This window comes from Desemzia sp. FAM 23990 (genome assembly GCF_045528485.1).
Taxonomy (GTDB): Bacteria; Bacillota; Bacilli; order Lactobacillales; family Carnobacteriaceae; genus Desemzia.
Map to the genome: position 1 here is coordinate 1 of NZ_JBGQQW010000032.1, position 42,952 is coordinate 42,952.

A 42,952-nucleotide genomic window follows, 5' to 3' on the forward strand; every position below is an offset into this window, starting at 1 on the left:
ACCTTTACGATTATATTTAGGCGCTCAAACCTATAATTGTATGGTAACGGTCTTCCTCTTTTTTTGTCAACTTAAAAAACGATCGTCATTCGTCTTTTATTTCTACCACCGAATATTTTACACTAAGCATAACCTTCGTGATCAGGATAAAATGTTGGTACCTTGGATATAGAGATCATGTGGTGCATAGTTTCTTCTACACCAAGTTCAGACTGAAAATAGAAACTATCATCTTCTTGCAAAGTAATGTAAACATCTTTCGATTCACTCTTTAAGGCATATACGTTATCCATGATTTTATGATATTCTCCAATATCAATATACTGATTATCGGTATGCTCATAAAATTTTCCTTCATGAAAGATTAATTCATACCCTGTCCCAGTAGCGCCTGGTCCTTCACTAGGTTGATAGTTTCCATCCAAAACCAGACCTGGTTCATAAAAAGTATACGTAGAAAAGCGGCCTAATGTAAAAAATGCTACAGCAACTAAAAAAATAACGATTACATTTTTTCGTTTCATAATAATTGGCTCCCGAATTCGTAGTAGCAAATAATTAAACATCATAATTTATTTAATTAACTGTAGAAAAAATTGATAGAGATAGGCAAATAAATTAAATAATAAAAAACATATCGTAGCAATAATCAAACCAGCATAGATAGACATAAAAAAAGATGGAAGAATATCTTCCCCACTACTGAAAAGGAATGCTAGACTAAACCATACAAAGACTACTCTAGAAGCATTTTTTATTTTCTTTTTTACACCAGGTTCCAACATCTTTTAAACCTCCCTTACTTCATGATTTATCTATTTCAGAACCTTTTTTTAATGGTTACGATACTTTCTCGATTGAAAAAACTTAGTTTATAGAAAGAAATAAATTATATTAAATCAAATATACTCCAGTTTTAATCAAATAGCTACATAAATTACAATCGTTTGTTATTTTATTCACTATACCTTTTATCTATTGCTAGTATTGATTTTTTGATTAAAAATAAAGTGTTGCCCTAACTTTTCATTCGCTTTCATCCTTTCTTTTAGTTGAATTTCATAGTTAAACAAGCTTTTACTTTATTATATATTTACTACCTTCACGAATGCTCAAAGGAGCCATTGAAGGTTTATTTTCATTTATAAAATTTCTCACCCACACTGGATTTGTCTTACTATAGTCACGTAAACTCCAGCCAATCGCTTTGTTGATGAAAAATTCTGTATCGTTCAAGTTGTTTTGAATGATTTGAGCTAATAAGTCCGTATCCGTTTTTTCCTTAAACAGCAGCTGGTGATCGATGGCTACTCTGCGTATCCAAATATTGTCTTCTAAACTCCATTCAACCATGGTTTCTTTTAGTTCTGGATAACGTAGAACTAGAGAGCCTACTACTCCATCTAATCCATCCACTGTATCCCACCAGGACTTCATCGTAATATACTTTTTGATTTTCATCAGGTCTTCAGGTAATAGAATGGATTGAATCGCTAGTAAATAATCCACGCCAGCATAATGAAATTCCCTTTCTGATTTTGAGAAACAGACTTCAACAAAATGAAAATCAATGATTTTCTCTTTTAAAGCTTTATGAAATTCTTTTTGATAAACGGCTTTTCGAGGAGCAGCTGCAATCCCTAAGAAAGGAAACTGATTTCGCATGTAAGCTCCCATCTGAACAGCACGAACCGGATCCCGCAATTCCTCTAATTGTTTAAATATATCTTCATACCACATACTTGTTCTCCTATTCAAAAATACTTTTTACTTGTAATACCTATCCTATTATAGACCATTTTTATAGTGTAAGTTCTTTTTTCTTGGTGCTCGTCTTTTGGAAATGATACATTGTAGAGTCGACTAGATTAGAAATCAATTGAAAATTATCTACAAAACCGCTTAAAAAAGCTCAAGTTTTTAAAGCACTTTCTATTTTGGAATGATATACTATATAAGAAATTAGAACAAAAGTTATATTATTGAACATTACACTTGAATTCTCACTCATCTACGAGACTGATACGGATCTTTGATTTTTTCAAAGCAGCACAAAACGACTATTCATTTTGGAGGAGTTCATTTGAGAAGGGTAACAATTATAGGGTTATCATCTATTATGATTGCAATAATTTTAACAGGTTGTGCAGGGCAAAAAGAATTGGCAGAAAAAAATAAAGCTTTGTCTGCTATTAACGAAGCTAGTCTAAATACAGCTCATCTTAAAAACGGTACCTATACATATACCGCCTCACAAAATATAGAAAAAGAATTCAGTGATATCAACAGTGAAGGAACCTTTATTCATTTAGAAAATGAGTCAATCTGGTACACTCAGACGTCAATAGGTCAACTAGACAATCAAACTCGAACTCTTACAGAAGAAGTTCAACAATCTGGGAAAATGTATCAACGATTTGGTATCGTGAACGAACATAATGAGTACATTGAGGAAAATATCATTCCTGAATGGAAAATTATAGCGGAAGAAAGTAATCTGCCCCCTTTATATTTAGAAGACTTAATTGAAATGGACATTTTGGCAGAAAATATCGAATCAATAGAATTCAGTAACGAGGGCGGTCATACAGTGTATGACCTTACTTACACTGAAGACTATCGTGATTCTGTAATGGAAGAAAACATTGAAGAGCTTGAAACAGCCTTAGAAAATCAGATTTCTGAAAACAGAGATGACTTTTACATTTCTTCATTGAAGAAATCTATTGAAATGCAACGGGATACAGAATTTACAAATAGGAAAGTCCTTATGAAAATAAATAAAGAAAACATACTTGTTTATAGGCTTACAGAAGACTCTTTTGATTTATTGGTAAACGAGTCTATTCAATCAGGCACCTTGACGATTGAAACGATGATTGATGATTACAATAACTCTTCGATTGGAATTGATGTAGATATTTAAACTCTATTGACAAGAAAAATTTAACTAAGGAGGTCATTTTATGAAAAAGTATACTTTACTATTTTGCATTGTGTTTCTTTTTCTATTAGCTGGTTGCTCATCTATCTCTAAAACTGAAGCTGAAGAGCTGATCGTTGAAGAATACAGTAATGACTTAGGAGCAGCTAAGATCATTTCAACAGAAAAGGAAAGCGATGGTTATTATATTCAATGGGAAAACACAGAGGATAAATATAGAGGAACAAGCAAAGTTTCACTTGATGGAGAAATAACGATTATTTATGCGGAAATTGAATAGACTATATTTTTCTACTATTTTATTAAACTACATTCAGTCTTTCCTAGCACGCTGTTGTACTGTATTAACCGAAATATTTGGTACTATGTTAATAATGAAGGAGGTACACAATGCAATTTATACAAACAATGATAGAATTTAAATGGCCCATATTGTTAGTAGAATCTATATTTTTATTGGGTGGATTACTTCTCATAGTTAGTGGAGTCAAAATACGAAAACAAAGCAGACTTTCTGCGGTAGTCAGTTTAATTACAGGAATCGTAATTACATTAGTTTTAGTATATATTATCTTTATCACACTTATATTTGGATATAATTCTTGATTAAAATCCTCAATAGATTTTGATTTTTTAATCCTATCTTCTGTGAACGGAAGATGACTAAAATTGAACCGTAAAAAGAAAGAAGTCTGCTCACTTATTTTATTATTAGGAATAGTTTTATATTTATGTTTATTTGCCAATAGATTTTGAAGCAATGGCACTTATTACGATTTAAGATTGTTCTATTCTATCCGTTTTATCAGTATTATTTTGTGCTTAATCTATATCTGAAACGAATTAATCAAACAGATAAAAGCCGACTCTTCAATCGACTTTTATCTGTTTTTTATTCATTAATTTTTTCTATACAACAAATTCAAAACCAGTTTCCTTTTGAAATGGTGCTTTATATTCTTTAAAGACTAATTTGTACTTAGATTTATCGTCAGGTAAGGCAGGAGATACAACGAACATAAAGGTCTCACTACCCATAGAACCTCCGCCACCTTCGTTTCGACAATCATATTGGACGTCTGATCCTTTAATCGAGAGTTCAAAATGGCTCATTTCTCGAAGTTGCCATTCAGAAATATCTTCAGTAGCGTTGCTATCAATAGTCAAATGAACGGTACTGGCATTCTCATACTGACGTAGGAATGTTACTGAATAAAATTCATCTTCTCTTTCAACTGACTTTAAAATCGGAATATTTTTACGAAACCCTATTGGTTTTATAACAGGTTTATGCACTTCTTCATAAAATAAATTTGAAAAAATGCTGGTTAGAAAACCTTCATAAAAATGGTATTTTTTTGACCAGTCTGCAATGTATCGTTTAGTCGGAAAGCCAGGATTATCATTTGATAGTTCTTTCCGTTGATTGATTAATTGACAAATCTGCTCGTCTATCGTTGCAATTCGTTCATCATAGTGATCTGTTGGTGATTCAAATGGCATTTGTTCCATACTTTAGTCCCCCTAATTAAGTTATGAGCGCAATATAAAAAAAACGCTTTTATTTCGTGGAATACTTTAACTGAAAATCAGTTTTTTAACTTCTTTGATCCTATATCAAACCTCGTTTCTATAAAGGTTGATTAATAGCTTTATGATCAACAATTTTTAACCGATAACTATTAGATGTAAATAAAACGAACAATATCAATAATATCACTATTGCAACAGTGCTGGTTGTATAATAGAAGTTTTCCATCACGCTGCTAGCAATAATAAAAAGAAAAGGTACCAAACACACAATATAAGCTACTTTTGTTGTTGTAACTTCTACTACATTTCCATCTTTCACTTCAAGTTGATTACTGTGCGCCCCAAACTGTGATACTCTCAATAATGAGTTATCACCTTTGATATCCAGTTCTATAGTTTCTTTATAGCTAATTTTTGTGACTTTTTCTCCATTCACTTTCACTGAGAATTTTGCTCCCATACCTATGGAACCCGTCTTACGTTTGATAGTAACTGACATATTTTTCTCCACTCCTCTTTTGTAATAGTATAACAATCAACATAAATCTTTTTCAATAAATTAAGTAAGTAACAGAATATCTTTCATGAGTTCTTTGGGAATAACATCCATCGTTTCTAGATCGCTTATCTCTACATACATTGGCATATATGTTTCTCTATATACACTTGTATATTCCTCACCATTTCCGGTACCAATTTCTCCTGAAATTATGCCCGCTAAGTAATAGAACTGTGTCCCATTAAAATTTATTTTAGTCATACATTCCAGTATTTTCACTTCCACACCCAATTCCTCAAAAGCTTCTCTTTTTGCTGCTGCTTCAGGTTTTTCTCCTATTTTGATTTCACCGCCAGGGAAAACATAGTATACCCTTCCCTCTCTGACTCTTTTAATAAGAAGTATTTTTTCTTTTTGAATGATGACAACAGAACTTCGGTTTCTCATTAACTTCTCTCCTTTAGTCAGCTAAGAGTGATTAAACTATTCTGTTATATCACTGATAATTCTTCTATTCATAAACAAGTTCAACCACTTTTTTATCAAAGGCGTCTCTTAACTATTTAGCTTTGCTAAATATCTTTAGAATACCTTTTGAACTTAAACTTCCTAAAATTAGTGAGATAAGGAGTAACGCTAGTGAAGGTAGGATTTCATTTAACCCTTCATGATAAAAATAATCTTGGAAAATCCACAATCCTAGCAATATATATAAAACAGTGAAGATTCCTGTAAGTACGTAAAAAAGAAATGTTTTAAGAAGTGGCTGGTGTTCGTCTACTCTCTCATCAGGGTTATTCATGCTGCCGCCAGTATGCAGCATTTGCATGCCTTCAAATTTATTACCAGCATTCTGTCCTGTATTTACCCTTGCATACAGGGAGCTATTAATAGTGCTGTTATTATTCTGTTTATTCTGCTGATCTCTATCGCTCATTACAATTCACTCCTTTTTACCAGTCCATAATCTCAAACCTTCCTTAACTAAAAGTTTATTTATTCATTATACTTTTTTAGAAATTTAGCAGTTATCCAGATTTATAAACATAAATATACAACGATAAACTAGCATAAAAAATCCTTTTCAATTACTCTTTTGAACGAATGTACTTAAGTGCTTCACTGATGTATTCATCTTCTCCATTTTTAATGCCTTCTCTGGTTCTGTTAACATAAATATCAGGCTCTACTCCAACTAAGTGGGTTTGTGACTCGTCTAAATTGAGGACTTCGACCATCGTAATTCCACCGAATAATCTTCCGGGAATAGAGTACGTATACATATTACCGTCCGAACCAGCTGTTGGCTCACCTACGATAGTTCCTAATTGATTATTTTTGACGTATTTCAAGAAATATTCCGGCATGCTCATTGACCCAGAATAACCTAAGAAAACAATTTCGCTATCCAAGTTTTTTTCGCTCGCTTCAAATACAGGTTGTTCTTCAATTAAAATTGGAGATTCTCTATCTGGATAAATCGCTGCATGTATTCGAAATATTGGTCCAGCTAATGGCTCATCCGCTAATAACTGTACTACTTCTTGCATTTCAGCAAATGAATACGGATAGCCGCGTAAATCAAAAATAATCCCTTTTGCAGCTTGCAATGTTGTTAAGTTCTCTTTTAAGGCATCTAAAACTGGTTGGTTAAGATTTACATACCAAATGTTTTCTTCCAGTTCTTTTATGGGTTCTTCGCGATAAAATTCATCTAATGATGTTCTAAGCTTTTCAACATCTGTATAGGTGTGATCGGTTCCGTCTCGTTCAATCGTCATTTTTTCTCCAGGTAACTCACGAATGTATTGCAGAGCTCGATATTCTTTTAATTGGGATGACCCTGGAATGGTATCTTGAATCTCTTCAATCCAATTTTTTACATCTATACTTCCAATGGTAAGTAACTGATCTCCTTCTTCAAGTTGTGACTCAGCATCCGTTGCAGTCACAATTACTTCACCATCTACCACGTCTGCTTGGAATGGCCATAATTCTCCCGGTTCTAAAACAAATGAATTAGTATGTGGAAAACGAGTATCACTAATGTTGGCATGACCATCTCCCGTTTTTTCCAGCAAACTCATTAATACATTCAGATACCTTTCTTCCGAATCAGCTTCATAAATTTTATCGAGTGTTGGTATAAGCAGTTCTTCCCAGTTTGTATCAACGACATGGAAGTTCGGATAAAAATGTTGGAAGTTATTCCATACGATAGTTGTTGCAGCGAATTGGACATGCTTATCCTCTGGACTTTCTGAGACAAGAGACGACTCACTTTCCAAACGAGAAAAAGCTTTACGGCTTTCTTCGGTAGAGCCAATCGTTTGCATTTCTTCAAGCGCAATGTTATTCATCGTTTCTCCATCTATTTTTTCAATTCCAAGAGTCAAGGGAACGACAACAGCCAGCTCATTTGTTAACTGAACATTTATTACATCATTTTCTTCTGGATACTCCTCAAATAATGCATTATCTCCTAATATTTGTTCGCCATTCTCTACTTTCGCCTGCACTCGTTCACTGCTATAAATAGATGGTACCAAGTCATCCAATCCTAACCCTTTATGTTGCCATGCAATACGTTCACCATCCGGAGAATCAATTGACGGAAAATCTTCTAAAGAAGGATCATAAAAAGCGATGGTTGGAGCGATTGGCAAATATAATAGTTCTAGTATTTCTCTCAATTCTTCATTATTTCTTGCTCCAAGGACTTTATCTGCTCCATAAACAGCAAAATTATTCCAATTTAGTTCGCTTGCCTCATCACTTGGATGAAAAAAGCGTATGTATCCAAACAGTTTGCTAAATGCATATTCATTTTCAATAACTTGGCTTTTTTCTGGCACTTCTTCGGCTACTTCCATTTGGGAGGAAGCTTCTTTCTGTTGACAAGCCGTTAAAAATAAAAGAATAGAAAAGATAAAAATAAGCCATTTTCCCTTTACATAATTTGTTGGTCGGTACTTCAAGTTATTCATCTATCTCTTCCTTTCATTTAAATTTTTTATCGATTGTTTGACTATAATGTTCCTTCCTTTTTCATAAGGTTACTATGAATAGGAAACTATTTTATCTACAGCATCTAAACAATCCTCTGCAATATGAGTCGGTTTCGCTTTGCTCCATAAGTGTCTCTTTTTGCTCAAGCTTTCGATTCCCACACCAGTCAAGACTAATACACTTTTCATATCGGCATTTTTTGCCAGCATCATATCATTTTTACCAGAATCTCCAACTATATAGCATTCTCATCGGTCTAAATCATGTTTTTTAACAGCTTCATTTACAAATAAAGGCTGAGGTTTCTTGCAGTTGCAGTTGTCTATTTTGGCATGTGGACAGGTATACACTTCAGTTATCTTAATGTTGTGATCTTCTAATTCGTTTACTAGCTTCTTTAAGGAACCATTATATTCTTCAAGCGTCATTCGTCCATGAGAAATATGACTTTGATTCGTAATGATGATATTTAAAAAATCTTTTTGAGCAGCTTTTTGTAATGCGGGTATAGCTTGATCAAAGAACTTGAAGTCAATATTTAGTAAAGAATGACTATTTCCGCCTAAAGTACCTAATAGGTCCCAAAATATTGCCTTATTCATAAATGGACTTTGCTCCTTATATTTTTTTACGTCATAGAACTTTATCAGAATTAATTTGGCACTCCGAATATTAAAATATGTATGGGGTAGAACTAGTTAATCATTGTCCAAATTTATCCAATACCTTTGTTTGATTTTCTTTCCTTCAAGTAATTCATTTTCTAAAATTCCGCCATTATTCAGAATAGTCTTTGCTGAGGCTAGATTGTCTTTGTCACATGTGATCAGTACTCTATTGATTTTCAGCTTTTTACATTCAATTAAAGCCAATGCTAACATTTCAGTAGCAAAACCTTTTTGTCTTTCTGATTTTCTAACACTATAACCAATATGACCACCAAAATGAAATAAATAGTCATTTAACTGATGTCTAATACTCATCATACCGATGAGACTGCCTTCTTGAGAAACGGCTATAAATGTAGTCGCAGATACTGAACCTTTCCTTACAGTGTCTTTTTGAAAAATATTATTGACCGAACTAAGCCATTCTTCAAAGTTTGCATGATTGATTAAATAGCTTGTTCCATCAAGATTGTCCTGATTCTCAATAAATTCTTTCCGATAGTTCATAATTTCATCTTTATACCCTATACTTGGTAATAATAATTTTACTCTGTTCAAATTGCTTACCTCCAGTCTAATGTAGGGATCATTTCATAATCGGCAGCTCATCAAAGCTTATATTAATATTCTTGTCTCTTTTCATCCATAAAGAACTACCTTAAATTTTCCTCAAATATTTCTAACTCATCTTTATCTATATTGACTTCTCCAAGCGCCTTATAGAATAATTGAGAATGCTTTCCTTCAAATACTACAACCGTCATAGAGTGAATATCATTTTCTAATAGATCCATGAAGCCAGATTTAAACAATTCTCGTCCTAATCATTTTTTCCTAATATGCTTATAAAATGTATAATATTCCGAATAATTCTACGAGGTATCATGGGTATTTGCCTGTTCTTTCAATTCCCCCATTTGAATAACCAATACTTTGTTCATCATTAGTTTCAGCAATCTACACAATTTCAGTAGATAGGATATTTCTCCATATCTGTATTCTGCTCATATACGTAATCTAATTTAAAAACTCATCAAGAATCAAATTTTTATAGGTCATTTTCCAAGCATCCACCTATACAACCGCAATTTACTTAGCGTCTTCAATCACGGCTGTTCTTATTTTCATTTCATTCCTCATATTCTTATTTAAGTGCTATATTTCCTTGATATACTGAGTTTTCTAATTTATATTTTTTGTGAAAAATTATAAAAGCTTCTTTTCCCAATTGTTGTTATAGAATTCGTAATAAAATTCTGATAGATTTGGATTTATAAAAATTTCATACATTTCAAAAAAATCTGTAGCTGTTTGAGAACTCAACAATTCATTTTCATCTATCCAAAAAACTTCCCCTTCATCTGAACTGGTTAGTTCACCTATAAAAGTATCTGTTCTATAGAATAGTACGACATATCTTTCATCTGAATACGTTTGAAACTGCTTAATACCGCATATTATAGGATTTTTTATAATGAGACCAGTTTCTTCTTGTACTTCTCTGATAACAGAATCGTGAAAAGATTCATTTTTTTCAACATGTCCTCCAGGAAAAGTCAAACCAGGCCAATCCAAGCTTTTTCTATCTTGAACCAATATTTGTCCTTTATCATTCTGAATCATACACATATTCGTAAAAACAGCTTTTTCTGATCGGTCCAAATAGCTCATTCCTTTTCTAAATTTAATTATTTATGTATCCTTTATTTTTAATAGAAACTATATTAAAAACGTGTTGTTCTGTTAGTCTGTTATATGTGGTAGGATAATGAATCGTTACTTCATCATTGTCACACCACCGCTTAGTTACAAAATATAAGCATCCAATGACAAACTAGCATCATACTGAAAATTATTCAATGCAGCAAAAGCATAGGGATCCACATCATCAGCTTCAATGCTCATTATCTCGTATTGAGCAATCATCTGCTCTATTGTCCATTTGTAAAAAGGCAGATAGCTTTCAATCTGCTGGATGTCTTTCCCACCAATGTACCCCACTTCTATTTCATTACTATTTTCTGTGTTGTAGAAAAAGATATAAGCCATTACTTCTCCATCTACTATCAATAATTTAGAATGAGTGAAACTTAAGTCTTCCAATATGATTTCTTTCCACTTGGTCATTGTCATTTCTTCACTCAAAGGATTAATCATTTGGTGGAAATCGATATAGTTTTTCAACTGCATTTCTAAGGTATCCTTTTGATTATCTTCAGATGCCATGCCAAACGAGGCGATTTCTCCATGAATAAACATATTATTTTCTGAATGAGTAGGTTTAGCCTCTTTTAGTACTGGTGTATAGCACTTACGAGCTAATTTAAAGCCACACTTATTTAAAAAATCTAAAGCTTGTTGGTCGGTAGATTGAATGGTTATTTGCAACTTTTTAGTATTTGAAGCAAGAAATAACTGGTCAAAAAGTTCTTTCCCGATTCCTTTTTTTCGATAATCTGGATGGATATAAATACTTATGTAATCCCTATATGGATGAATTGAATTGTTCCATAGACTGCCCACCCCCACAATCCTATCTTCTTCTAGAGCTAGCAATGTAAAGGAAGCTTTTTCTCCCCAAATCAAATAATAAGGAGCCTGTTTTAATAAGTTATCTATCTCTTCACCAAATTTTGGTTCATACGGAATAAACATAAACTATTCTCCTCTAAAATAATGGATACTTGACGTTTCTTCTAACCCATCCTTATCATCACTTTATTTTCTGATTAACCATTCATTTTTCTAAAATGAGTACTTTTGTAGCAGCTTCTTCAACAAACTTTTCATTATGGTCTACAGCCAACATAGTCGGCTCATTTAACTGAATAGCATCAATCAACTGAGAAACAATATCTATATCTAAATAATTAGTCCCTTCATCCCAGACGTACACTTCTGAAGGGATCAATAAACTTTTAGCGATATTAATTTTCTTTAGTTCACCTTCGCTCCACTCTTTACTGGAAGAATCGTTAAATTTGGATTTCGACAATCCCAATTCACTTAAAATTCTCCACAATACTTCTTGTTGAGTCCCGTCTAATGCATCAAAAAAGCCAAAGTAATCCTCTTTTCTTAACAGTCGCTGTTCTAAAATAGAGACTTTTGGAGGCAACTGAATCTTATATGTCCCAACGGTTGCCATATCTGAAGGGTTCAATATAAAGTCTAATAACGTCGATTTTCCAACACCATTGTTCCCTTTTATGAATAATCGGTCTCCTGGAAGAAGTTCAAAACTAATCGGCTGGAATAAAGGTTCACCATTCCGAAGAATTGAGAAATCTTTCATGGTAATCAATCTCTTTTTAGGAACCAAGACATGCATTTCCAGTTCCCTGATATTCTGAACATTGTCTATGAGTTGAGATTTTTCGTCTATTTTATTGTCTCGTCGTTTTTGGACCGCTTTTGATTTTTTCATTTGCTTAGCAGCTAATCTACGTGAAGAAGCATCTTTAGACGCATTTTCTTTCTGGCTACCCCAATCAGCCATCCGTTTAGAAGTGTCTTTTAAGCGAGTGATTTCTTTTTTCAGCTGGCCATTTCTTTCCAAAGCTAAATTATTTGCGTTTGTTAACTCTGTTCGCCATGTTTCTACATCTCCGGCAATCAACTCGATCGTTTGTTTATTGATAGACAGGACATGGTCTACAAATTGATTCAAAAAGGCTTCATCATGACTCACGACGATATACCCTTTCTGTTTATTTAAGTATTGAGCAACTAGATTTCGCCCATGCAAATCTAAATTATTGGTCGGCTCATCAATCAAAGGAAATTTATGTTCATCTAAAAACAATTCTAGCAACATCATTTTCGCCTGTTCTCCACCACTTAAAGTAGCAAATGGTTGATACAACAGGTCATAAGGCAACTCTAAAGCATGAAGCTCTTTTTCTATTTCCCACTGCTCCACAGCTGGATTCCTGCTCAACAGTAGATCAATCGTGAATTCACTTCCTGCATTTTCTGGGTAATTTGGGAAGTAAGTAAATTCCAAAGGTGTTTCAATAATTCCTCGGTAATCCAAATTTCCTAGTAAAAGGTCCAGCAGAGTTGTTTTTCCGCTTCCATTTTTCCCGAGAAGCCCTAACTTCCACTCCTCATTGATACTGACATTCATTCCATCAAAAATGGGCTCTGTCATTTTGTCGTGCTGAAAAGTGACATCTTTTAACAATATATTTTTTGACAATTAATTTCCCTCCTAACTCCAAGGCACAATAAAAACAGCCCAAATCCAAAAAATATATACCAGTATTAAAATAGTGAATATGTAACCTGTCAAAATCAATAAGCTTACTAATCTAATGGTGTTTAATTTGATGAAGATATTTTTCTTTGCAAATAAGATTAGAGATATTGAACAAAATATCAATAAACACAAGACTCCTATTCCCATAAAATAAATTCCTGAATTAAAAGGACTCTCTAGATAAACAGCGAATATGCCTACAAACAGTAATATTGTAACCAGTAGAGAATATGAAGCTCTTTTAACACTCACAAAAATTCCTCCTCACAGAGAATTTCAACCCTTTAGTTCCCTTAAGGCTTACGTTCTCAGAATATTTGGTTTATTAAACTTAAGTAATTCATCTTTTTTGCACCCTAACGTTTATCTGTATTCTTACCATGCCGTACCATGCAAATGAATATTCCCTGCTGGAAATGTACTTGCATCTTTTGTAATCGAGCAGATAAGAATTAGAAAGCCACTTCTTGTCACGTAATCATTGGAAAAGTTCTTCTTAACCGTTTCCGTCCGTTGAATCCGTTCAAATCCGCATGATCTATAAAACTGGACAACTTCTTCTCTACAACCTAAGTATCCAAAATGAGCATACTCACTCTTTTGCATAACCTCTATTAACCGATGCATTAGTTGCGTAGCTATGCCAAAACTACGATACTCTTTATCCACTAGTACCCCTCCGATAACAGCAATTTTTACTATGCCCTCTCCAACAGATACCCATCTTTTTTCTGCACCAATATGCCCAACAAGTTTGCCATTCTCATAAGCCATAACCCGCATATCCGCTGGAGAGAAACCATATGGGGACTCTCTTTCCCAAATGTCGTCCTTATCGGTATATTCATTGTTAAACAACATCTCAATATCTTGTAACTCTTCGTCCGTTATAGTTGAATCGTCTTTAACTCTGATTTTGATATCCATCAGTACAGCAGCTCCTAGTAAATATGGTTTTGAGACACTAATCGCTCTACTTCACAAATAAAACAATGAAGTGTCTGTGAATAGATCAATGGTTGGTCTTCGGAAACTAAATGCCCCGCAAAAGGAATGATCGACATGTGAATTTCAGGATTGAGTTCCTTGAAATTTAGAGCGTTAGCTATTTCTTTTTCAGAAGAACCACCAGAAATGCACAACATTGGGACGCTTATAATTGAAACATCTCTTATTTGATCAAATGGATAAGCCTCTTCATTATCAATCACGGATTGAAATAGTCTTCTCCAATCGCCAGTGCCATGCATCTCATCTAATACGAAAGCAACTTCTTTATTGGCTCGGATACTTTTTAGCCCGTCAGCTTCTTCTTGTTCACTTTCGTCCCAATCTTCTGGTTTGATTGGAAAAACACCTGATACCGTTAGTGACTTCACGTATTCAGGATACTTTTGCGCAAACAACAGTACTTCAATCCCACCATAAGAAACACCTGCAATGTGACATTTTTCAATGCCAAAAGAATCTAGAGTATCTTTCACATCGTCTGCAGCATAACTAAAGTAATGCTGTATTTCTCCTTCTGATCCCCCATGACCTCTTAAATCTGGGCGTATGACTTGATAGTTTTTATCGACAAAAAACTGTGTCACCTCTTCGTACATGGAAGAACCAGTATTGCCAAATGAATGGAAAAGCACTAAGGGTTCTCCTTTTCCCTTTACATCTGTATGTAAAATCATAAAATCCTCCTCACAGCTGTTTCCGGCACCATTATTTTGTATCGAGCAACTCTTCCCACTCTTCTCTTAACATGCCCATGCGAATGGAGTCGTAATATTTTCCATCGTAATAACGGACTTTACGGATACGGGCTTCCATTTGCATGCCTAATTTTTCACCTACTCGAATCATGCGTTTATTGCCAGACCAAGTAGTGTATCCGACACGTACTAGCGGCATGGTCGCAAACAAACGATCTATCCAACGACGCATCACTTCTGTGCCGATGCCTTTTTCCCACTGATTGCCAGAATACAATATGATCCCCATTTCCAACCAAAGAGAAGGTTTGTGTTCCCAATAGTAAGTCACGATTCCTATCAAGTTTCCTTCCAGTACTACAACCCACATATCATCTTGGCCCATCCACTTTTCACCCATCGGTAAGAATTCTTCGTATTCCATCGCACGGTGAGGGTAATAAGGCGCGTCCCATTTCTTCCATTCAGGCGCTTCTTCTTTAAAACTCAGCTCCCAAAGGCGAGGTAAATCTTTTTGTTCAATTGGCCGAATCACTAAATTATCAATCATCAATTTTCATCTACTTCCTTATTTTTGTTCTTAATCAACTCAAGTACATAAGCCAAGTCTTTATCTTCTGTCAAATGTTCCGGTGTCCATGGAATGTAAATATCAGGTGCAATTCCTCTCCCATTTGTGGCATATTTTTGATTCATTTTGGAGATACTATAAACAAATTCAAAGTCCCCGTAATCTACAGTGACCACATTCATATAGTCTATGATTCCCATAGTCGCTCGCCCTACAACAGTAACCTTTGGAGATTTCTTAGCATTTGATACAAAAGTATCTCCTGAACTGGCACAAGAATAATCGGATAAGACATACACGTTTGCTGGAGTCGAACGCCCTTCAATTATGACATCAGAATCTTCAAGAACATCCACTAACCCTTTATGTCTGTTTTGTTCAAACAATTCTATTTCATCTTCTGCCCTATCTCTTGTATCATCATCCAATTCTTGCATTAAATAGGCTTTTAGCTCTGGAACCCATAGCTGATAATTTCGTTCTGTATAATTCGTCAGCATGTTTTCATCCTCTGCAAACAAGTCTGTAAAGGTTACTTTTTTATCAAACATATAAGCCAATAAAGAAAAATAAAAAAAGTCATTTCCACCATGATTCACACGGACATCAATTACCAAGTTTTCGCTCGTCTTCAAAGCTGCCTTATTGTCTTGAATAATTTTTTGGATTGGAGCTTCTTGTGCAAAATCCGTGAGTTTTATGTAGGCAGTATTTGGTTCTACTTGTTTAAAAGAATATTCAGGTACTCTAGGTGGTCTATCATAACTAGCAAGAGTTACAACAAATGATGTATGATTTCTTTCAACTTGTATCGTTGTAGCTTTGGTCAGAACAGCATTCCATCTTTGTCGTTCAGGTACATTGTCCTCTAAACGTTTTGCATAAGTAATGGCTAGTTCTGGGATACTAATTCCATCAATCAGCGTTATTTTATCCCTCTCCATAAGACGCTTTTCTTCAGGTGAACTTGTCACGTACAAAGCATCCTTATAGCGTCTTACAGAAAAACCGATATAAGGCATTTCTGTATTTCTAGCCCCAAACCATAAATGACCATCATTAAAATCCAATAAATAATCTTCAATGGTTTCTTCAAATTCTTGATCACTCATATCATTAGTTATGGTGTATCGGTCAGGTTGATTTAGATGTTGGCTGTCTATGTACCCCGCATAATCTTCCTTCATAATTTTTTGGATGTCTTTATAGATTTCTTCTTTTGTAAACATGTTTAATTCCTTTCTGCAATTGCGATTTAAGTCTGACATATACCGCATCTCTATATCATTCAAAATTCATCTTATTTTAATCATTGTATCATATAAAATAGAGCACTTTGTATAATTCATGTTATTATTTCTAAAAAAATAACATTCCCTTACTGAGATACAAACTCACTAAGGGAATGCTATAAGTAATTTATTTCATTCATTTTCTTTCAAAAAACACAGAACTATTTCGCTAAAGAATTTTCTACAATCATTTCACATAAATCTATATAGCTGATGCCCGCAGCTGCAGCTTCTTGAGGAATCAAGCTGGTAGGTGTCATGCCTGGAAGTGAATTAGCTTCTATGAAATAGATATTTTCATTATCATCCATCATAAAATCAATTCTCGAATAGATCGTTAGTCCTAAAAGATGATGAACTTGAAGAGCTAATTTTTGCATCGTTTTTGTTGATTCTTCATTTAAATGTGCTGGCGTAATTTCTTCTGTAAAACCGGCTTGGTACTTATTTTTGTAATCATAAAATCCAGCTTTAGGTATCACTTCTATAACGGGCAACGCTTTTTCCCCTACGATTCCCACCGAAAACTCCCGACCAATAATTCTTTCTTCTACTAATACAGTTTGAGAATAGTTAAAAGCTGATTTTAATGCCGTGCTTAATTCTTTTTTATCAGACACAATCTCTACTCCAATACTCGATCCACTATCGTTTGGCTTCACAACTGCTGGTAATGTCACCGTGCTCGCATCCTTTATTTTTTTTATAACTGTCCATTTTGGTGTTGGAATATGATGAAAAGCCATCAGTTCTTTCGAGATGACTTTATCCATCGCGAGAAGACTACTCTTGTATCCTGATCCAGTATATCGTATACCATGAATATCAAATAAGGCTTGAATTTGACCGTTCTCACCAATCCCACCATGAAGAGCTATAAAAACTATATCAGCTGTTTTGCAGATGTTGAGAACATTTTTCCCCACTGTATCTTTTTGAGTATTTTTCATAAAAACACTAGGCGTTTCTTCAGATACCTGAAATAAATATTCATCCTGATGATTTAAAGAATAAGCACTATCAAAGTCACTAGTTTCCTCATTATCTTGAGCTAGGTCTATCAACAATACTTCATGCTCTTTTTTCATTAAAGCATTCGCTATTTGGCTGCCAGAAGACAGTGAGACATTTCTTTCTTCGCTTATACCCCCTGCAAGTACTACTATTTTCATTAAGTCTCCTCATTTCTTTATATATATTTTTTTTGTTCCAAGAACATTGAACTTTTCTCCTATTATTTTAGCTCATTCACATAACTATATATAGCAAAACTCCTAGAATACCAAAAATAGTAGTCTAGGAGTTTTTTATTATGTTAATAGTGAAATCAAGAACTCTTATTCTTCATGATTTTAATAACATTTAAGAGCAAAAATGTCTACTAGTTTACTTTTGAAATTTTATGCATTACCTTTATCGACAATTTTAACTTCAACTTTCTTATCCAAAGAACGAGCTATATCTTCAATAGTAGAAAATGACGTTTCCACTCTAGCACTTTCAATTCTAGCAATCGTAGAACGTGATTTTTTACCTTCTTTGCAAAGTTTGTCTGATTTAAACCCGTTTGCGTTCTCAACTCAAACATAAGATCTGCTAAATCTAGTTTTATCTGTTCTTCTTCAAAAAACTTGTTTAAATTCTACATTTTCGGACAAACGTTTTTTGATGGTTTCACTATTCTTATTCATTTTCATTCCCCGTATTTTGAGAAAGAAAGCTTTTCTAATTTGCTTTGTTTATCTCTTATTCAGGAGGACTTGTTCATTTTCTTATTAAACCAACGCGAGGTGTTATAGTTGATACCTTGAACTGAACATAACAGCCCCTTTGGTAAGACGCATACGTTCATAAACAGTATAACTTATTCATGACTGATAGTATAATGACACTTCTTTGAAAACAGAATCCCATAGAGACTCATCCTTAGAAATTCCTGAAGGAAGCGGGGTTGCTGGTAGCCATGTCTAGGATGCAATGTGAAAGCGCTGTGGGCATACGCCCAAGTGTATCATGTCTGTAAAGCTGCTGAAGCAGCAACAGCCATGACAAAGCTTGCAAGCTTGGAGACCGCGGCTCCAAGCGCTCCCATGACTCTCACCAAGCAACCCCGATTCCGGAAGGAATTTCTCTACCAACAACGTAAAAAAAGACACTCCCCAAATGGCAAGTGTCTGTAAGTTTAATTCTTTTATTCCAAGAAATCTTTCAATTGTTTCGATCTGCTTGGGTGGCGAAGTTTGCGTAGAGCTTTCGCTTCGATTTGACGGATCCGTTCACGGGTCACACCAAATACTTTACCAACTTCTTCCAATGTTCTTGTACGTCCATCATCTAAACCAAAACGCAGACGCAAGACATTTTCTTCACGGTCCGTTAAAGTATCTAATACGTCTTCCAATTGTTCTTTCAATAACTCATAAGAAGCATTGTCTTCTGGACTTGTAGCATCGTGGTCTTCAATGAAATCGCCTAAGTGAGAATCGTCTTCTTCTCCAATTGGTGTTTCAAGCGAAACAGGCTCTTGAGAAATTTTCAAGATTTCACGTACTTTTTCAGTCGGCAAGTCCATTTCAGCACCGATCTCTTCGGGTGTAGGATCTCTTCCTAAGTCTTGCAATAATTGTCGTTGGATACGAACTAATTTGTTGATGGTTTCAACCATATGAACCGGGATACGGATCGTTCTGGCTTGGTCAGCAATCGCGCGAGTAATCGCTTGTCTGATCCACCAAGTTGCATACGTAGAGAATTTAAACCCTTTAGTATAGTCGAACTTCTCAACAGCTTTCATCAAGCCCATGTTACCTTCTTGAATCAAGTCCAAGAATTGCATTCCACGACCTACATAACGTTTTGCAATACTAACTACCAAACGCAAGTTGGCTTCAGCCAAACTTTGTTTAGCCTCTGGGTCTCCTTCTTCAATACGCTTAGCCAAGGATACTTCTTCATCAGCCGATAATAGATCCACACGTCCGATTTCTTTCAAATACATACGTACAGGATCATTGATTTTCACACCGGGAGGAGCAGTTAAATCTTCTGGTTTTTCTTCTTCTTCCTCTTTGATCAATTGACGTTCAGTAGGATTTCCGTCTTCTCCGACAACACCGATTCCTGCATCTTCAATACGTTGAATCAATTTATCCATGTCTTTTGCTTCCAACGTATAAGGTGTTGCAATTTTATCGGATAATTCGTCGTATTTGATCGTACCTTTTATCTTGTACTCTTTGATCAAGGCTTTTACAGCTTGTTCATACGTTTGTTTGCTTGTAGTTTGTTTATCTGCCATCAAAAAATGCCTCCCCTTTTCCAACTGAATGGTTTAAATCCTCTAACCTTACTCAATCAACCTACTTGCTCTTCAACAATCGAGACAAATCGACCACTTCCTTCATCAATATGCGCATTTGGTCTTGATTTCCTTGTCGGGAAGCTTCTTTTATTTGTTGCTGTTTTTCTTTCAATTGATCGTGTAATTCAGATTTTCGTGTAATAACGTCTACACAATCAATGATTTCCTGATTACTCATTTCATCACTGACAGACATTAATTCCAGTTCTACTAACTGATTTTTTAATTCAGGTTCTTTGACGAAGTCCATAAAAGCTTCTACAGTTCCCTGGTTTTCTGTGTGTTCCTTAAAACTTTCATACAACACATATAACATTTGATACTCATCGTGCACGAAATGAAAGTCCTCAGCTGCGCTTTTTAATTGGACCCAGGCAGCTTCAAAATGAAGGAGCCGGTTCAACAATAATCGTTCTGCGCGCTCCACAGGCCCAATAATGCGTCTCTGCTTTTGGACTTGCGAAGGGATATTAGGCTGCCTTCTTGGCGGTGGGTCCTGTTGCTCCGATTGGGCGTGCTGCGATTTTTTGCTTTGATAAGTGTAGAAAGTTTGTTGAAACTGTTCTTTAAGTGTCTCCAGAGTGATATCGAATTCTTCAGCTAATTGTTTTAAATAGACTTCTCGCTCAATAGCTGAAGGAATCGTCAATAGTTCCTTTAACAACTTGTCTATATACCCTAAACGTTCGGTCTCATTATTCAAATTAAGAGAACGACGATAATACCGCATTTTAAAATTGAACAACGTGTCTCGCCCATGACGTATAAATTCCACAAAGGCTTCAGAACTTTTTTGCTTGATGTAATCATCCGGATCCAATCCCTCTGGAAAACTAATGATTTCCAAATCAAAATGAGTTTCTTCACTCAAGAGAACTGCCGCTCGTTTAGTAGCTTCTATTCCAGCGTTATCTCCATCATAAGCGATGATGATTTTATCCGTGATCCGATCCAACATATGGATCTGTTCATTGGTTAAACTGGTCCCCATTGTAGCGATGGCATTGGTGACTCCTGCTTGATAAGCAGAAATAACATCCATAAAACCTTCAAACAAAATCGCTTCTTTTTCTTTCCGAATCGTAGAACGGGCTCGCTTGTAATTGAACAATACTCTGCGCTTGTTGAATAAAGCTGTTTCAGGACTGTTTAAATATTTAGGTTCCGTAAAATGAGGATTTTCCGTAGCTTTAAAAAGCCTTCCTGAGAAAGCCACCACTTTCCCTTGCTGGTTTTCAACGGGAAATAAAATCCGATTGGAAAAACGGTCCATTTTGTCGCCATTCTCACGGGTGATAAATAATCCGGATTCTTCCAACTGTTGATCTGTATAATTTTTCCCTTTTAAATACTGCAATAATACCGTTCGTTCCTTTGGCAAAAAACCGATCTTAAAGGTTTCTATAGTCTCAGTGGTTAGACCACGTTCCAATAAATAGTTTAACGCTTCTTCACCTGCTGTAGTATTTAATAAAATATGATGAAATAATTCTGTACTCTCTTCATGCATTTGAATGAGTTGATCATTTTTTGAATCTCCAGCCGAATGATACTGACTTTGTTGTTGAAGCAATTCATCGTCTAGAGGAATATTGCTCAACTCAGCCGTTTTGACAACTGCTTCCGGGAAAGATAAGCCATCTACTTCCATTAAGAAAGAATAGACATTTCCTCCTCGCCCACAGCTAAAACAATGGAAAATCTGCTTTTCTTCTGTCACTGAAAATGAAGGTGTTCGTTCCTCATGAAATGGACAAAAGCCAAATAAGTTTTTTCCTTGCTTTTTTAATTGGACGTATTGACTGACCACATCAGTAATATTGGTTTTTTGCCGAATCTCATTGATCGTCTCTTCAGGAATTCTTACTGCCACATCATTCACCTCGATCCATTCAAGACATCTATTTGTCAAACAAACAGTAAAAGTATCTAAGAGTCGCACCCATAATTAAGTGCGACTCAATTTTTCATAGCTATTATTATACACAACAATACATTATGTATTGTAGCATGAAACCTGATAAAACTCAAATTGAACTACCAAAGTGTCTACAGAAAAAACACTTCGGGTAGTCCTTATGAGACAACTGTTTTGATTTGTGTTTATTTAGCCTAACTGATTCTACTGAATGTGAGAGATTTTTTTAGAAACGTTGGTTCTTTTTTCCAATCCGAGCCAAATTACTTGAGCAATGGAAAAGTCGATCATACTATGCACGACAGTCCCTACCCCTACCAGCAGCAATACTGAAGTCATAAACCCTTGAGCATAGTAACCGCCTGTCATTCCCCCTGAAAAGTAAAACAAGGATACGACAGCGATTTCGCTTACGGCATGGATGATTCCAATCAAGAAAGAAAATAAGAAAGATTGCCCCTTTTCCTGAATCAATGAGAGCCTTTTTTTCAGCATTTGCGATCCAATAGCCACGAATATCACATGTGTCAGGGCTCTTAAAGTAACCACAATCGGAAACCCTCCTAAAAAGAATCCTGCTGTGGTCCCAAGCGCCACTGCAACAGCTACACTAGGTGAAATAAACATCGCAATAAAAATCGGGACGTGACTAGCTAATGTGAATGAAGCTGGTTCTAAAATCAGTTTTAAAGGACTGATCATGGGAATAAGAATCCCGATAGCAATTAAAATAGCAGATAATGTCAATTGATAAATATTTTTTCTTGTTTTCATGTGTATACTCCTCATACAACTTTTTTACATGTGTCTTGACACCTGTAAGGTAATTATATAAGTTATGATTGAAATGTCAATACTAAATCACCCGCGGTATACAATATTCAATTCTTGTAACAAGCGCTTGATGCTCTCAAAGGTTTCTCGGTCTTCACAAGCGATGGTATGCAAATGAATGCCATTCGTTAGATCAGAAAGCAATCCTGTTTCGGTTTCCGACATGCGTCTCATAAAACGGTCTGCATCTTTCCGTGAAGCGATATTTAATCTCCCAGCCAATTCGCCATAAATCGGATGCTCAACGATCACATCCAATAATTCTCCCCCATTGTCCACTACTGTATACAATTCATCTTGTGTCTGGTCCACTGTATGTTGGCAGGCTATTTTCCCTATAAATTGTTTATGGGGATTCTGTGACCTGGCTGCCGAGTCGAGCAAATATCCTCTCGGTGTTGCAATAATGTCCACACCCGCAGCACGTAATAAAGACACATCTCCTACAACCACTTGTCTGCTGACACCAAATTGTTTAGCCAACTTGGAAGCACTAAAAGGAGTATGCTCTTTTTTTAATGTTGCAATGATTGATTCTCTTCGTTGACTAGCATCCATATTATCCGCCCTTTGTTCATTTTAAATTGATACTTCCATTATACAAAAAGAACTCCCTAAATCACAATGGGAGTTCGCATCTTTTATTTTCTAAACACCAATCTATGAAGAAAATTGAGCGTCATACAATTTCTTGTAGGCGCCATTTAATCTCATCAATTCGTCATGGTCTCCTTGTTCTGCAATGCCCTCTTCATTCACTACCACAATGCGAGTAGCATTTTTAATAGTTGCCAGTCGGTGTGCAATAATCAAAGTTGTTCGTCCTTTAGCTAATGACTCCAGTGAATCTTGAATCACTTGCTCTGTTTCCGTATCTAATGCAGAAGTCGCTTCATCAAGGATCAAAATAGGCGGATTTTTTAAAAACATTCGCGCTATCGACAACCGTTGCTTTTGTCCTCCTGAAAGTTTGACTCCGCGCTCTCCCACTATACTGTCTAAGCCTTCTGGCATACTATCTACGGCTTTTTCCAAATGAGCTAATTGAACAGCCTGTTGTATTTCTTCTTCTGTCGCATCTAGTTTCCCATAACGGATATTTTCACGAATCGTTCCTGGAAATAAGAATACGTCTTGCTGAACGACACCGATTTGATCGCGTAAAGATTGGAGTGTCACTTCTTGGATATCGTAACCATCGATGGTGATTTTACCGGAATCAATTTCGTAAAAACGAGGCAGGAGATTACAGATCGTTGTCTTTCCTGCTCCACTTGGACCAACAAAAGCTACTGTCTCACCCGCTTGGATCGACAAGTCGATTGCCTCTAAAACAGGTGCATTCCCTTCATAACTAAAAGTCACATCTTTATATTCAATATTACCCGTTAAGCCAGACGTTTCAACAGCAGTAGGCTTGTCGTGGATCTCTGGTTCCAGATCCAGTTCTTCAGCAAAACGCTTGAATCCAGCGATACCTTTAGGGTAGCTTTCTATCATCGTATTGACTTTTTCAATGGGACGCACAAATACATTAGCCAATAAAATAAATCCGATAAAATCTCCGTAACTGATTTCTCCTTGGATTGTATAATAAGCTCCAAAAAACAAAGCAAACAAACTGATCAATCGAATCAATAAATAATTGTAGGAGTGGCTGATTCCCAGCATTTTAAAAAATAACAGCTTCGATTGTCGGTAAGCCTGGTTCAATCCTTCAAAGCGTTTGCTTTCATATTCTTCATTTGCAAAAGCTTGAACGACACGGATTCCTCCAACAGCTGCCTCAATACCGGCACTAAAATCTCCCATATTCTTGTAAATACGTGTATTGACTTTTGTCATTTTTTTATTGAAAAAGGCTAATGCAATAGCGATAAATGGCACTAAAATAAATGTGGCGATTGCTAGATCCGTATGTATCTGCATCATCATGTAAAAAGCACCCGATAAGGTAAAGATCGTGATAAAAATATCTTCCGGACCATGGTGAGCTACTTCAGCAATCTCAAATAGATCCGAAGTCAATCGAGTGATCAGCTGACCGGTCTCTCGGTTGTCGAAATAACGAAAAGATTGCCGTTGCAAATGAGAATACAGATCTCTGCGCATATCTGTTTCAATGTTCGTTCCTAATTTATGGCCATAATAAGTGACCACATACTGCAATAATGTTGTAATGACATATAAAAGCAGTAAACCAATGGACGAGGCAACGATCAGACGCCAATTTTCAGAAGGCAATAATGTATCGGTCACTTCACTGACTACTAATGGAAAAGCCAATTCCAATACGGCGACTACTACAGCTGAACTAAAATCCAGTGTAAACAATTTTTTGTATGGTCGATAATAATTAAAAAAGCGTTTTAGCATGTTTTCCCCCTAATGTATCCCCTATTTCTATCCCTTTTTTTCAATGAATTCTTTCAAAATCACTACATGGTTGTATGTTTCATTTTTTGCAGCATACACTAACGTTACCGGCTGGTGACGAAGTAAATCGTGAACTTTTTGAATAAATTCTGGTGCCTGAGGATTCTCCTCTAGTTCTTGAAGGTATCGCATTTTGAAAGGCTCAAATTTGTCAGGATCATGACCAAAAGCTTTTCTGGCTTCAGTCGTGGGGGTGATTTCTTTGCACCATTCATCGATATCGGCGTCTGCTTTTTTTACCCCCCTCGGCCAAATGCGATCCACTAAAATACGGTAACCGTCATCAGGAGCTGACTTTTCATAAACCCGTTTCATTTTTAATTCTTCCATCAAAAGAACCCCCCTTCTCACTATGCTGTGTAAAAGCTTGTTTCATTTAAAAAAGAACTCCACTAAGAAAGAAGATCCCTAATGGAGTAACAATGAAACATTATTTTATCACGAGTTTATCTAAGCTGGCAAAAGATAACGTGAAGTCCGCTATTCGGTGAAGAATAGACAAACGGTTGTCTCTAACCTCTGCATCTTCTGCCATGACCATGTTTTCATCAAAGAAAGCATTGATGATCGGTGCTAAGTCAGCTAACGCTGTGTATTTTTCTGCGATCGTCAACTCGGCATAACGGTCTTTAAGCAATAGAACATTGTCATACAAGTTCTTTTCAGAAGTTGTTTCAAAACGTTCCGGTTTAATGACAGCCTCTGCATTGGCTTTGCTGGCTAAATTCAATGCTCTGGAGATTGCTTCAATTGTTGGTTTGAAATCTTTTTTCGCACTTTCGCTCGCTAAAACTTGAGCTGTTTCAATAATTTGAATGATGTCATCTTGAGTAGAATCCAATGCCGCATCAATGACATCATGGCTCAATTGAAGACCGTTCAACAATTGACGCACTCTTCCTTTGATAAAAGCAAGTGCTTCTGTATCCGTTTTTTTGAATCCTTCTAACAGCAATGAAGTGCTTTCTTCTAATTGAGTTAAAATCGTGTTCCAAATCGTACGAACAGGGAACGTCCATTGTTTATCTACCACAATACGAATCATCCCGTAAGCTTGTCTTCTTAAACCAAATGGATCATTTGAACCTGTTGGAATAACTCCAGCAGCAAACAAACTCATCACACTATCTAATTTATCCGCAATAGCCAATACTGCCCCAATGTTGCTGACAGGCAATTCTCCTTCACTAGAAATCGGTTGGTAATGTTCACGGATTGCTTGGGCAACTGCTGCGTTTTCGCCAAACAACACCGCATATTTCTCACCCATAATTCCTTGCAATTCAGGGAACTCATCTACCATATTGGTCACTAAATCAAATTTATAGATAGCCGCTGCTCTATTTAAATCCGTCAATTCTTGTTCAGTTAACCCAACTTGCTTACCAATAACTTCTGCAAATAATCCTACACGCTGCATTTTGCTGAACATAGATCCTATTTTTTCATGGAACGTAACAGATTTCAATTTTTCTAAACAGCTAGCGATCGACAATTTTTTATCTTCCTCAAAGAAGAAATTAGCGTCATCCAAACGTGCGACTAATACTTTTTCATTTCCTTTAGCCACGTTCTCAATGTGATCGGCATTTCCGTTGCGAACAGAAATGAAATAAGGCATCAAGTTGTTTTCTGCATCCAACACATAAAAATAGCGTTGGTGATCTTTCATAGAAGTGATCAGCACTTCATTTGGTAAAGATAAGTAAGTTTCGTCAAATGTTCCATAAAAAGCTGTCGGGTATTCGACAATATTGGTTACTTCTTCCAAAAGGTCCTCATCCATCGGAACAGTCCAATGGTGTTCAACTGCTAATTGATTAATTTGTTCAACAATCAGCGCACTTCTTTCATCATTGTTTGCAATGACAAATTCTTTTTTAAGTGCATCTTCATAATCTAATGCATCTTTAAATTCCACATCGGTTCCTAAGAAGCGGTGACCACGGCTGGTGTTCGATGTTTCGATATCCAACACTTTAAACGGAATCACTTGATCATCTGCTAAAGCAGCGATCCAATGAATCGGGCGGATGTATTTTAATGAATAGTCTGCCCAGTGCATACTGACCGGGAATGTCATAGCTGTGATGACTTCTGATAAATGCACCAAAATGTCCATAGCTGCTTTTCCAGGAATAAATTTATCCACGTGCACGTATTCGATACCTTTGATTTCTTTTAAATAAATGTCATCTGTTGTCAGGCCTTGTCCTCGAACGAATCCTTGTGCAGCTTTGGACCAATCTCCGTTTTCATCTAAAGCGATTTTTTTTGCCGGTCCTTTAGCGGTTACTTCTTCGTCTTCTTGCTTTTCAACAACTTCATGTATCAATACAGCTAAGCGACGTGGAGTAGCATATGACTTGACTTCACCAAAAGCTAAACGATTTTCAGTCAAGAATTTTTCGATTCGTTGCATCAATTGGATGCGACTTTGAGTGATTACATTTGCGGGCATTTCTTCTAGTCCGATTTCAAGCAATACATTATGACTCATATTATTCAGCCTCCTCCAATTGAATTTCTTCATTCTTTAATAATGGGAATCCTAGTTTTTCGCGTTCATTTACAAAAGCTTTTGCGATTGCTCGTGCCATATTACGAATGCGCGCTAAGTAGCCGGCTCTTTCGGTAACCGATACTGCTCCTCTAGCATCCAGCAAATTGAAGGCGTGGCTGCATTTTAGAACGTAATCGTATGCTGGATGAACCAAACCTGCTTCAATTTGTTTTTTGGCTTCTTTTTCATACTCATCAAAGAAATTCAATAGCATTTCTTGGTTGCTATGATTGAAAGCATATTGAGAATGTTCGTATTCTGGTTGAATAAAGATCTCTCCATATTTTACACCTGTTGTCCATTCGATATCGTATACACTATCCACTTCTTGGATGTAAGAAGCAAGGCGTTCTAAACCATAAGTAATCTCACTGGTGACAGGTTTACATTCCAAACCGCCTACTTGTTGGAAATAAGTGAACTGAGTGATTTCCATTCCGTCTAACCATACTTCCCATCCTAAACCGGCACACCCCATAGAAGGATTTTCCCAGTTGTCTTCTACAAAACGGATATCGTGTTCTAACGGATTAATGCCTAATAATTTCAAACTTTCCAAATACAATTCTTGGATGTTTTCAGGTGACGGCTTCATCACAACTTGGAATTGATGGTGTTGGAATAAACGGTTAGGGTTTTCTCCGTAACGGCCATCAGCTGGTCTTCTTGAAGGTTCTACATAAGCTGCATTCCATGGTTCTGGTCCTATTGCGCGTAAAAAAGTATACGGGCTCATCGTTCCGGCACCTTTTTCTGTATCATACGCTTGCATTAACATACAGCCTTGATCAGACCAATATTTTTGCAGTGTTAAAATGATTTCTTGAAAGGTTAAACTGTCTTTTTTCATCTGTTTCCACTCCTCATTTTTGTCTTGAAATAGAAAAAAGCCCCTATGCTCAACGACTTGGTTAAGCATAGGGACGATTATATATTAACCGCGGTTCCACCCTAATTCTAGCATCGTTTAAACCGCTACTAGCATCTTTGTTGGTTTCAGCTCCAGATGCCCTTTCAAAATTCACTCTTTATTTGGCTCACACTATCCCAAATTCGCTTAGATAAGAGATTCAAATTTTTACTTTTTCCTTCATCGCTGTTTCTTCAATTCTTTATTATAATAGCCTCTTTTTAGAGAGGTTGTCAATCTTTTCTATCATTTTTTTCAGGATTGCGCGAGTCTTTGAGCACAGTGCTCCAACTCCCCATTTTTTGGATAAAGCTTTTGCTTTTCAGCTTGAGTCCTACTGAATCATCATAGATTTGATCAATTAAAAATTGAACTTCTTTTTTTGTTTCTTCTTTTACACTGATATTGCCGATTTGGTCTAATGAAATCCTTGAAAATAAACGAATAAAGTAGATGCTTCGTTGACTTGCATGGTACCGATGCTGGTCCATATGCCAATGTTGCTGACACAACAATCCCCCATAATTCAACGAATAATCAAATGGACCATCTGTATTGCCGCACACTCTGCAGCCTCTTAATTCAGGTGCTACCCCAAAATAAGGCAGCAACTGAATCTCAAAAATATTCATAATGATTTCCGGGTCTGACCCTTCATCTATTTCTCTCAAACTAGCTGATAGCTTGTGGTATAACGTACCATCCGGTTTCCTGTCTTCTAAAGCTACATCAACCAAACTCAATAAATAAGTTGCATACGCGTTCAAGAAAATATCCGTTTGCATACTTTTGTATTGTTCTTGATCTTTGGCATCATTTAGAAAGCATAAACCAGTATCTCGAACATCACCAATATAAGTGGCTTTTGTAAAAGGGAGAATGGCAGTTTTCATTTTACTATTTCGCTTGCCTGTCCCTCTGCTAAAAAACATCAATTTACCGAAACGATCGGTAAATAGTTTAACTAAGTGATCTGTTTCGCGATGTTTTTTGACAGATAGCACAATGCCTTCAAATTCTTCAATTTGAGACAACTTCTCCACTCCTTTTTAACTGAATTTTAGAATCTTTCATCTTATAACATGGGTAGAAAGTTTAGGCTCATAAATGAGAATTCTTAACCACTATTTTCTAGAAAATTTCAGAATCATTTTTTTACCAACGTTATAAAATAGACATCTATTTTTAGTAATCTTCAGAACGATACCCAAAGTCTTGCAAGTTGGTTTGACGGTCACGCCAATCTTTTTGAACTTTGACCCATAAGTCTAGATAAATTTTATCTCCCAGCAATATTTCAATATCTTTTCTAGCTCGAATCCCGATATCTTTCAGCATTTTACCGCCTTTTCCGATAATGATTCCTTTTTGAGTAGAACGTTCCACGATGATTGCTGCGTGAACTTGAACTTTATCGGTTTCGCTGCGCTCGATCTTTTCCACGACAACAGCTACTGAATGCGGTACTTCTTCACGAGTCAATTGCAAGACTTTTTCACGAATCAATTCTGAAATGATAAAGTACTCAGGGTGATCCGTCACTTGATCTTCAGGATAAAATTGAGGTCCTTCAGGCAAGTAGCTGGTCACTTCTTTCAACAAAGTCGGAACATTGTTTCCTTCTTTAGCAGAGATTGGCACGATTTCAGCGTAATCCATTGTTGTTCTGTAATCTTCAATGATCGTTAATAATTTATCTGGGTGAACTTCATCGATTTTATTGATGACTAAAAAGACAGGCGTTTTGCTCTCTTGCAATTTATCAATGATGAAGTTATCTCCTGGGCCGCGTTTTTCTGTCGCATTGACCATAAACAAAATGACCTCTACACCTTTAAAAGAACTCAAGGCTGAATCAACCATGAAGTCACCTAAGCGATGTCTTGGCTTATGAATCCCAGGGGTATCGATAAAAATAATTTGTTCTTCTTTAGTGGTATAGATCCCTTGGATTTTATTTCTTGTCGTTTGCGCTTTATCACTCATAATCGCAATTTTTTGACCTACTACTTGATTTAAAAATGTTGATTTCCCTACATTTGGGCGTCCTACAATAGATACAAACCCTGATTTATAATTTTTCTTAACCATATTAAACCATATCCTCCGATCGAAATGCTCCAGGCAGAAGCTCTTTAACTGTTGTTGCTAATTGTTTGCCTTTTTTATTGGTCAGCAATACCGGCATATCTGGTTCACAAAATTCTGCCATCACTTGACGACAGGCCCCACATGGCGAAATTGGTCCATCAGTGTCTCCAGTTACTACTAAATAATCAAACTCTTTTTTTCCTTCTGAAACAGCTTTAAAGATAGCTGTTCGTTCAGCACAATTGGCTAATCCATAAGAGGCATTCTCAATATTGCAGCCTGAAAAAAATTCTCCATCTTTTGTGACAAGTGCAGCCCCTACTGGAAAGTTTGAATAAGGTACGTAGGCACGATCTAACATGGCTGTTGCATTATCGATTAAAGTTTCTACAACTGTATCGTTTGGTTTCATTTAATTTTATCTCCTTGGGAATAAGTATTTTCAACACATCTGTTCACTCTATTAAAAGAACCAGCTCAGTATCTTGGGCAACAAAATATAGCTACCAACAACAACTGAAAATAAAGAAGTCACTAGTACTGCTGACGCCGCCATGTCTTTAGCTTTTTTTGCAATGGGATGATATTGATGATCGGTAACTAAGTCTACCACATTTTCAATCACTGTATTCCATATTTCCATGACAAAAACTAAAAAGACACATAAAAACATCCAAAGCCATTCTGCTGATGAAAGTTTACAAAACAGACTAAATAAAAGAACTAAAAAACCCAATGTTACATGCGTCCGCATGTTCCGTTCTTCTCGAAATACAGTTACGACTCCCATAAAAGCATATTTAAAAGAATCAAGGTATCTTCGGTTTTTTGTACTTTTTTTATTCTCGTCCAAGACCATACTCCTCTAAAATTTGTTTTTGCAGTCCAAACATTTCTTTTTCATCTTCTTCATTCATATGGTCATACCCATTTAAATGTAAAAAACCATGTAACGCTAGGAAGCCTAACTCTCTTTGGAATGAATGGCCATATTCAACAGCTTGTTCCTTCGTTCGATCAATGGAAATAATAATGTCTCCAATGTTTTTAGGAATCATTCCTTCAAAATCTCCTAAAAAGAATTCCGGTTCGTCATCTACTTCGTCTTCCAATGCAAAGCTGATGACATCTGTAGGTTGATCTTTATCTCGGTATTCACGATTGATCTCTTGTATCCGGGGGTTCGTGACGAACGTAACAGACACTTCTGTATTGTCCGGTAATGCAAGTTTTTTTGCAGCAAATTCTAAAATCGTACTGACCAACTCTTTATGTTCTTCTTCAACGGTATTGGTTTCATCAAATAAATCTAATTCCATAGAATAACCACCACTCCTTTAAAATGTTTATTGGACCTTATTTTGTTGGTTCTGTTTTAGGGTATTCGATCCTGCTATGGAAGGTCCCCACTAGATTGTCTACTAAAGCCGCTTCAACGATCCTTAGTTCTTTCATTGTAATGTCACATTCATCAAATTGTCCATCTTTTATTCGATCCACGATCAATTCATGAACAAATTCTTCGATTGACTGTTTAGTTGGTCTGGACATGGAACGACAGGCTGCTTCTGCACTATCTGCAATATTGATCACGGCTGCTTCTTTTGTTTGAGGTTTAGGACCTGGATACCTAAAGTCGCTTTCGTTGACCTCACTGTTTTCCTTTTTAGCCTGAGCGTAAAAATATTTCATTAAAGTCGTCCCATGATGCTGCGCACAAATATCAATAATGGACTGTGGCAGTTTGGCCTCTTTCAATATTTTGATTCCTTCAGAAACATGCCCAAAAATGATTTCCTTGCTTTCGTAAGGTGTCAACAAGTTGTGTGGATTGTCCATCCCACTTGGCAGATTCTCCACAAAAAACAACGGATGCGTCAACTTCCCTACATCATGGTAATAGGAAGCTACTCGAGCAAATAGAGAATCTCCTCCTATAGCACTGACAGCATTTGAGCTGAGATTGGCCACCATCAAACTATGGTGATAAGTTCCAGGCGTCTTCGTCAGCAACAATTTCAACAATGGTTGATTCGGATTGGATAATTCTGTCAGTGTCAAAACAGCATTATCTGTATAATAGACGTCAATGTAAGGAATCAAGATCGTTGCTAATGCATATGCCAGTACGCCGCTTAATACAGAATACGTCACCATCAGTAAGGTCTGCAGGGTAAAGATAGGCTGGTTAAGGTAAAAAATCATGGACAACATCACTATACCATTTCCAACAATCATTGACCAAAGTAAGTTCCCCTCTATTCTTTGTTCTTTTCCTTGTCTTATCAAAGCTCCAAACAATCCACTCAATACGTAGATCAGAGCGATGACCAATGCAGTAGTGGTTCCTCTGTAACCCGTGTAAATAAAAATCGAAAAGGCGGGTAAAAAGGTATTTGCTAAATAGCCGAATCTAGGGGACAAAAAGGCATTTATCAGTAGAGGTGCTAATGCTGCCGGGTATAGAAAGGCGATATTGTTGATACCGGCTAATTGCAACAGCTGCAATCCTTTCATGATCGCTACACTGGCGATAATCACCAAGCTATATAGTACTAATACCTTAGAAAAATCTTGAGAGGCAAGGGATTCTATTTTGCTGATTACATAGATTCCTAATAATTGGGCTATCAATAGCACCAGCAAGCTGTAAAGCATATGGTATGAAGGTTCATCATCCAGCATGCCTAATAGTTCCAATTGGTGCATGTCTGCACTGTCTACTACATGACCTTCTTGAACAATCACTTGTCCTTGCAAAATCATAACCGGCTGAACATTTCTGACTGCTTCTTGACGAGCTTGTTCGGTAGCTTGCTCATTATAAATATTATTTTCTATAATTGCATGTTCTAATATCAAATTAGCAATTCTTTGGTATGTATTATCTAATTCCACGTATTGAAGACTATCCTGCGCATCTTCTATCACTTGGTTCATCTCTTCCAAACGAATCGGTGCAGCCATTTTATCAGAAACAACTGTTGTCAAAGAGTCATTTAATGTCTTCAACGTACCCGCCGGAGCCTCTAACAATGAAGTAATCGCCCATTGCGGCAATGCTGAGATGAATTCTTGCGTTTCTTGTTCTAAATTGTTTGTTTTATTTTCAAACAAAGCGTATTTTTCTTCTGCAGTTAGCGGTTCTACAGTTGGAGTATTTGGTGTCTCCCCATCTGTATCTTCAGGATTAGCAGCTTGGAAGCTTTCCACTTCTTGAGTATACATTTTGTTGGCTTCTTTTTGCACTTCTTCAATCGTCACAAATAGAATCTGTACTTTTGACAATTGGACTTTTTGTATTTCTGAATTAAAACTGTAGACCGGTGCTACATTATCTTCTGCAACCTTCTGATTGGCTTCTGTTTGTGCAGTATCTTCTACTGTTGCATTTGCTCGAATGGTATTATCGGCTACTTGGTACAACTGGATATCCAATATGGCCGGTTGAATACCGCTATACATCAATAGAAATAAAATAGAGGAAAATAACAGCATGATTAAAGGCACAAAAAACTTCCCTACTTTTTTTCGCAGTGCAGTGAACGCTCTCATCATGTGTATTCTCCTCCAGTTGTGGTTATTTCTTGTTGTCTTGATTTAATAAAGATTCATTTTTCTCTTCACTGTATGCCGCTATAATGCTTGCAACCACAGGATGGCGTACGACATCTGAAGCATCAAAGTAAGAAAAATGGATGCCTTTAACGGATTTCAAAACTCTTTCAGCATGTACTAAACCGCTCATCGTTCCTCGCGGCAAATCTATTTGCGTTACATCGCCGTTGACAATCATTTTTGACCCAAAACCTAAACGGGTCAGGAACATTTTCATTTGCGGGACAGTTGTATTTTGTGCTTCATCTAAAATGACAAAAGCATCATCCAGCGTTCTCCCTCTCATATAAGCTAAAGGAGCAATTTCGATGACTCCACGTTCCATCAAACGAGCAGTATGTTCCGATCCAAAAATGCTGTACATAGCATCATAGATGGGCCTCAAATAAGGGTCAACTTTTTCTTTTAAATCTCCAGGTAAGAATCCTAGACTTTCACCGGCTTCTACAGCAGGACGACTGATAATGATGCGTTTGACTTCCCCTTTTTTCAAAGCAGACACTGCCATCACGACAGCTAGATACGTTTTACCAGTACCAGCCGGTCCGACACCGAAAACTACATCATTTTTTTGAATGGAATGAACGTATTGACGCTGACCAAATGTTTTTACACGAATCGGTTTTCCACCTTGGTCTTTTCCGATTTCTTCTTCATACATACTAATAAATTTTGATAAATTGCCTCGATTTGCCATTTTTATTGCCGTAACAATATCAGGTTGTCCAATTTGGATACCCGTTTTTAATAATTCTTGCAGCTGAATAAAGATTTCGCTGACTAAGTCGACATTTTCTTTAGATCCACTAATTTCTAATTTGTCTCCACGACTATGGATCACCACATCCATCGCATCTTCAATCAACGTTAAATGCTTATCTTGGTTGCCAAATAAATTAACGGCACTATCAGGATTTTTTAGTTCTAATACGCGGGTTTCATTTGTAAGTTCAGACAATCAGCAGACACTTCCTTTTTTTATTTATACAAATCATAGCATATTTCACGAGTAAAAAGAACCTGCACTCACATAAGTAGGGAATAAAAAAATGCTTCAAAACTTTTTTTTAGTTAAACTTGAAAACTAGAAAGGGGATTTTTTGGATTTAAAATGAGCTACGATCAAATAAAGCGTGGAAGCTACCAGACCAAAGCTCCCAGCATACAGTAAAAACCTGCCTAAAGGGTAGTTCACTGCATATTCTTTTTGTGCTCTAAGCAATTCCTCATCTCCCATAAGGTGAAAATCTTGAATAGGAATCAGAATGGCCCACAAAAAATAGCCGAAAATAATGGCTATTATGGACAGGATTAAACAAGCCAGCATCAGTTTCTTTTTATCTACTTTCATTAATGATCCTTCCTTCTTAGTTTTAAAGTTGTCACTCACATTCTATACTAAATTAGCGCTTACGCAAAGTTAAGAAAAGTTCATCATTTCGCGAGAGATTCCGCAGTCAATTACAGAATAAATAAAAAAGATGATTCGAATTTTCATTCGACATCATCTTTTTTTTTGAAATCATTCACATGAAACAGTAACCTAAGAAAGTTGTTGTTTCACAATTCGATTGATATCATTTCCATCAGCTTTGCCTTTTACTTTTGGCATGACGGCACCCATTACTTTACCAAAATCTTTTGCTGATGTTGCATTTACAGAAGCAATAACTTCTTGAACAACAGACTGAAGTTCTTCTTCAGTTAACTGTTTAGGCATATATTCTGCAACGATCGCAATTTCATTTTCCAGAGGATCCACCAAATCTTGTCGATCTGCCTTCTTGAACTCTGTTAATGAATCACGTCTTTGTTTCATTTCACGAGAAAGAACGGCTAATTCGTCTTCTTTGCTCAATTCAGTGCCTTTTTTGATTTGTTCGTTTTGTAATGAAGATTTTATCATGCGCAATACAGAAAGTTTATGTTTGTCTTTAGCTTTCATGGCTGTTTTAATATCATCATTAATAGTAGTTAATAGAGTCATGCTTCTTCAACCTCAATTCTAAAAACTTCCAAGATTAATGCTTGCGTTTTCTAGCTGCTTCGGATTTTTTCTTACGCTTCACGCTAGGTTTTTCATAAAATTCCCGTTTGCGAGCCTCTTGCATTGTACCTGTTTTAGAAACGGTACGTTTGAAGCGACGAAGAGCATCATCAAGAGATTCATTGTTCTTAACGACTGTTTTTGACATATTCAATTACCCCCCTCCGTGCTATTTAAGTAACCGTTATTTCTTATGCATAAATTGCATAATTAAAAAACTGTCCTTCTATATTATATCGAATCGTTAAAGCCACGTCAATATGACTTTGCTGTTATTCAAAAAAATATGCGTTTTTTCTTTTAGACGATAAAACCCGTTCTTTCCAAGGGCCTCTGCCTAACTTGCAGGTAATAGACACTCCTCGCATGTCCCGAAAATTTCAAAACGGTGAGAGGTTATTTGGCACCCATTTAATTGATCTTCAAAAAAGTTCATGGGACACATTTCAATTTTTTTCGTTTTTCCGCATACAGTACAGATAAAATGATGGTGATGACCAGAATGGGAGCAATTCAATCGAAATAGCTTTTCTCCGTTTAATTCAGTTTCTTCCACAATATCTAGTTCAACAAAAGTATACAAATTGCGGTAAATCGTATCGTAGCTGATATTTGGATACTTGACTTTCAAAAACTGCTGCACTTCCTTGGCAGTGATATAACGATTTTCTTGATTAAAATAACTCAAGATATTTTCTCTCTTATCGGTATATTTATATCCATGATCTTTCAATATTCCAATAGCATTTTCCACTTCGTTCACAGGAATCTAGCCTCCTTTAAAACGGACTCGTTTCGATTTATAGTATACCACGACAACGTGGTAAATCAAGTTCTTTATGATACCTCTCTCGTAAAATAAACAGAAGAAGTCTGTTCAGCCTATAATTTTACTCTTTAATCCGTTATACTAAAAGGGTATACAGAAAATGACTGGATTGCAACCACTATTTTTAAACACTCGGGAATAGTTTGACAAATGAAACAGCTATTTCACACTTTTTAACTATTCTTTCCGTTTGATCGTCCCAAATACATTGTTAAAGGAGAAAACAGTTATGGAAATTAATCACCCGGTAGACATCTACATTGTATCAGATTCAGTAGGAGGGACTGCCAACTCAATAGGCAAAGCAGCGATGGCGCAATTTCCATCCGCCGATATCAAATTACATGGCTACCCTTTTATTCGTGGGGAAGATACGTTGATTTCTATATTAGAAAAAGCTCAACGTCAAAATGCTATGGTTCTTCATACCTTAGTTTCCGATAACTTGAGCCAAATCGCTCAAGAATATTGTTCAAAAAATGCGATTTTTTGTGTAGATCTGTTAAGTCCAGTTATTCGAGAAATCCAAAATCGTTCTGGCATCCAGCCTTTGCATAAGCCAGGTGCGTTGCATGAAATGGACCAAACTTATTTCGATCGTATCAAAGCGATTGAATTTGCAGTAACGTATGATGATGGAAGAGATCCTAAAGGTTTCTTAGAAGCTGATATTGTTTTACTAGGTATCTCAAGAACTTCGAAAACACCTTTGAGCATGTTTTTAGCTAACTTAAACTACAAAGTCGCTAATTTGCCATTGGTACCAGAATCTCATATACCTGAACAACTGTGGCAAGTAGATCCTAAGAAAATTGTCGGTTTGACCAATAATTTGGACATGATCAATTCTATCCGTAAAGAGCGTATGATCGCTTATGGATTAAATCCAGATACTCCTTACTCCAATAAAGAACGAATCGAAAAAGAGTTGGCATTTTCCAATAATTTATATGAAAAATTAGGTTGCTTAGTGATCAATGTTGAAAAAAGATCCATCGAAGAAACAGCAGCTATCATTGTCAGTACCTTGCAATTAGACAAGAAGAAACAGAGTCACATTCAAGAATACGATTAAACAAAACAACTCGAGAAAAACTCACAGCACGAAGCTGAAGATCGTTTCTCGAGTTGTTTTTTATGGTTTAAAAAGCTGCACCATTCAAAATATCTTCTAATAGATCAGGATTAAATGTTTGTTCATTAAACATTTTTATTTCATGACCGTAAGGAGCTTTTTTATTTTTCTTGTCTTCTCCTACAAATGGAGTTTCCAATATTTTAGGCAGATCTGTTAATTGAGGGTGATGAACGATTTTGTTCAAAGCTTCGAAACCAATCGTTCCAAAACCAATATTGGCATGACGGTCTTTATGACTGCCCATTGGATTTTTCGAATCATTGACATGCACCACTTTTAAGCGATCTAGTCCAATGATTTTGTCAAATTCATTCAGCACCCCGTCAAAATCTTCTTTTACATTATACCCTGCATCATTGGTATGACACGTATCAAAAGTAACCGATAATTTGTCATTCAAGGTTACACCATCAATGATTTGAGCTATCTCATCAAATGAACGACCGATTTCGGTCCCCTTTCCAGCCATCGTTTCTAACGCTATTTGAGCTTTTTGATCCGCATGCAGAACTTCATTTAATCCTTTAATGATTTGTTGGATAGCTGCATCTGCACCAGCCCCAACATGTGCACCCGGGTGCATCGTAATTTGTCTAGCTCCTAGGGCTTCTGCTCGCTCAATCTCTGCTCTTAAAAATTCCACGCCAAAACTGAAATTTTCTGGTTTAATCGTGTTTCCTAAATTAATGATATAAGGTGCATGAACCACAATATCAGATAGTCCATTTTCCGCGATGAATGCTTCGCCTGCTGGGATATTCATTTCTTCTAAAGCTTTACGACGCGTATTTTGAGGAGCTCCTGTATAAATCATAAACGTAGAAGCTTTATAACTTGCAGCTTCTTGAGCTGCTCCTAATAACATTTCTTTGCCTTTCATTGAAACGTGTGAGCCGATCAAAACCATTTTTTTATTCTCCTGACTTTCTAATCTCTTATTTTCTTTATAGAGGACAGTGGAGAGAAGAATAGTGCTCGCTGCTTATTCTTCTGCTGCTGCTTCCTCATCTGATTCGATTTTTGTCGTTTGAATCGATAATTCTTCCAATTGCTTACCGCTCACTAAACTTGGAGCTTGAGCCATTGGATCAACTGCACTTCCGTTTTTAGGGAAAGCAATAACTTCGCGAATATTGTCTTCGCCCGCCAACAACATTGCAAAACGGTCTAATCCTAATGCAATACCACCATGTGGTGGGAAACCATATTCAAGAGCGTTCAACAAGAAACCAAATTGTTCTTCTGCTTCTTCTTGTGTAAAACCAAGCGTTTTGAACATTTTTTCTTGAATGTCACGTTTATGGATACGGATTGAACCGCCTCCTAATTCATAACCATTCAATACAATATCGTACGCTCGAGCTTTTACTTTAGCAGGTTCGTTTTCTAAGAATTCTAATGTACTTTCTTCAGGCATCGTAAATGGATGGTGCACTGCAGTATAACGGCTTCCTTCTTCATCAAATTCTACTAATGGCCAGTCAACAACCCATAAGAATGCAAATTCATCTTGTGGAATCAAGTCTAATTCTTTTCCTAATTTCACACGCAACGCACCTAAAGCATCATAAACTACAGCAGCTTTGTCCGCTACAAACAACAGTAAGTCTCCAGGTTCTGCTTGAGTGCGTTCAATCAAAGCATCAGCATCGTCTGTAAAGAATTTTGCAATCGGTCCTTTAAGTCCATCTTCGTCAACTTTCAGCCAAGCCAATCCTTTAGCACCATAAATGCCTACAAATTCGCCTAAAGCATCAATGTCTTTACGTGAATAATTGGCTGCAGCACCTTTTACATTCAAGGCTTTTACCATTCCGCCATTGCTTACAGCTCCACTGAATACTTTGAAGCTGGAGTCTTTTACAATATCATTCAAATCAATCAATTCCATCGCAAAACGAATATCTGGTTTGTCGCTACCATAACGGTTCATGGCGTCATCATAAGACATCCGTGGGAATGGTAAAGCAACTTCGATTCCTTTAGTTTCTTTCAATACTTTTGCCAGCATATTTTCTGTAAATTCTTGAATTTCTTCAGGTTCCAAGAAGCTGGTTTCAATATCGATTTGAGAGAATTCAGGTTGGCGGTCTCCGCGCAAATCTTCATCTCTAAAACAACGAACGATTTGGTAATAACGGTCAAATCCAGCACCCATCAACAATTGTTTAAACAATTGCGGGGATTGCGGAAGAGCATAAAAATGTCCCGCATGCACACGTGAAGGCACTAAATAGTCTCGGGCACCTTCTGGAGTAGACTTCGTCAAGTACGGTGTCTCAATGTCAATAAATTCTTGATTGTCTAAAAAGTTCCGTACCGATCTCGTGATGTTGTGGCGTAAAAGCAGGTTTTTCGTCATTTCAGGACGACGTAAGTCTAAATAACGATATTCCATACGCTTTTCATCTGAAACAGAAACGCCATCTTCAATATAAAAAGGGGTTGTTTTTGCTTCATTCAATACATTTACTTGGCGTGCTTCGATTTCAACATCACCAGTTGCGATTTTGTTGTTCTGCATGCCTTCAGCACGTTTTACAACTGTACCGGTTATTTCAAGAACGTATTCATTTCTAACAGACTCTGCTATTTCTAAGGCTTCTTTAGAGAATTTAGGGTTAAATACTATTTGAACAATTCCTTCACGGTCACGCAAATCGATAAAAATCAAGTCACCTAAATCTCTACGTTTTTGTACCCATCCTTTTAGCACAATCTCTTGTCCAACTAAGTCTTCAGTGACTTGGCCACAATATACTGTTCGTTTAGCCATTTTAAATCAACCCTTCTCTTTTATCTTCATTTTTCGTTCCGATTAATCTTCTTTTTTGAAAAACTCATTAAAAGCTGTCATATCGGCAACTTTTACATTAAACAATTTTTCAAAATCACCATCGTAGATTTCTTCTAATTCCACTACGGATTCTTTTCCGCTCTTCATGACTTTAAAGTTGATCGTACCATTTTCCAATTCATTTTCCCCAAGCGTCAAGACTACTTTCGCGTTTTTCTTGTTGGCAGTTTTAAATTGATTTTTGATTTTGCGATTCAAAAAGTCGCGATCAGCAGATAAACCGGCTGAACGAACCGCTTGAACAACTTTTAAGGTTTCTAAGTTAGTGGATTCGCCAATACCGATGACGTACACGTCTAACGCTTCTTCTTCCGCCAACTCAATATCCTCAGCGTTTAAAATAAGCAACAAACGTTCCATACCGATAGCGAAGCCAAAGCCTGGAGTAGCTGGTCCACCTACTTCTTCGACTAATCCATCATAACGTCCGCCTGCACAAATGGTTGTCAACGAACCAAATGTTTCAGCTTCTGTCATCACTTCAAAAATCGTGTGGTTGTAATAATCCAACCCGCGAACCATATTGCTGTCGATTTCATAAGGAATATCTAAAGCTTCCAGCATTTCTTTTACTGCTTCAAAATGTTCTTTAGAAGTATCGTTCAAATAATCTAAAATAGAAGGCGCATTTGCTACGATAGCTTGATCTTTTTTGTCTTTGCTGTCCAATACGCGCAAAGGGTTTTTGTGCAGTCTGTTTTTTGAGTCTTCACTCAATTCTTCAACATGTGGTTCCAAATAAGCAATCAACGCTTCACGGTAAGCCAAACGACTTTCCAGATCTCCCAATGAATTGATCACAAGTTTTAAACTTTCTAATCCTAATTCTTGAAACAGATCCATTGCTAAAGCAATTGTTTCAACATCTGTTGCCGGATTGTCGCTTCCAAACGCTTCGACCCCAAATTGATGAAATTGACGCATACGGCCGCTTTGAGGGCGCTCATAACGAAACATCGGTCCTTGGTAATAAACTTTGTATGGTTTAGCATGCTCTGGCCCAAACAATTTATTTTCGACAAATGCTCTGGCAATAGGAGCAGTTCCTTCAGGACGTAAAGCTAATTCCCTACCGCCCTTATCTTGAAAATTGTACATTTCTTTGGAAACGATGTCGCTGGTTTCACCAACACCTCTTGAAAACAGGTCATAACTTTCAAAAATCGGTGTTCGAATTTCTTCAAATTGATAGTCTGCTAAAACAGCTCTAAAAATATCTTCTACGTATTGCCATTGTTTTGTATTTTCCGGCAACAAATCAGCTGTGCCTTTTGGTTTTTGAAATGCCATTATATGTGTCTCTCCTTCTTATCTACCCTTTTATCAAAAAAAAAATCGTCCTTACTCTGCTTGTGCAGAATAAGGACGATTGAACATGTCAACGTGGTACCACCTTGTTTTGAAAGCCATCAGCTTTCCTCAACGATTAACGCTCGTAACGCAGCAGCTTTTCACTACTGTCCCTCCAGAGTGTCTTTCGTTTTATCTCGCGCAGAATTTTTTTCAGCCCATGAAAATTCTCTCTTGATACGCTAATAAAGTTACTTCCTCTATCATTGGGGTCAGATATTTTGTATTAGTTAAAGATTACTAGAAAGACAACAGATTGTCAAGACACATTCTTATTTGTTTGTGTCAAGTTTTTCTCGAGCGTCCTATTACTCCGCTAGTTTAGGCACTCTATTTTTGTACACTTGTCAGCTACCGCACGGCTCCGCCGCTTGCTGGCCCATCTTTTGGAAGAACGTTCCTAAAACCAGGAACCTTCTCCCAAAAGACAGGAATTAACGAAAACTTTTGATTAATTGTCCTATTGCCGATGAATGAGAGGCATATAATGGAATCGTCCCATTCTTTGCACCAACTG

Annotated in this window: 44 protein-coding genes and 1 pseudogene; 3 read left to right on the forward strand and 42 right to left on the reverse strand. The window is 36.5% G+C overall.

Going from position 1 to position 42,952, the window contains the following annotated elements:
* Positions 1-122: 122 nt before the first annotated feature.
* The 3 genes from ACEN4I_RS11775 to ACEN4I_RS11785 all read right to left on the reverse strand — a co-directional run bounded on the left by ACEN4I_RS11775 (position 123) and on the right by ACEN4I_RS11785 (position 1,740).
* On the reverse strand, positions 123-524 hold the full coding sequence (locus ACEN4I_RS11775; RefSeq protein ID WP_407103146.1) for a hypothetical protein: 402 nt from the start codon (positions 522-524) through the stop codon (positions 123-125).
* 48 nt (positions 525-572) lie between these two features.
* The gene (locus ACEN4I_RS11780; protein ID WP_407103145.1) at positions 573-785 is read right to left on the reverse strand and encodes a hypothetical protein; all 213 of its coding nucleotides are present in this window, start codon (positions 783-785) and stop codon (positions 573-575) included.
* A gap of 292 nt (positions 786-1,077) precedes the next feature.
* Positions 1,078-1,740 (reverse strand): DNA alkylation repair protein, encoded by a 663-nt coding sequence (locus ACEN4I_RS11785; RefSeq protein ID WP_407103143.1) that lies wholly within the window; start codon positions 1,738-1,740, stop codon positions 1,078-1,080.
* A gap of 379 nt (positions 1,741-2,119) precedes the next feature.
* Between ACEN4I_RS11785 and ACEN4I_RS11790 the strand changes: the two genes are divergently transcribed.
* The gene (locus ACEN4I_RS11790) at positions 2,120-2,926 is read left to right on the forward strand and encodes a hypothetical protein (protein WP_407103142.1); all 807 of its coding nucleotides are present in this window, start codon (positions 2,120-2,122) and stop codon (positions 2,924-2,926) included.
* A 40-nt stretch (positions 2,927-2,966) separates the two neighbouring features.
* On the forward strand, positions 2,967-3,224 hold the full coding sequence (locus ACEN4I_RS11795) for a hypothetical protein (RefSeq protein ID WP_407103141.1): 258 nt from the start codon (positions 2,967-2,969) through the stop codon (positions 3,222-3,224).
* 629 nt (positions 3,225-3,853) lie between these two features.
* On the opposite strand, the gene ACEN4I_RS11800 is transcribed toward ACEN4I_RS11795, so the two are convergent.
* The 36 genes and pseudogenes from ACEN4I_RS11800 to ACEN4I_RS11975 all read right to left on the reverse strand — a co-directional run bounded on the left by ACEN4I_RS11800 (position 3,854) and on the right by ACEN4I_RS11975 (position 37,024).
* Complete coding sequence (locus tag ACEN4I_RS11800; protein ID WP_407103139.1) at positions 3,854-4,456, reverse strand: hypothetical protein; 603 nt, start codon at positions 4,454-4,456, stop codon at positions 3,854-3,856.
* Between the two features lie 118 nt (positions 4,457-4,574).
* Positions 4,575-4,976 carry a hypothetical protein gene (locus ACEN4I_RS11805; RefSeq protein ID WP_407103138.1) on the reverse strand — a complete coding sequence of 134 codons (402 nt, stop codon included), beginning with the start codon at positions 4,974-4,976 and terminating at the stop codon, positions 4,575-4,577.
* A gap of 60 nt (positions 4,977-5,036) precedes the next feature.
* Entirely contained in the window at positions 5,037-5,423 is a 387-nt protein-coding gene (locus tag ACEN4I_RS11810) for an NUDIX hydrolase (RefSeq protein WP_407103137.1), read from the reverse strand.
* Positions 5,424-5,535: 112 nt separating this feature from the next.
* Positions 5,536-5,913, reverse strand: coding sequence for a hypothetical protein (locus ACEN4I_RS11815; RefSeq protein WP_407103136.1), 378 nt, complete (start codon positions 5,911-5,913; stop codon positions 5,536-5,538).
* A gap of 151 nt (positions 5,914-6,064) precedes the next feature.
* On the reverse strand, positions 6,065-7,963 hold the full coding sequence (locus ACEN4I_RS11820) for a S41 family peptidase (RefSeq protein ID WP_407103135.1): 1,899 nt from the start codon (positions 7,961-7,963) through the stop codon (positions 6,065-6,067).
* A 72-nt stretch (positions 7,964-8,035) separates the two neighbouring features.
* Positions 8,036-8,224, reverse strand: coding sequence for an HAD hydrolase-like protein (locus ACEN4I_RS11825; protein WP_407096834.1), 189 nt, complete (start codon positions 8,222-8,224; stop codon positions 8,036-8,038).
* A 9-nt stretch (positions 8,225-8,233) separates the two neighbouring features.
* Positions 8,234-8,587, reverse strand: a complete 354-nt coding sequence (locus ACEN4I_RS11830) for a hypothetical protein (protein ID WP_407096796.1) — start codon at positions 8,585-8,587, stop codon at positions 8,234-8,236.
* 96 nt (positions 8,588-8,683) lie between these two features.
* A complete protein-coding gene (locus ACEN4I_RS11835; RefSeq protein ID WP_407096795.1) occupies positions 8,684-9,211 on the reverse strand; it encodes a GNAT family N-acetyltransferase in 528 nt (175 codons plus the stop codon).
* 648 nt (positions 9,212-9,859) lie between these two features.
* Complete coding sequence (locus ACEN4I_RS11840) at positions 9,860-10,315, reverse strand: 8-oxo-dGTP diphosphatase (protein ID WP_407096794.1); 456 nt, start codon at positions 10,313-10,315, stop codon at positions 9,860-9,862.
* A 144-nt stretch (positions 10,316-10,459) separates the two neighbouring features.
* Positions 10,460-11,308 carry a GNAT family N-acetyltransferase gene (locus ACEN4I_RS11845; RefSeq protein WP_407096793.1) on the reverse strand — a complete coding sequence of 283 codons (849 nt, stop codon included), beginning with the start codon at positions 11,306-11,308 and terminating at the stop codon, positions 10,460-10,462.
* An 82-nt stretch (positions 11,309-11,390) separates the two neighbouring features.
* The gene (locus ACEN4I_RS11850) at positions 11,391-12,854 is read right to left on the reverse strand and encodes an ATP-binding cassette domain-containing protein (RefSeq protein WP_407103133.1); all 1,464 of its coding nucleotides are present in this window, start codon (positions 12,852-12,854) and stop codon (positions 11,391-11,393) included.
* 435 nt (positions 12,855-13,289) lie between these two features.
* Positions 13,290-13,841, reverse strand: coding sequence for a GNAT family N-acetyltransferase (locus tag ACEN4I_RS11855; protein WP_407103132.1), 552 nt, complete (start codon positions 13,839-13,841; stop codon positions 13,290-13,292).
* A gap of 14 nt (positions 13,842-13,855) precedes the next feature.
* Positions 13,856-14,599 (reverse strand): alpha/beta fold hydrolase, encoded by a 744-nt coding sequence (locus ACEN4I_RS11860; protein ID WP_407096790.1) that lies wholly within the window; start codon positions 14,597-14,599, stop codon positions 13,856-13,858.
* 31 nt (positions 14,600-14,630) lie between these two features.
* A complete protein-coding gene (locus ACEN4I_RS11865) occupies positions 14,631-15,170 on the reverse strand; it encodes a GNAT family N-acetyltransferase (RefSeq protein WP_407103131.1) in 540 nt (179 codons plus the stop codon).
* Complete coding sequence (locus ACEN4I_RS11870) at positions 15,170-16,420, reverse strand: S41 family peptidase (RefSeq protein ID WP_407103130.1); 1,251 nt, start codon at positions 16,418-16,420, stop codon at positions 15,170-15,172. The genes ACEN4I_RS11865 and ACEN4I_RS11870 overlap by 1 nt, the downstream gene beginning before the upstream one ends.
* Before the next feature lie 224 nt (positions 16,421-16,644).
* Positions 16,645-17,655, reverse strand: coding sequence for a D-alanine--D-alanine ligase (locus tag ACEN4I_RS11875; RefSeq protein ID WP_407103129.1), 1,011 nt, complete (start codon positions 17,653-17,655; stop codon positions 16,645-16,647).
* A 228-nt stretch (positions 17,656-17,883) separates the two neighbouring features.
* Positions 17,884-18,039 (reverse strand): annotated as a pseudogene (locus tag ACEN4I_RS11880) (helix-turn-helix domain-containing protein); the annotation flags it as partial.
* A gap of 635 nt (positions 18,040-18,674) precedes the next feature.
* Positions 18,675-19,781: an RNA polymerase sigma factor RpoD gene (gene rpoD / locus ACEN4I_RS11885; RefSeq protein WP_407096786.1), complete on the reverse strand. Its 1,107-nt coding sequence runs from the start codon at positions 19,779-19,781 to the stop codon at positions 18,675-18,677.
* 61 nt (positions 19,782-19,842) lie between these two features.
* Positions 19,843-21,717 carry a DNA primase gene (dnaG, locus tag ACEN4I_RS11890; protein WP_407103128.1) on the reverse strand — a complete coding sequence of 625 codons (1,875 nt, stop codon included), beginning with the start codon at positions 21,715-21,717 and terminating at the stop codon, positions 19,843-19,845.
* 249 nt (positions 21,718-21,966) lie between these two features.
* Positions 21,967-22,536 carry a hypothetical protein gene (locus tag ACEN4I_RS11895; RefSeq protein WP_407096784.1) on the reverse strand — a complete coding sequence of 190 codons (570 nt, stop codon included), beginning with the start codon at positions 22,534-22,536 and terminating at the stop codon, positions 21,967-21,969.
* An 87-nt stretch (positions 22,537-22,623) separates the two neighbouring features.
* Complete coding sequence (locus tag ACEN4I_RS11900) at positions 22,624-23,154, reverse strand: transcription repressor NadR (protein ID WP_407096783.1); 531 nt, start codon at positions 23,152-23,154, stop codon at positions 22,624-22,626.
* 102 nt (positions 23,155-23,256) lie between these two features.
* The gene (locus ACEN4I_RS11905) at positions 23,257-24,972 is read right to left on the reverse strand and encodes an ABC transporter ATP-binding protein (protein WP_407103127.1); all 1,716 of its coding nucleotides are present in this window, start codon (positions 24,970-24,972) and stop codon (positions 23,257-23,259) included.
* A 27-nt stretch (positions 24,973-24,999) separates the two neighbouring features.
* The gene (locus tag ACEN4I_RS11910; protein WP_407103126.1) at positions 25,000-25,362 is read right to left on the reverse strand and encodes a DUF488 domain-containing protein; all 363 of its coding nucleotides are present in this window, start codon (positions 25,360-25,362) and stop codon (positions 25,000-25,002) included.
* Positions 25,363-25,462: 100 nt separating this feature from the next.
* Positions 25,463-27,532 carry a glycine--tRNA ligase subunit beta gene (gene glyS, locus ACEN4I_RS11915; protein ID WP_407103125.1) on the reverse strand — a complete coding sequence of 690 codons (2,070 nt, stop codon included), beginning with the start codon at positions 27,530-27,532 and terminating at the stop codon, positions 25,463-25,465.
* A 1-nt stretch (position 27,533) separates the two neighbouring features.
* Complete coding sequence (gene glyQ / locus ACEN4I_RS11920) at positions 27,534-28,445, reverse strand: glycine--tRNA ligase subunit alpha (RefSeq protein WP_407103124.1); 912 nt, start codon at positions 28,443-28,445, stop codon at positions 27,534-27,536.
* A 293-nt stretch (positions 28,446-28,738) separates the two neighbouring features.
* Positions 28,739-29,539 carry a DNA repair protein RecO gene (gene recO, locus ACEN4I_RS11925; RefSeq protein ID WP_407096778.1) on the reverse strand — a complete coding sequence of 267 codons (801 nt, stop codon included), beginning with the start codon at positions 29,537-29,539 and terminating at the stop codon, positions 28,739-28,741.
* Positions 29,540-29,690: 151 nt separating this feature from the next.
* Complete coding sequence (era, locus tag ACEN4I_RS11930) at positions 29,691-30,596, reverse strand: GTPase Era (RefSeq protein ID WP_407096777.1); 906 nt, start codon at positions 30,594-30,596, stop codon at positions 29,691-29,693.
* Position 30,597: 1 nt separating this feature from the next.
* The gene (locus ACEN4I_RS11935; protein WP_407096776.1) at positions 30,598-31,008 is read right to left on the reverse strand and encodes a cytidine deaminase; all 411 of its coding nucleotides are present in this window, start codon (positions 31,006-31,008) and stop codon (positions 30,598-30,600) included.
* A 51-nt stretch (positions 31,009-31,059) separates the two neighbouring features.
* Positions 31,060-31,455: a diacylglycerol kinase family protein gene (locus ACEN4I_RS11940; protein WP_407103123.1), complete on the reverse strand. Its 396-nt coding sequence runs from the start codon at positions 31,453-31,455 to the stop codon at positions 31,060-31,062.
* The gene (gene ybeY / locus ACEN4I_RS11945) at positions 31,436-31,915 is read right to left on the reverse strand and encodes an rRNA maturation RNase YbeY (protein WP_407096774.1); all 480 of its coding nucleotides are present in this window, start codon (positions 31,913-31,915) and stop codon (positions 31,436-31,438) included. Before ybeY ends, ACEN4I_RS11940 begins: the two co-directional genes overlap by 20 nt.
* 37 nt (positions 31,916-31,952) lie before the next feature.
* Positions 31,953-34,154 (reverse strand): HD family phosphohydrolase, encoded by a 2,202-nt coding sequence (locus ACEN4I_RS11950; RefSeq protein ID WP_407103122.1) that lies wholly within the window; start codon positions 34,152-34,154, stop codon positions 31,953-31,955.
* Positions 34,155-34,176: 22 nt separating this feature from the next.
* Positions 34,177-35,172 carry a PhoH family protein gene (locus tag ACEN4I_RS11955; RefSeq protein WP_407096772.1) on the reverse strand — a complete coding sequence of 332 codons (996 nt, stop codon included), beginning with the start codon at positions 35,170-35,172 and terminating at the stop codon, positions 34,177-34,179.
* 126 nt (positions 35,173-35,298) lie between these two features.
* The gene (locus ACEN4I_RS11960) at positions 35,299-35,565 is read right to left on the reverse strand and encodes a hypothetical protein (protein ID WP_407103121.1); all 267 of its coding nucleotides are present in this window, start codon (positions 35,563-35,565) and stop codon (positions 35,299-35,301) included.
* A 192-nt stretch (positions 35,566-35,757) separates the two neighbouring features.
* Positions 35,758-36,201 carry a GatB/YqeY domain-containing protein gene (locus ACEN4I_RS11965; protein ID WP_407103120.1) on the reverse strand — a complete coding sequence of 148 codons (444 nt, stop codon included), beginning with the start codon at positions 36,199-36,201 and terminating at the stop codon, positions 35,758-35,760.
* A 34-nt stretch (positions 36,202-36,235) separates the two neighbouring features.
* A complete protein-coding gene (gene rpsU / locus ACEN4I_RS11970; RefSeq protein ID WP_204210937.1) occupies positions 36,236-36,409 on the reverse strand; it encodes a 30S ribosomal protein S21 in 174 nt (57 codons plus the stop codon).
* 189 nt (positions 36,410-36,598) lie between these two features.
* Positions 36,599-37,024, reverse strand: coding sequence for a Fur family transcriptional regulator (locus tag ACEN4I_RS11975; protein ID WP_407103119.1), 426 nt, complete (start codon positions 37,022-37,024; stop codon positions 36,599-36,601).
* Between the two features lie 295 nt (positions 37,025-37,319).
* On the opposite strand from ACEN4I_RS11975, the gene ACEN4I_RS11980 reads away from it, so the two are divergent.
* Complete coding sequence (locus ACEN4I_RS11980; protein ID WP_407103118.1) at positions 37,320-38,165, forward strand: pyruvate, water dikinase regulatory protein; 846 nt, start codon at positions 37,320-37,322, stop codon at positions 38,163-38,165.
* 67 nt (positions 38,166-38,232) lie between these two features.
* On the opposite strand, the gene ACEN4I_RS11985 is transcribed toward ACEN4I_RS11980, so the two are convergent.
* From ACEN4I_RS11985 to hisS, 3 genes are all read right to left on the reverse strand, one after another.
* Positions 38,233-39,135, reverse strand: a complete 903-nt coding sequence (locus ACEN4I_RS11985; RefSeq protein ID WP_407096767.1) for a deoxyribonuclease IV — start codon at positions 39,133-39,135, stop codon at positions 38,233-38,235.
* Positions 39,136-39,210: 75 nt separating this feature from the next.
* The gene (gene aspS / locus ACEN4I_RS11990) at positions 39,211-41,004 is read right to left on the reverse strand and encodes an aspartate--tRNA ligase (protein ID WP_407096766.1); all 1,794 of its coding nucleotides are present in this window, start codon (positions 41,002-41,004) and stop codon (positions 39,211-39,213) included.
* A 42-nt stretch (positions 41,005-41,046) separates the two neighbouring features.
* On the reverse strand, positions 41,047-42,375 hold the full coding sequence (hisS, locus tag ACEN4I_RS11995) for a histidine--tRNA ligase (protein ID WP_407096765.1): 1,329 nt from the start codon (positions 42,373-42,375) through the stop codon (positions 41,047-41,049).
* Between the last annotated feature and the right edge of the window lie 577 nt (positions 42,376-42,952).

Excerpts from the sequence above, each read along its gene's own strand:
- hisS (WP_407096765.1), bottom strand. The coding sequence starts at position 42,375 with ATGGCATTTCAAAAACCAAAAGGCACAGCTGATTTGTTGCCGGAAAAT.
- ACEN4I_RS11910 (WP_407103126.1), bottom strand. The coding sequence starts at position 25,362 with ATGGAAGAATTAAAAATGAAACGGGTTTATGAAAAGTCAGCTCCTGAT.
- ACEN4I_RS11985 (WP_407096767.1), bottom strand. The coding sequence starts at position 39,135 with ATGGTTTTGATCGGCTCACACGTTTCAATGAAAGGCAAAGAAATGTTA.
- ACEN4I_RS11785 (WP_407103143.1), bottom strand. The coding sequence starts at position 1,740 with ATGTGGTATGAAGATATATTTAAACAATTAGAGGAATTGCGGGATCCG.
- ACEN4I_RS11950 (WP_407103122.1), bottom strand. The coding sequence starts at position 34,154 with ATGATGAGAGCGTTCACTGCACTGCGAAAAAAAGTAGGGAAGTTTTTT.
- ACEN4I_RS11805 (WP_407103138.1), bottom strand. The coding sequence starts at position 4,976 with ATGTCAGTTACTATCAAACGTAAGACGGGTTCCATAGGTATGGGAGCA.
- ACEN4I_RS11775 (WP_407103146.1), bottom strand. The coding sequence starts at position 524 with ATGAAACGAAAAAATGTAATCGTTATTTTTTTAGTTGCTGTAGCATTT.
- ACEN4I_RS11980 (WP_407103118.1), top strand. The coding sequence starts at position 37,320 with ATGGAAATTAATCACCCGGTAGACATCTACATTGTATCAGATTCAGTA.
- ACEN4I_RS11900 (WP_407096783.1), bottom strand. The coding sequence starts at position 23,154 with ATGGATGCTAGTCAACGAAGAGAATCAATCATTGCAACATTAAAAAAA.
- ACEN4I_RS11960 (WP_407103121.1), bottom strand. The coding sequence starts at position 35,565 with ATGAAAGTAGATAAAAAGAAACTGATGCTGGCTTGTTTAATCCTGTCC.
- glyQ (WP_407103124.1), bottom strand. The coding sequence starts at position 28,445 with ATGAAAAAAGACAGTTTAACCTTTCAAGAAATCATTTTAACACTGCAA.
- ACEN4I_RS11940 (WP_407103123.1), bottom strand. The coding sequence starts at position 31,455 with ATGGTCTTGGACGAGAATAAAAAAAGTACAAAAAACCGAAGATACCTT.
- ACEN4I_RS11935 (WP_407096776.1), bottom strand. The coding sequence starts at position 31,008 with ATGAAACCAAACGATACAGTTGTAGAAACTTTAATCGATAATGCAACA.
- ybeY (WP_407096774.1), bottom strand. The coding sequence starts at position 31,915 with ATGGAATTAGATTTATTTGATGAAACCAATACCGTTGAAGAAGAACAT.
- era (WP_407096777.1), bottom strand. The coding sequence starts at position 30,596 with ATGGTTAAGAAAAATTATAAATCAGGGTTTGTATCTATTGTAGGACGC.
- ACEN4I_RS11905 (WP_407103127.1), bottom strand. The coding sequence starts at position 24,972 with ATGCTAAAACGCTTTTTTAATTATTATCGACCATACAAAAAATTGTTT.
- ACEN4I_RS11845 (WP_407096793.1), bottom strand. The coding sequence starts at position 11,308 with ATGTTTATTCCGTATGAACCAAAATTTGGTGAAGAGATAGATAACTTA.
- ACEN4I_RS11800 (WP_407103139.1), bottom strand. The coding sequence starts at position 4,456 with ATGGAACAAATGCCATTTGAATCACCAACAGATCACTATGATGAACGA.
- ACEN4I_RS11815 (WP_407103136.1), bottom strand. The coding sequence starts at position 5,913 with ATGAGCGATAGAGATCAGCAGAATAAACAGAATAATAACAGCACTATT.
- ACEN4I_RS11855 (WP_407103132.1), bottom strand. The coding sequence starts at position 13,841 with ATGGATATCAAAATCAGAGTTAAAGACGATTCAACTATAACGGACGAA.
- ACEN4I_RS11865 (WP_407103131.1), bottom strand. The coding sequence starts at position 15,170 with ATGATTGATAATTTAGTGATTCGGCCAATTGAACAAAAAGATTTACCT.
- ACEN4I_RS11790 (WP_407103142.1), top strand. The coding sequence starts at position 2,120 with ATGATTGCAATAATTTTAACAGGTTGTGCAGGGCAAAAAGAATTGGCA.
- ACEN4I_RS11820 (WP_407103135.1), bottom strand. The coding sequence starts at position 7,963 with ATGAATAACTTGAAGTACCGACCAACAAATTATGTAAAGGGAAAATGG.
- ACEN4I_RS11830 (WP_407096796.1), bottom strand. The coding sequence starts at position 8,587 with ATGAATAAGGCAATATTTTGGGACCTATTAGGTACTTTAGGCGGAAAT.
- ACEN4I_RS11810 (WP_407103137.1), bottom strand. The coding sequence starts at position 5,423 with ATGAGAAACCGAAGTTCTGTTGTCATCATTCAAAAAGAAAAAATACTT.
- ACEN4I_RS11795 (WP_407103141.1), top strand. The coding sequence starts at position 2,967 with ATGAAAAAGTATACTTTACTATTTTGCATTGTGTTTCTTTTTCTATTA.
- rpoD (WP_407096786.1), bottom strand. The coding sequence starts at position 19,781 with ATGGCAGATAAACAAACTACAAGCAAACAAACGTATGAACAAGCTGTA.
- ACEN4I_RS11780 (WP_407103145.1), bottom strand. The coding sequence starts at position 785 with ATGTTGGAACCTGGTGTAAAAAAGAAAATAAAAAATGCTTCTAGAGTA.
- ACEN4I_RS11870 (WP_407103130.1), bottom strand. The coding sequence starts at position 16,420 with ATGTTTACAAAAGAAGAAATCTATAAAGACATCCAAAAAATTATGAAG.
- glyS (WP_407103125.1), bottom strand. The coding sequence starts at position 27,532 with ATGAGTCATAATGTATTGCTTGAAATCGGACTAGAAGAAATGCCCGCA.
- ACEN4I_RS11895 (WP_407096784.1), bottom strand. The coding sequence starts at position 22,536 with ATGAAAACAAGAAAAAATATTTATCAATTGACATTATCTGCTATTTTA.
- ACEN4I_RS11965 (WP_407103120.1), bottom strand. The coding sequence starts at position 36,201 with ATGACTCTATTAACTACTATTAATGATGATATTAAAACAGCCATGAAA.
- ACEN4I_RS11860 (WP_407096790.1), bottom strand. The coding sequence starts at position 14,599 with ATGATTTTACATACAGATGTAAAGGGAAAAGGAGAACCCTTAGTGCTT.
- aspS (WP_407096766.1), bottom strand. The coding sequence starts at position 41,004 with ATGGCTAAACGAACAGTATATTGTGGCCAAGTCACTGAAGACTTAGTT.
- ACEN4I_RS11875 (WP_407103129.1), bottom strand. The coding sequence starts at position 17,655 with ATGAAAATAGTAGTACTTGCAGGGGGTATAAGCGAAGAAAGAAATGTC.
- rpsU (WP_204210937.1), bottom strand. The coding sequence starts at position 36,409 with ATGTCAAAAACAGTCGTTAAGAACAATGAATCTCTTGATGATGCTCTT.